The sequence below is a fragment of the Streptomyces sp. NRRL F-5123 genome, assembly GCF_000721495.1.
GTDB lineage: Bacteria > Actinomycetota > Actinomycetes > Streptomycetales > Streptomycetaceae > Actinacidiphila.
In genome coordinates, this window is sequence record NZ_JOHY01000043.1 from 1 (window position 1) to 57,671 (window position 57,671).

Consider the following 57,671-nt stretch of genomic DNA (forward strand, 5'->3'; position numbering starts at 1 on the left):
CGACTGGGTTGATAGGCCGGATGTGGAAGCCCTGTAAGGGGTGGAGCTGACCGGTACTAATAGGCCGAGGGCTTGTCCTCAGTTGCTCGCGTCCACTGTTTGGTTCCCGGGTTGCGAACAGTCGCACCGGTGAACATGCAAGAACACCTAACTGAAGAGTGTGCTTGTTCGCTTGGACTCTGTCGCAGTCCTGCCGTCATGGTGGGGCTGACCCGATAGCGTTTCGGTGGTCATAGCGTTAGGGAAACGCCCGGTCACATTCCGAACCCGGAAGCTAAGCCTTTCAGCGCCGATGGTACTGCAGGGGGGACCCTGTGGGAGAGTAGGACACCGCCGAACAATCTTTCCAGACCCCTGGTCCTGGCCTACGTGCTAGGACCAGGGGTCTTTTGCATGCACTCACGCAGCGCGGTGCCCCCGTGAATACGGGAGACTTGTACTACAGCAGCACGATTCGAGGAGTCACGTCGATGTCCAACTCGCCTGAAGACCGGCCCGAGCGTCCCGAGCGCCGGGACTCGCGCCCGAACGGCGGTGGCGACCGTGGGGGTTACCGCAGCGGCGGCCCGCGGCGGGACGGCGACCGCCCGAGCGGTGGCGGCTACCGCCGCGATGACCGGCGTGACGACCGCCCGCGCTCCGACGACCGGCGTGACGACCGCAGGGACGACCGTCCCCGTGGCCCGCGTCGTGACGGTGACCGTCCCGGTGGCGGCGGCGGTGGCTTCCGCCGTGATGACCGGCCGCGTTCGGACCGTCCGTACGGCGGCGGCGGTGGTGGTGGTGGCGGCGGTTTCCGTCGTGACGACCGTCCCCGTGACGACCGTCCGCGTGATGACCGCCCGCGCTACGACCGTCCGCGTGATGACCGCCCGCGGTTCGACGACCGGCGTGACGACCGTCCTCGTGGCCCGCGTCGTGACGGTGACCGTCCCGGTGGCGGCGGCGGTGGCTTCCGCCGTGATGACCGTCCGCGTTCGGACCGTCCGTACGGCGGCGGCGGTGGTGGTGGCGGCTTCCGTCGTGACGACCGCCCGCGTGATGACCGTCCCCGTGATGACCGCCCGCGCTACGACCGCCCCAGGGACGACCGTCCCCGTGACGACCGGCCCCGCTACGACCGTCCGCGTGACGACCGCCCGCGGTTCGACGACCGGCGTGATGACCGTCCTCGTGGCCCGCGTCGTGACGGTGACCGTCCCGGTGGCAGTGGCGGCGGCTTCCGCAGGGACGACCGTCCCCGTGACGACCGGCCCCGCTACGACCGTCCGCGTGACGACCGCCAGGGCTACGACCGCCCGCGGCACGAGGGCTCGCGGGACGACCGTCCCCGTTACGACGGCCCGCGCGAGGACCGGCCCCGCTACGACCGTCCCCGTGACGACCGTCCCCGTGGCCCGCGGCGGGACGACGACCGCGGCGGCTTCCGTCGTGACGACCGTCCCCGTGACGACCGTCCGCGCTACGACCGTGACCGTGGCCGGGACGACCGACCCCGCGACCGTGACGACCGTCCGCGCGGCCCGCGCCGGGAAGGTGGCGGCGGTGACCGCGACCGCGGGTACAGCGGCCGGCGTCCGTTCGTGGAGGGGCGCGGCCGGTTCGAGAACCGCGGCGGTGGCCGGGACGACCGGCGGGAGGAGCGCGAGCCGGTGCGCCGGCTGCCGATCCCGGACGAGGTCACCGGCAACGAGATCGACCCGAGCGTGCGCCAGGAGCTGATGAGCCTGCCCAAGACGCTCGCCGACGACGTCGCCCGCAACCTGGTCATGGTGGCCCGGCTGCTGGACGAGGACGCCGAGCAGGCCTACGCGTACTCGCGGGTCGCGCTGCGCCTGGCGTCGCGCGTCGCGGCCGTACGGGAGGCGGCGGGCTTCGCGTCGTACGCCAGCGAGCGGTACGCCGAGGCGCTGGCCGAATTCCGCGCGACGCGGCGGATGACGGGCACGGTCGACCTGTGGCCGGTCATGGCGGACTGCGAGCGCGGACTCGGGCGCCCCGAGCGGGCGCTGGAGATGGCGGGTGCGCCCGAGGTGCACAAGCTCGACAAGGCCGGCCAGGTCGAGATGCGGCTCGTCGCCGCCGGCGCCCGGCAGGACATGGGGCAGGCCGAGGCGGCGGTCGTCACGCTGCAGAGCTCTGAGCTGGCGTCGCACGCGGTGCACCCGTGGACGGCGCGGCTGCGTTACGCCTACGCCGACGCGCTGCTGGCCGTCGGCCGGGAGCAGGAGGCGCGCGACTGGTTCGCGAAGGCGGCGGAGGCCGACCACAACGGCACCACGGACGCGTCCGACCGGCTCGCGCAGCTCGACGGCGTCGAGTTCGTCGACGCCTTCGACGGCTCGGACGCGGAGGACGAGTCGGAGGCGAAGGCCGCCGGGTCCGGGGACCGCTTCGCCGACGCCGACGAGGCGGACGACACCGGTACGGCCGATGACGCGGTCACCGACGAGGACGACGAAGAGGACGAGGACGACCGCGCCCCCGAAGCCGAAGCCGAAGCCGTGACCGGCGACGACGGCCACGACAGCGACGACGGCCACGACGACGGCGACAAGGGCGACGACGCCGACGACGAGGCGCCCGCAGCGCCGGCCGCCGAGCCCGCCGACCCCACGGGGGACGACGACCTCACCGACGAGGCCGAGCCCTCCTCCTTCCTGGACTCGCCCTTCCGCGCGCCCGCGCACGGCAGCGACCGGGACTGAGCGGCAGCACCTCCGGAGGGAGGGGCGGCGGGCTTCGGCCCGCGGCCCCTCCCTCCCGTCATTCCGGGCCCTGCCTCATTCCAGGTCCAGGCTGCGCATGACGAGCCCGCTCGCGGGTTTCGGGCCGAAGGACGTGGACTTGCGCGGCATCATCACGCCCTGCCGGGCGAGGTCCAGGACGACGCTCTCCCGTACCGGGTGCATGAGCACGGCGGTGCCCGCGTGGCGGCCGGCCTGCTGCACGGCGGCCTCCGCGGTGTGCAGGTAGCCGATGCGGTCGGGGGAGTCGGGGATCTGCCAGACGTGGTCGAGCAGCGCGGAGTGCAGCACGGTGGCGTCCAGCCGGCGCCACGCCTCGGGCCGGTCGGCGGGCACCCAGCGGTCCAGCCGGGGCAGGTCCGGCCGGTCGAGCAGATGGAAGCCCGCGTCCCCCGCCTCCCCGGCGAGCAGGAAGGCGGTGCCGTCCTTCGCTGCCCCGGCCAGGGCGTCGAGCGCGGCGCCCAGGCCGTGCCCCGGCAGCGGGCGGACGCGGAAGTACGGCCGGGCGGCGTCCAACGCCCGCGCCACCGGCAGGCGGTGCAGGACGCGGTGGATGGCGCGGACCCGCAGGGGGTGGCGGGCGGTGTCGACGAGCAGCACGAGGCCGCGGTCCCACGCGGTGCCCGGCGGATGGTCCGCCTGGAGCCTGCGGTAGGTGGCCCAGCGGTGGTGGCCGTCGGCGACGAGGGCCTGGCGGCGGGCGAGGTCGGCGTGGACCGCCGCGTGGTCGGCGGGGTCGGTGAGCGCCCACAGGCGGTGCCGGACACCGTCCTCGGTCGTCGTGGCGAGCAGCGGCTCGCGTGCGGCCGCGGTGGTGTCGACGAGCGAGGCGGTCGCGTCGCCGTCGCGGTAGGCGAGCAGCAGGGGTTCAAGATTGGCGCCGGTGGCGCGCATGAGGGCGGCGCGGTCGGCGACCGGTCCCGGCATGACGTCTTCGTGCGGCAGCACCACACCCGCCTCCGGCGGGGTCAGCCGCAGGGCGCCGATGACGCCGCGCTGCACGTGGCCGCCGTCGTCCTGCTCGTAGACGTACAGCGCGGGCCGCGGGTCCGCGGTGAGGACGCCCGCCGCACGCCAGGCGGCCAGTGTCCGGGCGGCCTGGGCGTGCTGCTCCGCGGGCGTCTCCGCCTCCGGCAGGATGAGGCGGACGACGTTGTACGGGTCGGCCGTCTCCAGGTGGCGCTGCCCGTCGGGGCGGACGACCACGTCGTAGGGCGGCGAGGTGACCGCGGCGAGGCTGCCGACACGAGCGGCGGCGTACCGCAGACCACGGAAGGGGGCCAGGTCGAGGCCCCGCGCAGGAGGGGGACCGGGGTGGGGTCCGTCGTCGGGTCCGGGGTGGGTCATCAGCGCATGCTACGTCCGCAACCGGCATGGGGGATGATCGTCGAGGACAACGACACGACTGCCGCGGCCCACCCGCACCGCCCGCTCCTCCCCGGACGCGCGCGGCCGGACGGCCGGACGACGAGGAGCGAGCCCAGCCATGACTGACCGGACCAGTCCGAGCGGCAGCGAACAGCCGCTCGACACCGCGTACGACACGGCGCTGCTCGACCTCGACGGGGTCGTCTACGCGGGCGGCGACGCCATCGCGCACGCCGTCGAGTCCCTCACGGCCGCCCGCAAGGACGGGATGCGGCTCGCGTACGTCACCAACAACGCCGCCCGCACGCCCGCGACCGTCGCCGAGCACCTCACCCACCTCGGCGTGCCCGCCGCCGCGGAGGACGTCATCACCTCCGCCCAAGCAGTCGCCCGGCTCATCGCCGACGAGGTGCCCGCCGGCTCCAAGGTCCTCGCGGTCGGCGGCGAAGGGCTCTTCGCCGCGCTCCGCGAACGCGGGCTGGAGCCCGTGGAGTCCGCGGCGGACTCGCCGGTCGCGGCCGTACAGGGCTACGGGCCCGAGCTGCGGTGGTCGCAGCTCGCGGAGATGGCGTACGCGGTGAACGCCGGGGTGCCGTGGTTCGCCTCCAACACCGACCTCACCATCCCCAGCGCGCGGGGGATCGCGCCCGGGAACGGCGCGGCCGTCGAGGTCGTACGGATCGCCACCGGCGGCACCCCGCGGGTCGCCGGCAAGCCGCTGCCGCCGATGCACCGGGAGACGGTGATCAGGACCGGGGCGCGGCGGCCTCTCGTGGTCGGGGACCGGCTCGACACGGACATCGAGGGGGCGCATGCGGGGGGCGTCGACTCCCTCCTCGTCCTGACCGGGGTCACCACGGCGGCGGCTCTCCTCGCCGCGGAGCCGCGGCACCGCCCCACGTACGTCGCCCGTGACCTGCGGGGGTTGCTCGCCCCGCACCCCGAGGTCACGTGGTCCTCCGACCAGGCCCGCTGCGGCGCCTGGACCGCGGCTCCCTCCCACTCCTCCCTCTCCCTCATGGGCGAGGGCGACCCCCTCGACGGCCTCCGCGCCCTCTGCGCCGCCGCCTGGACCCGCCCGGACCTGGACGCCACCCCGGGCCTGGAGACCCTGGCCCTCTAGCCCGTGCGGCGGGCTTTCGGGCTTCCCGCCGCTGGGGGCGCCCGCGCCTGCCGGCGCGGGGTGTCTCCCACCCCCACCACCCGTGCAGGTTAAGACGTCGGCTGACGGCCCCCTGTGGGGGTGACCCGCCATCGGGGGCAAACCGCAGCCCCTCGCACACTCACCCCCACCGGCGGGCAGCCGCCAACGTACCGCAGGGGGGGGGACGATCTACCCCGCCCACCCGTACCCCCACCGGCAGGCAGCGGCTGACGCAACGTTGGGAGGGGCACGATCTACCCCGCCCACCCCCACCGGCAGGCAGCCGCCGGCGAAACCTGGGAGGGGGACGATCCGGGGGTGCCCCCGCAGGAATGCGCTTCCCAGCGCGGCACCAACTCGGGAGGAGGGTGAGCGCGCATTCCGAGGAGGTACCCCCGGAGTGGCACCTGACCCCACCACCTCGGGCGGCAAGGTGCCCCGCCGGGTACGCCGGGGGCGCGTGGGAGTACCTCCCAGGCGAAGCTCTGGGGGAGAAATGCGCGGCAAGCCCCCACCGGCGGCAAGGTCGCGCAGCGAACCGCACCGCGCAGAACGGAGCGCAACCCCCAAGCCCCGCAGGGCTACGCCGACTCCGACAGGAGCGCGTCCTCCGTCGTGCCCGCGCGCCAGTAGCCGGTGAAGGTCACGGCGGGGCGGGGGAAGGCGCGGGGGCCCACGAGGTGCCGGCGGACCTCGCGGACGAGCGAGGCCTCGCCCGCGAGCCACGCGTACGCCCGACCGGCGGGAAGCGCGCAGGCCGCGACGGCCTCGGCAAGCGACGAGGGCCGGGTCAGCCAGCTGACCTCGGCCTCGCACTTCGTCGGGAACTCCACACGATCGGCCGCGTCGGCCACCGAGATCCACGCCCTCACCGGCGTACCCGCCGGCAGCCACTCCAGAATGCCGGCGACCGCCGGCACCGCGGTCTCGTCCGCACACAGCAGCACCCAGTCCGTCCCCTCCGGCGGCCGGAAGTCGACCCCGCCGTTGTCGGTGACGACGGGCGCGAGAAGCGCGACCCGGTCGCCGGGGGCTGCCGCGCAGGCCCACCGGGACGCGGGCCCGAGGTCGCCGTGGAGGGCGAAGTCGATGTCCAGTTCGTCGGGGTCGCGCCGCACGTCGCGGACGGTGTACGTGCGCATGATGCCGCGCACAGCGGGGTCGAGGGCGCGCCAGCGCGCGTACCAGCCGGCGTCGAGGACGTCGGGCAGGACGGGCGCGTCCTGCCCCGCCTGCGGCAGGAAGAGCTTGAGCCGCTGGTCGCGCCCGCCGCTGACGACGGCCCCGAGGCCGGGGCCGCCGAACACGACCCGCAGCAGCGAGCGGGAGAGCCGCTCGGTGCGCAGCACCTGGACGTCCAAGAACCGATACGTGGGCTGCGGCTGCGGCAGGGGCCGGGACACGGCGTCAGCTCACCTTCTTCGCACCGTTGACAGCATTCGTCAGGGCCTCCAGCTGGTCTGCGCACTTCGCGTAGGAGAAGATCGGCTCGCTGGGCCAGGGGAAGATCTGCCCGGCCTTGACGGCGGGCAGCTGCTGCCAGGTGGGGCGCCCGGTGAGGTCCTTGGGCTGGAGGGTCGCGGAGCGGCTGTCGAGCATGAGGACGTCGGCCTTGTACTTGCCGGCGTTCTCCCAGCTGAGCGTCTCGAAGAAGCCGCCTTCGACCTTGTCCGGCACGACGAAGCCGACGCCGAGGCTCTTGTAGTACGTCAGGTCGGCCGCCGAGGACGGGGTCGAGACGTAGAAGGAGTCGGCGCTCGCCGAGCAGGCCATGACGGTGATGCCGCCGGCGGCCTTGGCGGCGGTCCGCAGAGCGGCCGAGGCGCTCTCGAAGCGGGCCTTGGCGGCGGCGTTGGCGGCGGAGCCGAGGTCCGCGCCGAGGGCGGCGGCGAGTTCGGCGTAGCGCTGGAGCGGGGTGGTGAGGGGGACGCCGGCGACGTTGACGGCGACGCTGGGCGCGAGGGCGAGGATCTTGGCGCTGCTCTGCTCGGGCACGTACCAGAGGGCCTTGGCGTCGTAGGTGTGGCTGATGAGCAGGCCGGGACCGAGGGCGGCGTACTTCTCGATGTTGAACTCGCCCCAGACGTTGCCGATGACGGTGACCTTCGTGACGTCGAGGTCGCCGGCCTGCGGATCCGGGGAGCCGTCCTTGAGGGTGGTGGGGCCGAAGACACCGGTGCACTCGACGCCGTAGTCGTGCAGGGCCGCGGCGGAACCGACGTACGCCACCAGGTTCTTCGGCGCCTTGCCGAGGGAGACGGCCTTCCTGCGGTCGTCGGTGAAGCTGAAGGGCCCGGACGCCCCGGCGCCCGCCGACGACGTGCCGGAGCCGGAACCCGAACCGGGACCCGCGCCGGAGCCGGAACCTGAACCGGAGCCGCCGCAAGCGGCCAGCAGCGCGCCGGCGCCCAGCGCGCCACCGGCGGCGAGCACACCACGGCGGGGGATTCCGGACATACGGGAAGGGGTGCGGGACGAGGTCATGGGAGGCTGCCGCTCTGCTCGGAAGGACGTAGCGAGGTTAGGCTAACCTAAGTTCCGTGTTGGTTGACCAGGACTCCCCACCCCGCGCCCCCGCCGCCCCCGGCGCGGGCCCCATCGCCCGAACGCAGGTCACCCGAGGTGCCGGGCTGCTCGCGGCCGCCGCGGTGCTGCTCGCCGTCATGGCGGCGAGCATCGCGGTCGGCGCCAAGGACATTCCGCTCGACCAGGTCTGGCACGGGCTCTTCCACTACTCCGGCACCGACGACGACGTGGTCGTGCGCGAACTCCGGCTGCCGCGTACGGTGCTGGGCCTCGTGGTCGGCGCGGCCCTCGGTCTCGCCGGCGCCGCGATGCAGGCCCTCACCCGCAACCCGCTCGCCGACCCCGGCCTGCTCGGCGTCAACGCGGGAGCGGCCGCGGCGGTCGTCACCGGCATCAGCTTCTTCGGCGTCACCTCGCCCGGCGCGTACGTGTGGTTCGCGCTCGCCGGCGCCGCCGCCGTGTCGGTGCTGGTCTACGCGATCGGCGGCAGCCGCTCCGCGACCCCGGTACGGCTCGCGCTGGCCGGAACGGCGGTGACCGCGCTGCTGCAGGGCTGGAGCAGCGCGGTCCAGCTCACCGACAGCGTCGCCCTGGACCGCATGCGGTTCTGGCAGGTCGGCTCGCTGGCCTCCGCCGACATGGCGACCGTGCGGCGTGTCGTGCCCTTCCTCGCCGTCGGCGCGGTGCTGGCCTTCGCGGCTGCCCGCCCGCTCAACGCGATCGCGCTCGGCGACGACACCGCGCGCGCCCTCGGTACCCGCCTCACCGGCACCCGGGTCGCCGTGACGGCGGCGATCACCCTGCTGTGCGGGGCGGCCACAGCGGCCTGCGGGCCCATCGTCTTCATCGGCCTGATGGTCCCGCACATGGTGCGCGGCATCACCGGGCCCGACATGCGCTGGACGCTGCCCTACGCGGCCGTCCTCTCACCCGTGCTGCTGCTGGGCTCCGACGTGCTGGGCCGGCTGCTGACGCGCCCGGCCGAACTCCAGGTCGGCATCGTCACCGCGATCGTCGGCGGGCCGGTCTTCATCGCGCTGGCCCGGCGCAGCAGGACGGCGGAGCTGTGAGCCCCGAGCACACCGGGGCCCGCGACCCCGGAGAACCCGGCACACACCCCGCACCGCGCACCGGCCGCACCGCCCGTACCGCCGTGCTGCGCACCCCGGGCGGCGGGCTGTCGCTGCGCCTCGACCGGCGCGCCGCCCTCACCGGTACGTGTCTGCTGGCCGTCGTGCTCGCCGCCGCCGTCCTGCTGGTCGGAACCGGCGACTACGCCGTCGCGCCCGCTGACGTCCTGCGCACGCTGCTCGGACACGGCACCGCGGGCCAGGACTTCATCGTGCGTCAGCTGCGGCTGCCGCGGGTGCTGGTGGCGCTGCTGGTGGGCGCCGCGCTCGGTATGGCGGGCGCCGCCTTCCAGAGCGTGTCGCGCAACCCGCTGGGCAGCCCCGACGTCATCGGCTTCGGCCAGGGCTCGGCGGCCGGCGCGCTGCTGGTGATCGTGGTTCTGCACGGCTCGTCCCTCGAGGTCTCCGCGGGCGCGATCGCCGGCGGGCTGCTCACCGGCCTCGCCGTCTACGCGCTCGCCTGGCAGCGCGGGGTGCACGGCTACCGGCTGGTACTCGTCGGCATCGGCGGCTCCGCGATCCTCGCCGCCGTCAACAGCTACCTGCTGGTGAAGGCGAACTTCGTGGACGTCGCCCGGGCCGTCATCTGGATCAGCGGCTCCCTCGACGGACGCGGCTGGGAGCAGGTGCGGCCGCTGCTGGGCTGCTGCGCCGTCCTGATGCCGGTGCTGCTCGCGCAGGGCCCGGCGCTGCGGATCACCGAGATGGGCGACGACGCGGCCCGCGCGCTCGGCGTCCGGGTCGAGCGGGTGCGGCTGACCGCCGTGCTCTGCGCGGTGCTGCTCACCGCCGCCGCGACCGCCGCCGCCGGGCCCATCGCCTTCGTCGCGCTCACCGCGCCCCAGCTCGCCCGCCGGATCACCCGCACGCCGGGCGTCAGCCTGCTGCCGTCGGCGCTCATGGGCGCCGCGCTGCTGGTGCTCGCCGACCTCGCGGCGCAGCGCGCCTTCGGCTCCGGGCAGGTGCCGGTCGGCGTCGCCACCGGCGTGCTCGGCGGCGGGTACCTGCTGTGGCTGCTCGTCGGGGAGCGCCGGGCGGGCCGGATATGACCCGCGCCGCCCACCGGCCGCGGCCGCGGACCGGACCGCTTGCGTACCCACCGCGGCGGCCCGCGCGGCGTACGGCGCCGGGCGGGCCGGACATGACCCGCGCCGCCCACCGGCCGCGGCCGCGGACCAGACCGCTTCCGTACCCACCGCGGCGGCCCGCGCGGCGTACGGCGCCGGGCGGGCCGGACATGACCGCTCCACCCACCGGCCGCGGACCGGACCGCATACGTACCCACCGCCGTGCGCCGCGCAGCGCACGCACCGACCACCGGCGAACGACCGCCCAGGGAGCAGCAGTATGACCAGTCGCCTTGCCGACACATCGACGGACAGCACCGGGAGGCCGCGGCTGCGGGCCGACGCGGTGACGCTCCGGTACGACCGGCGGGTCGTCACCGAAGGGCTCAGTGTCGACATACCCGACCACTCCTTCACCGTCGTGGTCGGCCCCAACGCGTGCGGCAAGTCGACATTGCTGCGCGCGCTCGCCCGGCTGCTCAGGCCCGCCGAGGGCAGGGTGCTGCTGGACGGGCGGGCGATCGGCGGCCTGCCCGCCAAGTCCGTGGCCCGCACCCTCGGGCTGCTGCCGCAGACCTCGGTGGCGCCCGACGGCATCACCGTCGCCTCGCTCGTGGCCCGCGGCCGCTACCCGCACCAGGGGCTGCTGCGGCAGTGGTCGGCCGAGGACGAGCGGATCGTCGCGGAGTCCATGGCCGCCACCGGCGTCGGCGCGCTCGCCGCGCGCCGGGTCGACGAGCTGTCCGGCGGGCAGCGGCAGCGGGTGTGGATCGCGATGGCCCTGGCCCAGGAGACGCCGCTGCTGCTGCTCGACGAGCCCACCACGTATCTCGACATCCAGCACCAGATCGACGTCCTCGACCTGTGCGCGCGGCTGCACGAGGAGGGCGGGCGCACCCTCGTCGCCGTGCTGCACGACCTCAACCAGGCCGCCCGCTACGCCACCCACCTGATCGCGATGCGCGACGGGCGGATCGAGGCCCAGGGGCCGCCCGCTGAGGTCATCACCGCCGAACTGGTCGAGCGCGTCTTCGGGGTGACCTGCCGGATCATCGAGGACCCGGAGAGCGGCACCCCGCTGGTGATCCCCGCGGCCCGCCGCCGTACGGGCACCGCCGTCACAGCAGCGAACGCAGCCGCAGCACGTCCCGCAGCGAGGCCTGCACCCTGACCCGGCCGCTGCCCCACGCCTTGGCGAAGCTCAGCTCGCCGCCGACCATCGCGACCAGGTCGTCCCCGGTCATCGTGAGCCGGATCTGCGCCTTGTCCGCCGGCACTCCCGGCACGGCGGTCACGCCGGTGATCGTGCCGCCCGCCAGCCGCCCGGTGAAGGTCGTGTCCAGGTCGGTGATCCGGCAGCTCAGCGAGCGGTCCAGAGCGGCGGCCGAGCGGACGTCGCCCTCGGCCTCCGCCATGTTCCGCGCCAACTGGTCGAGTGCGGTCCTGCACTCATCGAGGGTGGCCATCGGCGCGGTGTCTCCCGGTCGCTGTTACGTCGCCACGACCGTACCGCAGGGCACCGTCGGCGGGCCGACGGGACCGGAGGCGGTAGCGTCTTGACCACGGGGGTCCGCGCGCGGGCCGCCGGCCGGACGATGTGTCAACGGGCGAGGCGAGGAGTGAGAGCGATGCGGGACGCGCTGCGTACCTGTCTGCAGATCGCGGGCGGCCTGACCGAGGCCACCCGCCGCCGCGCGGTCGACGCGGCCAGGGACATGCTGGACCAGACCGGCATCGACGTGGACGCCGTGCAGCGGCGGATCAACTCGGCCATCCCGGCGGAGGTGCAGACGCTCGCCGACGAGCTGATGGCCGCCGGGCGCGCCAACCGCGACCTGCTGCTCGGGATCGTCCGCGAGGAAGTCGACAAGACGATGAGCCGGGTCGGCCGGCTCGCCGACGAGGTCACGAAGGTCGGCGTCGTGCTGGAGACGCTCGAACGCCGGATCCGCAACCTGGAGTCGGACGCGACGGAGGAGGAGACGGGCGGCACGTACGCCGTACGGCCCGAGCCCGCGTCCACGCCCCCGGTGGAGCACGTGCCCGTCGCGACCGAGCCGCCCGCGCCGGGCAAGAAGACGGAGCCGGCGGCGAAGAAGGCCGCCGCCCCCGCGAAGAAGGCCGCGCCCGCGGCCCGCAGGACCGCTGCCGCCAAGCGGGCGACCACGGCCAAGTCGGCCGCCGCTCACCAGACGACGGCCGCCACGAAGACCGCGGCGAAGAAGTCCGCGGCCCGGGCCTCCGCCGCCGCGGGCAGGAAGGTCGCCGCCACCCCGAAGACGACGGCGAACCCGCTGCGCACGACCGCGGCCACCGCGCAGGAGACCGAGGGGGAGACCCCGGCGCCCGTGGCGAAGAAGGCGGCCGCGAAGAAGGCCCCGGCGAAGGCCCCGGCGAAGAAGTCGGCCACCTCGGCCTCGGGTGCCGCGGCGCCCGTGGCGAAGAAGGCGGCCGCGAAGAAGGCCCCGGCGAAGGCCCCGGCGAAGAAGTCGGCTGCCCCGGCCTCCGGTGCCGCGGCGCCCGCGAAGAAGACGGCCGCGAAGGAGTCGGCTGCCCCCGCCGCCGGTGCCGCGGCGCCCGCGGTGAAGAAGGCGGCTGCGAAGGCCCCGGCGAAGAAGTCGGCCACCTCGGCCTCCGGCGCCGCCGCGCCCGCGAAGAAGGCCCCGGCGAAGAAGACCGCTGCCGGGGAGGCGCCCGCGGCGAAGAAGGCGGCGCCCGGCAAGCCCGCCGCTGCCGCGAAGAAGGCCGCCCCCGCCAAGAAGTCCGCGCCCCCCGCCGGAGCCGGCGATGAGTGAGCCCGCCGCCGAGCCCGTCCCGTACCCGGGGCGCGCCGCCCACGCCGAGCGGCCGGCCGGCCTGCCGGAGCAGGGCGTCACCCACAGCGCCCCGCCGGAGCAGGGTGCCGAGCCCGGGTCGTACGCGGGGCGTGCCACCAACGCCGGGCCCCCGGCCGGCCGGCCCGGGGCCGTACCCGAGCAGGCCGCCGAGCCCGGGTCGTACGCCGGGCGCGCCACCTACGGCGAGCCGCCCGCCGACCTGCCCGTGGCCGTACCCGAGCAGCGGGGCGACGACGACGGGACGGGCGCCTACGGCGAGGACGCCCCCGCGCGGCCGGAGCCGCTGGGGGTGGCCGTCCCGGCGACCGGGAACGCCGACGTGGACGCGGCGCTCGCCCGGCTCGTGGACGCCGACGAACTCCCCACGCAGTCCCACATCGAGGTGTACGAGGATGTGCACCACGGGCTGCGCGACGCGCTCGCAGCGCTGGACGAGAACAGGAGCTGAACCGTACGTGGCAGTGGCACGACGCCGCCTCGACGCCGAGCTGGTGCGGCGCAAACTCGCGCGCTCGCGCGAGCACGCGAGCCAGCTGATCGCCGCGGGCCGGGTGACGGTGGGCGGCGCCACCGCGACCAAGCCCGCCACGCAGGTGGAGACCTCGGCCGCCCTGGTGGTCGCCGAGAGCGGGGACGACCCGGAGTACGTCTCGCGCGGCGGCCACAAGCTGGCCGGCGCGCTCGCCGCCTTCCAGCCCCGCGGCCTGGCCGTCGCCGGCCGCCGGGCGCTGGACGCGGGCGCGTCCACCGGCGGCTTCACCGACGTCCTGCTGCGGGCCGGCGCCGCACAGGTCGTCGCCGTCGACGTCGGCTACGGGCAGCTCGCGTGGTCGCTGCAGAGCGACCCGCGGGTCGTGGTGAAGGACCGCACCAACGTCCGGGAGTTGACGCTCGACCACATCGACGGCGAGCCCGTCGACCTGGTCGTCGGCGACCTGTCCTTCATCCCGCTCGGCCTGGTGCTGCCCGCCCTCGTGCGCTGCGCCGCACCCGGCGCCGACCTGGTGCTGATGGTCAAGCCGCAGTTCGAGGTGGGCCGCGAGCGGCTGGGCAGCGGGGGAGTGGTGCGCAGCCCGCAGTTGCGCGCCGAGACCGTGCGCACGGTGGCCGGGCAGGCGGCCGGACTCGGGCTCGGCGTGCTCGGCGTCACAGCAAGTCCTTTGCCGGGGCCGTCCGGCAACGTGGAATATTTCTTGTGGCTGCGCGCCGGTGCGCCCGCGCTGGACCCGGCCGATGTCGACCGTGCCGTGGCGGAGGGGCCGAACCGGTGACCATCGTGAGCGAGACGCAGAACCGTACCGTTTTCCTGCTGACCCACACCGGCAGGGCGGCCGCGATCCGCAGTGCCGAGCGGGTCGTGCAGGCCCTGCTGCGCTGCGGGATCGGCGTGCGGCTGCTCGTCGAGGAGGCCGTGGACCTGCCGCTGCCGGAAGCGGTGGAGCTGGTCGCGGAGGCCGGGCCGGAGGCCGTCGAGGGCTGCGAGCTGATCGTCGTGCTGGGCGGGGACGGGACGCTGCTGCGCGGCGCCGAGTTCTCCCGCGCCTCGGGGGTGCCGCTGCTCGGCGTCAACCTCGGGCGGGTCGGCTTCCTCGCCGAGGCCGAGCGGGACGACCTGGACAAGGTCGTGGACCGCGTCGTCACCCGCGAGTACGAGGTCGAGGAGCGCATGACCCTCGACGTGCTGGTGCGCAACGACGGGGCGGTCGTCCACCGGGACTGGGCGCTCAACGAGGCGTCGGTGGAGAAGGCGTCCCGCGAGCGGCTGCTGGAGGTCGTCACCGAGGTCGACGGCCGGCCCGTCTCCCGCTTCGGCGGTGACGGCGTGGTCTGCGCGACCCCGACCGGCTCCACCGCCTACGCCTTCTCTGCCGGCGGGCCCGTGGTGTGGCCCGAGGTCGAGGCGCTGCTCATGGTGCCGATCAGCGCGCACGCGCTCTTCGCCAAGCCGCTCGTCACCTCCCCGCGGTCGGTGCTGGCCGTCGAGGTGCAGCCCGAGACACCCAACGGCGTGCTGTGGTGCGACGGGCGACGCACCGTCGAACTGCCCGCCGGCGCCCGCGTGGAGGTCCGGCGAGGCGCCGTGCCGGTGCGGCTGGCGCGGCTGCACCACGCGTCCTTCACCGACCGGCTGGTGGCCAAGTTCGCGCTGCCCGTCGCGGGCTGGCGCGGCGCGCCGTCGTAGCCGGCGGGGAGCCGACTGCCCGGCGGGCGTCGCGCCGGGCACGGAAAACCTCGTATGGTCGTATCCGTGTTGGAGGAAATGCGGATCCGGTCGCTGGGTGTCATCGAGGACGCCGTGGTGGAACTCTCACCCGGCTTCACCGCGGTGACCGGCGAGACCGGTGCGGGCAAGACCATGGTCGTCACGAGCCTCGGCCTGCTCCTCGGCGGCCGGGCCGACCCCGCCCTGGTGCGGATCGGCGCGGGCTCCGCGGTCGTCGAGGGCCGCGTGACGATGGCGCCGGGCGACCGGGCGGCCGTACGCGCCGCCGAAGCCGGGGCGGAACTCGACGACGGTGCGCTGCTCATCAGCCGTACGGTGTCCGCGGAAGGGCGCTCGCGCGCGCACCTCGGCGGGCGCAGCGTCCCCGTGGGGGTGCTCGGCGACCTCGCCGACGACCTCGTGGCCGTCCACGGCCAGACCGACCAGCAGGGCCTGCTGCGGCCCGCGCGGCAGCGCGAGGCGCTCGACCGCTACGCCGGTGCCGCGCTCGGCACGGCGCTGGAGAAGTACGGGGCCGCCTACCGGCGGCTGCGGGAGGTCGCCGCGGAACTGTCCGAACTCACCACCCGGGCCAGGGAACGCGCCCAGGAGGCGGATCTGCTGCGCTTCGGCGTCGAGGAGATCTCCGCCGCCGAGCCGCAGCCCGGCGAGGACGCCGAACTCGCCGCCGAGGCCGAGCGGCTCGGGCACGCCGAGGCGCTCGCTTCCGCCGCGACGCTCGCGCACGCCGCGCTCGCCGGCAACCCCGAGGACCCCGAGAGCGTCGAGGCCGGCAGCCTCGTCGCCGGCGCCCAGCGCGCGCTCGACGCCGTCGCCGCGCACGACCCCGCCCTCGCCGGGCTCGCCGGGCGGCTCGGTGAGCTGGGCATCCTGCTCGCCGACGTGGCCGGCGAACTCGCCGGCTACGCCGACAACCTGGACGCCGACCCGCTGCGGCTCGCCGCCGTCGAGGAGCGCCGGGCCGTCCTCGCACACCTCGTCCGCAAGTACGGCACCGACATCGACGAGGTCCTCGCGTGGGCCGGGCAGAGCGCCGCCCGGCTCGCCGAACTCGACGGCGACGACGACCGCATCGCCGAGCTCACCGCCGAGCGCGACGCGCTGCGGGCCGAACTCGGCGGCCTCGGCCAGCACCTCACCGACCTGCGCACCGAGGCCGCGGAGCGGTTCGCCACCGACGTCACCGCCGAACTGGCCTCGCTGGCCATGCCGCACGCGCGCGTCAGCTTCGCGATCCGGCAGAACGAGGTGCCCGCCGGGGAGGCGGAGTCCGGCATCGAGATCGGCGGCCGGGCCGTTGCCTACGGGCCCACCGGGGCGGACGAGGTCGAGCTGCTGCTCGCCCCGCACCCCGGCAGCCCCGCGCGGCCCATCGCCAAGGGCGCGTCCGGCGGCGAGCTCTCCCGCGTCATGCTCGCCGTCGAGGTCGTCTTCGCCGGGTCCGACCCCGTCCCGACGTACCTCTTCGACGAGGTCGACGCGGGGGTCGGCGGGGCCGCGGCGGTCGAGGTGGGGCGCCGCCTCGCACGCCTCGCACGGACGGCCCAGGTCGTGGTCGTCACCCACCTTCCGCAGGTGGCCGCGTTCGCCGACCGCCAGCTCCTGGTCGAGAAGACGAACGACGGTTCCGTCACCCGCTCCGGTGTCACCGCCCTCGACGGCGAGGCCCGCGTCCGCGAACTCTCCCGCATGCTCGCGGGCCAATCCGACTCCGAACTGGCCCGCGCCCACGCGGAGGAACTCCTGGCTGCCGCCCGCGCCTCCCTCTGACCTCCCCCGGTCGGGGGGCGCCCTTTGCGGAGGGCGGCACGCGTTTCGGCTGCGATGCCCTGCCGGGCGAGCGCTTTCCGCTGTCGCGGAGGGTGAGCGTTTTTCAGGGGCGCGTGGGGGCATCTCCCAGGCGAAGCTCTGGGGGAGAACAGCGAGCCCCCACCGGGGCGCGGGGCGTCACCGGCCCGAAGGGGCGGTTCGGTCCTCCACCAGAGCTCCGCCTGGGAGGTGCCCCCAGGACCACCGGCCGGTGGGGGCTGGTCGCGCAGTTCTCCCCCAGAGCTCCGCCTGGGAGGTACCCCCACGCGCCCCTGAAAGCGGTCGCCCGGCAGGGCAACCGCAGCCCGAAAACGCGTGCCCGGCAGGGAAGGCGCAGCCTGGCAAACGCTCGCCCCGCGCGGTAGCGCAGGACGCTCGCCCGGCGCGGCAGCGCGAGACGCTCGCCCGGCGGGGCGGGGAAAGGGCGCGGGGCCGACGGGCGTCACCCGTAAGGGTGGTTCGGGGGGCGGGGTCCCGCGGGGAAAGGGTCCCGCGCAAGGGCCTGCTCTTGCGCGGGCTGGCATGCTGGACCGCGTCACACATCGCGCTCAACTCAAGGAGCGAAAGGCCGCGTGAGTCGCACCTCGGAGCCCTTCGGCGGGCAGCTGCACGCCGTGCACGTGCTGGGCACGGCGGCGGGGGCAGGTGCCGGCGCGCACGTCAGCTCGCTCGTGGGCGGGCTGGTCGCGCGCGGGGTGGAGGTCACGGTGTGCGGGCCGGCGGCCGCGGAGGCGGACTACGGGTTCGGCGGGACGGGCGCGCGGTTCGTGCCCGTCGACCTGGGCGCGCGCCGGGCGCGCGCGGACGCGCCGGTGGTCGGGGCGCTGCGCGCCGCCTTCCACGGCGCGGGCGTGGTGCACGCGCACGGCCTGTGGGCGGGATTCCTCGCCGCGGTCGCGCTCGGCGGGCGGCGCGTCCCGCTGGTGGTGACGTGGCACGGCGGTGCCCCTGCGGAGGGCGGCCGCGGGGTGGTGCTGCGCTGGCTGGAGCGCCGGGCACTGCGTACGGCCACCGTGGTCCTCGGGGTGTCCTCGGAGCTGGTGGACCGCGCCCGCGCGCTCGGCGCGAAGGACGCGCGCTTCGCACCCGCCGCGGTGCCGCGCCCGGCGGGCAGGCCGCCGCGCCCGCCGGAGGAGGGGGAGCGGTTGCGGCAGAAGACCCGCGCCGACCACGGCGCCGTGGACCGTCCGCTGCTGCTCGCTGTCGGCATGCTGGAGCCGCAGCAGGGCTACGACCTGCTGCTGGACGCGGCCGGGCTGTGGGCGGGGGAGGACCCGGCGCCGCTCGTGGCGATCGCCGGCGAGGGCGCCCGGCGCGCGGAGCTGGAGCGGCGGATCGGGGCGGAGCGGCTGCCGGTCGTGTTGCTCGGCCGGCGCGACGACGTACCGGACCTGCTGGCCGCCGCCGACCTCGTGGTGCTGCCCAGCCGCTGGGAGGCCCGCCCGCTGATGGCGCAGGAGGCCCTGCACGCCGGTGTGCCGCTGGTGGCCACCGACGTGGGCGGGACGCGCGAGCTGGTCGGTGACGCGGCCGTCCTCGTGCCGTACGGCGACCCGCTCGGCCTGGCCCGCGCGGTCGCCGACCTGATGGCCGACCCGGCCCGCCGTACCGCCCTGTCCGTGGCGGGCCGCGCTCAGGCGGCGACCTGGCCCTCCGAGGACGACACGGTGGCCCAGGTGCTCAGCGTCTACGACGAGCTGACCCAGCGGGCATGAGCCCGCGGGCCCGCCGTAAGCGGTTCCGCACCGCGCGTAGAGACGGCGCGGATCCGCTCAGGCGCGGAAGGCGCCGACCGCCGTGAGCCGCAGCGCGGTGTCGATGAGCGGCACATGGCTGAAGGCCTGCGGGAAGTTGCCGACCTGGCGCTGGCGGCGCGGGTCCCACTCCTCGGCGAGCAGCCCCAGGTCGTTGCGCAGCGACAGCAGCTTCTCGAACAGCCGCCGCGCCTCCTCGACCCGGCCGATCATCGCGAGGTCGTCGGCGAGCCAGAAGGAGCAGGCGAGGAAGGCGCCCTCGTCGCCGGGCAGGCCGTCGAGGTTGTCGTCGCCGCTGGTGTCGGTGCTGGAGGTGGGGTAGCGCAGCACGAAGCCGTCCGAGGTGGACAGCTCGCGCTGGATCGCCTCGATCGTGCCGATGACCCGCTTGTCGTCCGGCGGCAGGAAGCCCATCTGCGGGATGAGCAGCAGCGAGGCGTCCAGCTCCTTGGAGCCGTAGGACTGCGTGAAGGTGTTGCGCTCCTTGTCGTACCCCTTCTCGCACACGTCGTAGTGGATCTCGTCGCGCAGGTCCTTGAGCCGCTCCAGCGGTCCGTCGACCTCGCCGGACTCGATGAGCTTGACCGTGCGGTCGACCGCGACCCAGGCCATGACCTTGGAGTGCACGAAGTGCCGGCGCGGGCCGCGCACCTCCCAGATGCCCTCGTCGGGCTCGTTCCAGTGCTTCTCCAGGTAGCGGATGAGCTTGAGCTGGAGCACGCTCGCGTAGTCGTTGCGGGCCAGGCCGGTCATGTGGCCCAGGTGCAGCGCCTCGGTGACCTCGCCGTAGACGTCCAGCTGGAGCTGGTGCGCGGCGCCGTTGCCGATCCGGACGGGGGTGGAGCCCTCGTAGCCCGGCAGCCAGTGCAGCTCGTTCTCGCCCAGCTCGCGCTCGCCCGCGATGCCGTACATGATCTGCAGGTTCTCCGGGTCACCGGCGACCGCCCGCAGCAGCCACTCGCGCCAGGCCTGCGCCTCCTCGCGGTAGCCGGTGCGCAGCAGCGAGGACAGGGTGATCGCGGCGTCCCGCAGCCAGGTGAAGCGGTAGTCCCAGTTGCGGACCCCGCCGATGTCCTCCGGCAGCGACGTCGTCGGGGCGGCCACGATCCCGCCGGTGGGGCCGTACGTGAGTGCCTTGAGCGTGATGAGCGACCGGACCACCGCCTCGCGGTAGGGCCCGGTGTACGTACACTGCGCGACCCACTCGCGCCAGAAGTCCTCGGTCGCGGCGAGCGAGCCCTCCGGGTCCGGCAGCGCCGGCTGCGGCTTGTGGGAGGGCTCCCAGCTGACGGCGAAGGCGATGCGGTCGCCGGGGCCGACGGAGAACTCCGAGTACGTCGTCAGGTCCTTGCCGTACGTGTCGACCTCGGCGTCGTACCAGACCGAGTCGGGCCCGGCCACCGCCACCGTGCGGTCGCCGACCTTGTGCACCCACGGCACCACCTGGCCGTACGCGAAGCGCATGCGCAGCGCCGAGGACATCGGGACGCGGCCGCTGACACCCTCCACGATCCGGATCACCTGGGGCGCGCCGTCGCGCGGCGGCATGAAGTCGATCACCCGGACCGTGCCGCGCGGGGTGTCCCACTCGGACTCCAGTACGAGTGAGTCGCCGCGGTAGCGGCGGCGTGTCGCCGGCGGCGGCGGGGTGCCGTGATGGGCGGGGCCCAACCGCCAGAAGCCGTGTTCGTCGGTGCCCAGCAGCCCGGCGAAGACGGCCGGAGAGTCGAAGCGCGGCAGGCACAGCCAGTCGACCGTGCCGTCGCGGCAGACCAGTGCGGCGGTCTGCATGTCTCCGATGAGTGCGTAATCCTCGATACGCCCGGCCACGTGCTTCTCCAGTCGAAACGACACCGCCGCCCCACGGACGGGGGCGGTCTTGCGGTCTGGGGATATTCGACGAGCTCTTGATCCGGGAGCGGGCGGGATGATGCCGTGTGCCGGCCGGCTCGCACAGGTGCGTCCGTGCAGAATACGTCGTCGCGGGGTGCCGGTGTGCGTCTCCGTCGATCTTCTGTGGGCCGCACGGGTGCAGTAGGGGGCGCACTCCGGCATATGCGCAGGCGAACGGCCACATGGCCGGGGTGTGGCGGTTGTGTGGCCGAGGTGTGCCGGTGGTCCGGCCAGACCCCGGCGGTGGTCTGGCCGGGGGGCAACGGTGGTCCGGTGCGGTCGTATACGGTTCCGGCGCCGGCCGGGCGCCGCTCCGGTGGGGCAACGGTGACCCGCGCGGCGGCCGCTCCGGCGCCACGTCCGAGGGGCAACGGTGACCCGTCGGGGTGCCGTGCACCGTCGCTGCCCTGCACCGCTGATACCCTGGTAGCCCGTGGGCCGGTGGGCTGAACCACTGAACCGCCCGACGGCGCTCCGCGAGCGAGCACCGTCCCGACCTCACCTCGCGACCACGGGAGCCCCCTTTGGCTATTGCGCCGAAATCCACGATGACCAAGCACATCTTCGTCACCGGCGGTGTGGCCTCCTCACTCGGCAAGGGGCTCACGGCGTCGAGTCTCGGCGCACTGCTGAAGGCGCGGGGCCTGCGGGTCACGATGCAGAAGCTCGACCCGTACCTGAACGTCGACCCCGGCACCATGAACCCGTTCCAGCACGGTGAGGTCTTCGTCACCGACGACGGGGCCGAGACCGACCTCGACATCGGCCACTACGAGCGCTTCCTCGACGTCAACCTCGCCGGCTCGGCCAACGTCACGACCGGCCAGGTCTACTCCACCGTGATCGCCAAGGAGCGGCGCGGCGAGTACCTGGGTGACACCGTCCAGGTCATCCCGCACATCACCAACGAGATCAAGTCCCGCATCCGGCGTATGGCCACCGACGACGTCGACGTGGTGATCACCGAGGTCGGCGGCACCGTCGGCGACATCGAGTCGCTGCCCTTCCTGGAGTCCGTGCGCCAGGTCCGGCACGAGGTCGGCCGCGACAACGTCTTCGTCGTGCACATCTCGCTGCTGCCCTACATCGGCCCGTCCGGCGAGCTGAAGACCAAGCCCACCCAGCACTCGGTGGCCGCGCTGCGCAACATCGGCATCCAGCCCGACGCGATCGTGCTGCGCGCCGACCGCGAGGTGCCGACCGCGATCAAGCGCAAGGTCTCGCTCATGTGCGACGTCGACGAGGACGCGGTGGTGGCCGCGATCGACGCGCCCTCCATCTACGACATCCCCAAGGTGCTGCACACCGAGGGCCTGGACGCGTACGTCGTGCGCCGCCTCGACCTGCCCTTCCGCGACGTCGACTGGACGCAGTGGGACGACCTGCTGCGCCGCGTCCACGAGCCCGCGCACGAGGTCACGGTCGCGCTCGTCGGCAAGTACATCGACCTGCCCGACGCCTACCTGTCGGTGACCGAGGCGCTACGGGCCGGCGGCTTCGCCAACAACGCCAAGGTCAACATCAAGTGGGTGCTGTCCGACACCTGCAAGAGCCCGGCCGGCGCCGCCGAGCAGCTGCGCGACGCCGACGCGATCTGCGTGCCCGGCGGCTTCGGCGAGCGCGGCATCGAGGGCAAGGTCGCCGCGATCACCTACGCGCGGGAGAACCGCGTCCCGCTGCTCGGCCTGTGCCTGGGCCTGCAGTGCGTCGTCATCGAGGCGGCCCGCAACCTGATCGGCATCGCCGAGGCCAACTCCACCGAGTTCGACCCGGCCACCGCCCACCCGGTGATCTCCACCATGGCCGAGCAGCTCGACATCGTCGGCGGCAAGGGCGACCTGGGCGGCACCATGCGCCTGGGCACCTACCCCGCCAAGCTCGCCGAGGGCTCCATCGTCCGCGAGGTCTACGGCGACCAGCCGTACGTCGAGGAGCGCCACCGGCACCGCTACGAGGTCAACAACGCCTACCGCGCCGACCTGGAGAAGACCGCCGGCATCCTCTTCTCCGGCACCTCCCCGGACAACAAGCTCGTCGAGTACGTCGAATACCCGCGCGACGTCCACCCCTACCTGGTGGCGACCCAGGCGCACCCCGAGCTGAAGTCCCGCCCGACCCGGCCGCACCCGCTCTTCGCGGGCCTGGTCAAGGCGGCTGTCGCCCGCAAGGCCGGCTGACGCCGGTCCCCCCGCGTCACATCCCCCTTCCCGGAAGGCGCAGCATGCTCAAGGACACCCCGGAGGAATGGCAGGTCACGGCCACCGCCACGCCCTTCACCGGTAAGAAGACCAGCGTCCGCAGCGACCAGGTCGTCATGCCGGACGGCAGCACGGCGACCCGCGACTACCAGGTCCACCCCGGTTCGGTGGCCGTCCTCGCCCTCGACGACGACAACCGGGTGCTGGTGCTGCGCCAGTACCGGCACCCGGTACGCCACCGCCTCTGGGAGATCCCGGCAGGCCTGCTCGACGTCCCCGGCGAGAACCCCCTCCACGCGGCGCAGCGCGAGCTGTACGAGGAGGCGCACGTCAAGGCGGAGGAGTGGCACGTGCTTGCCGACGTCTACACGACGCCGGGCGGCTGCGACGAGGCCGTGCGCATCTTCCTCGCCCGGGGCGTCTCCGAGGCGGAGGGTGACCGCTTCGCGGTCTCCGAGGAGGAGGCGGACATGGAGCTCGCCCGCGTCCCGCTGGAGGAGCTTCTCGCCGGCGTCCTCGCGGGGGACCTCCACAACAACTGCCTCGTGGTCGGCGTCCTCGCGGCGCAGGCCGCGCTGTCCGCTCCCGCGGGCCTGGCGGGACTGCGCCCCGCCGACGCCCCGTGGCCGGCCCGCCCCTTCGAGGCCTGACCCTTCCGCGGGGCGCTGTTCCGCGGCCGCGGCCGCGCTGCGTTTTGCGCTGCCGCGCGGGCTGAGCGTTTTGCGCCGCCCGCGCCGGGCGAACGCTTCGGGCTGCGACCGCGCCGCGGGGCACCCCAGGGGGCGCGTGGGGGTACCTCCCAGGCGAAGCTCTGGGGGAGAACTGCGCGAGCAACCCGCCACCGGCCGGTGGTCCGGTACGAAACCGAACTGCCCCTTCGGGCCGGTGACGACCCGCGCCCCGGCGGGGGCTGGCCGCGCAGTTCTCCCCCAGAGCTCCGCCTGGGGGTACCCCCACGCGCCCCTGAAAACGCTCACCCCCCAGCGCCGGGCGCAGCCCGAGTGGCTTGCCCGGCGCGGGGGGCAAGACGTGTGCCCCGCGGTGCCGGGCGCAGCCCGTAGCGTTCGCCCGGCGCGGCGGCGCAAGACGTGTGCCCTCAGCGCCGGGCGCAGCCCGAGTGGCTTGCCCGGCGCGTTGGCGCAGGTCGCTCACCCCGCGGCGCGGTCGCAGCCCGAGTGGCTTGCCCGGCGCGGCAGCGCAAATCGCTCAACCCACGCGGCGGGGGCGGGCTCTGCCGGGCAGAGGGAAGACCCTGACACGACGCCCCCGGCGTCAACTACGCTCACGCCAAAGCTCACCCGCAGGGTAAGGAGTGGCCAGCGTGGACGACGGCACCCTCCCGCGGGGGCGCGGGGACGCCCAGGTCAGCCTCCTCCCACCGCCCCCGGCCGAGTTCGTCGGGCGCAAGCGCGAACTCGCGGAGCTCGTGGGGGAGATCGACCGCCCGGGACTGGGCGGCGAGCGCCCGGACGCGCCCCGCGTCCTGCTCGTCGCGGGCCGCCCCGGCACCGGCCGCACCGCACTCGCGCAGCGCCTCGCCGAGCAGGTCGCCGACCGCTACCCCGACGGGCAGTGGTTCGTACGGCTGACGGGCCCGGCGGGCGTGCCCGTGCCCGCGGAGCAGGCGGCCCGCGGGCTGCTGCGGGCGCTGGGCGCGGCCGAGGGCGCGGACCTGAGGGAGGCGACCGCGGGGCGGCGGCTGCTGCTCGTGCTGGACGACGTCGCCTCCGCGGACCAGCTCACCGCGCTGCTGCCGGCGAGCGTGGGGAGCCTGGTGGTGGCCACGTCGGGCGGGCCGCTGCCGGGGGTGCCCGACGTGCGCCCGTGCACGCTGGGCGGGCTGGACACGCCCGCCGCGGTCGAGCTGCTGGCGCGGGCGATCGGTGAGACCCGGGTGACGTGCGACCCGCGCGGCGCGGAGTCGCTCGTCCACGTACTGGCCGGCCACCCCACGGCCCTGCGGCTGACGGCGGCCTGGCTGGCCGCCCGCCCCGGCGTGTCGGTCGCCGACGCGGCCCTGCGGCTGCGGGACATCCCGCCGACCCCGCCCGGCGCGGTGTCCACGGCAGCCGGTGCGGCCGAGCGGAGGGCAACTGTCGTGCCCGGGGCACAGGGCGCGGCTTCCGCGGCCGCGAGGGGCGCTGCAGGCAACCCCCGCGGTGCGGGCTCGTCACCCGCGCAGACCACACCCGGCCTTCCGCGCGGCGCGGCCGAGCCGGGGGCACCCGCCGTGCCAGGCGCGCGCGAGGCGGGCGCCTCACCAGCGCGGGGCGTGCTCGGCACCCCGCCCGGGGCGGAGGGGCGGGCAGCTCTCCCCGCCGGCAGCGGCGCCGCCACCGCGGTGGCGCCCGGGGAGCTCGTGCGGGCGTTCCGGATGGTGTACGAGGGGCTGCCGGGGGTCGCGGCGCGGATGCTGCGGCTGCTGGTGCTGGCACCGGCGGGGGTGGTGGACGCGCAGGGGGCGTCCGCGCTCGCCGGGTGTCCGGTGGAGGTCGCGCAGGGGACGCTGGAGGACTTCGTACGCGGCGGGCTGCTCGCCGGCGGGGCGCAGCGGTACGCGGTGCCGGGGTGCCTGGAGGGGCTGCTCGGCGCGCTGCTGGCGGCGCGCGAGACGCCCGCGGACGTACGGCTGGCGCGGGCGCGGATGCTGGAGCGGACCGTACGGCTGCTGCTGTCGTGCCGGGCGGCGCTCGCGGGGGAGCCGCTGGACGAGGCGGTGCCCCGCGCGCAGCGCTTCGACTCGGCACCGGCGGCCGCCGGGTGGCTGGAGTCGCGGCTGCCGGCGCTGCTCGCGGCGGCGCGCTCGGCCGTGGCGGACGGCGAGCTGGACACGCTGGCGCGCCGTCTGGTCGCCGCGCTGGTACGGGCCCTCGCCGCCTTCCCGGGCGGCGACGCGATGGCCGCCGAGCGCTACGAGCTGCACACCCTCGTGCTGGGCGTCGCCGAGCGGCGCGGGCTGCGCCGGGAGCAGGCCGCCGCGCTCATCAACCTCGGGGACCTGGAGGCCCGCGCGGGCCGTACCGACCGCGCGCTGGACCGCTACCGGATCGCCCTGGACGCCGCCCGTGCCGCCGACGACCGGCAGGCCGAGGGCCGGGTCCTGGAAGCGCTCGGCGGCACGTACCTGGAGCGGCGCGACCCGGGCCGCGCGCTGGACTGGTACGGCCGCGCCCTCTCGCTGCGCCAGGGCACCGGCGAGCAGGCCGACCAGGCGCGGCTGCGCGGCCGCATCGCCACCCTGCTGGCGCACGGCGGCCGCTTCGGGCCCGCGCTGCGCGAGTGGCGCAAGGCGGCGGGGCTGCACAAGCGGCTCGGCGACCTGACCGGCCAGGTTCGCGCGCTCGCGGAGGCGGCGCGGGTGCAGGAGGCCGCCGGGCGCCCGGAGGACGCGATGCGCAGCTGCCGGGACGCCCTCTACTGGGCCCGGCAGGCGGGCGACCGGCGCCTGGAGGCGGCGCTGCTGCTGCGGCTGGCGGACCTGCTGGACAGGCTGGGCGACCCGGAGGGAGCCCGGCTCCAGCGGGAGAGCGTGCAGCGGATGTCCGAGCGGGCCGCGGGGGCGGAGGCCGGACCGCCCGCCGCGCCGGGGCCCTCCGCCGCGCCCGGTCCGGAAGCCGCACCGGCCCCGGTCACCGCGCCCGGTCCGGGAGCCGCGCCGGGGCCCTCCGCCGCGCCCGGTCCGCGAGCCGCACCGGCCCCGGTCACCGCGCCCGGTCCGGGAGCCGCACCGGCACCGGTCACCGCGTCCGGCACCGGCACCGCGTCCGGCACGGGCCTCGGCACCGCGCCCTCGCCCGGCGCCTCCGACGTCCCCGGCGGCCGGGACGTCGCGCGGCCGTGATCCCGCCGCAACGCCGGGGTGACGGGCTCATGATGCGATGTGCCCGTCTCCGATCAGGTGCGGCCGGTCGCCAGCCTACGAAAATGCCAATACTGCTCAGAAAATGAACCACTTTGTAAGGCTGGACAGCAGCTACTCCTTCACTAGACTGGGCCATGCCGCGCACAACGCGGTCAGGTCCGACGTGTCGTGCCAACCCGCACCATGTCAGGACAATCGCACCCAACCACCCCTGGGCAACCCTGAGCGCAAGGACCGTGATCGACGTGAAGGTGGGCATCCCCCGCGAGGTCAAGAACAACGAGTTCCGCGTGGCCATCACCCCGGCCGGCGTGCACGAGCTGGTGCGAGGCGGGCACCGGGTCGTCGTCGAGGAGGGTGCGGGCGCGGGCTCGTCCATCCCCGACGAGGAATTCGCGGCGGCCGGCGCGGCCGTCCTCGGCACCGCCGACGAGGTGTGGGCCGAAGCCGATCTGCTGCTCAAGGTGAAGGAGCCGGTCGCCGAGGAGTACCACCGGCTGCGCAAGGACCAGACGCTCTTCACCTACCTGCACCTCGCGGCCTCCCGGGCGTGCACGGACGCGCTGCTGGAGTCCGGCACCACCGCGATCGCGTACGAGACGGTCGAGACGCCGGACCGGCGGCTGCCGCTGCTCGCCCCGATGTCCGAGGTGGCGGGCCGGCTCGCCCCGCAGGTCGGCGCCTACCACCTGATGCGCTCGGCGGGCGGCCGCGGCGTGCTGCCCGGCGGAGTGCCCGGCGTGCAGTCCGGCCGCGCGGTCGTCATCGGCGCGGGCGTGTCCGGCTGGCACGCCACCACGATCGCGCTGGGCCTCGGCTTCCACGTCACGCTGCTCGACAAGGACGTGAACAAGCTGCGCGAGGCCGACAAGGTGTTCGGCAACCGCGTGCAGACCGTCGCGTCCAACGCGCTCGCGCTGGAACAGGCCGTGCTGGAGGCCGACCTGGTGGTCGGCGCCGTCCTCGTCCCGGGCGCCAAGGCGCCCAAGCTCGTCACCAACGAGCTGGTCTCGCGCATGAAGCAGGGCTCGGTCCTTGTCGACATCGCGATCGACCAGGGCGGCTGCTTCGAGGACTCGCGCCCCACCACGCACGCCGAGCCGACCTTCACCGTCCACGACTCGGTCTTCTACTGCGTCGCCAACATGCCCGGCGCGGTGCCCAACACCTCGACGTACGCGCTGACCAACGCCACGCTGCCGTACATCCTGGAGATCGCCGGCCGCGGCTGGCAGGAGGCGCTGCGCCGCGACCCGGCGCTCGCGCTGGGCCTCAACACCCATGAGGGGCAGGTCGTTTACGGTCCGGTGGCCGACGCGCACGGACTCGATCCGGTCGAACTGCGCACGCTGCTGGGCTGACGGGGCATCCGCCGGCACCGCGGACGTCCCGGAGCGCCAACTGTGCACCTACGGCCGGGTCTTGCACGCGCGAGACCCGGCCGTTCGTGTCGTCACGCCCTTGACAGAGGGGTGTTCGGTTGCCGACACATCGTGCCGTGTCCGGCGGATTGTGTTGCTGTGAACCACCGACACGCCATAGAGTCGCGAAACGTCGGCTGTAGTCACGCTGACCTGTTGAGAAGTTTCCTGGTCCCCAAGGAGGTAAGACGACTTGTGAATGAGTCGACATTTGCTCCCGGGAGTGGCCAACCAGCAATGACCGTCGGCTCCGTCGCCGTGCACACCTTCGAGTCACGCCGAGCCGAACCCACCGACCCACAAAGCGCGTACGCCATGGGCCCTTACGACGACAACGACGACCTGCAAGACGGTCAGTTCTACGACCCCGACGCCGAATACGAGCCCGACCCCGAGTACGCCGCGACGCTCGCGCCCGACGCCGCCCGCCAGCGCCGCGAGCGCGTCGGGCCGACCGGCCGGCCGCTGCCGTACTTCCCGATCCCCAACCCGCTCACCGACCACGGCCCGGCGAAGATCGTCGCGATGTGCAACCAGAAGGGCGGGGTCGGCAAGACCACCTCGACCATCAACCTGGGTGCCGCGCTCGCCGAGTACGGCCGCCGGGTGCTGCTCGTCGACTTCGACCCGCAGGGCGCGTTGTCCGTCGGCCTCGGGGTCAATCCGATGGAACTCGACATCACGGTCTACAACCTGCTGATGGAGCGCGGACTCGCGGCCGACGAGGTGCTGCTGAAGACCGCCGTGCCCGGCATGGACCTGCTGCCGAGCAACATCGACCTGTCGGCCGCCGAGGTGCAGCTGGTCAGCGAGGTCGCCCGCGAGTCGGCACTGGCGCGCGCCCTCAAGCCGCTGCTGCCCGACTACGACTACATCGTGATCGACTGCCAGCCCTCGCTGGGCCTGCTCACGGTCAACGCGCTCACCGCGGCGCACTCCGTGATCGTGCCGCTGGAATGCGAGTTCTTCGCGCTGCGCGGTGTCGCGCTGCTCACCGAGACGATCGAGAAGGTCCGCGAGCGGCTCAACCCCGAGCTGGAGCTGGACGGCATCCTCGCCACCATGTACGACTCGCGGACCGTGCACAGCCGCGAGGTGCTCGCGCGCGTCGTCGAGGCTTTCGACGACCACGTCTTCCACACCGTCATCGGCCGCACCGTGCGTTTCCCCGAGACCACCGTCGCGGGCGAGCCCATCACCACCTACGCCTCCAACTCCGTCGGCGCCGCCGCCTATCGCCAACTCGCCAGGGAGGTGCTCGCCCGGTGCCACGCCGAGTGACCCTGCCGGGCGCCGACGAGCTGTTCCGGACCACCGGGGGTGCGGCGCTCCAGGCCCCGCAGTCCCGGCAGCAGCCGCAGCAGCAGCACTCCGGGGGCGAAGCGCAGGGCGACACCCGGCAGCGTCCGGCCCAGGAGCAGACGGGCGGGGCGGCCGGCGGCGAACAGGACACGGCCGGCGAGGAGCGGGGCGGCAAGGACGCCCGCGACCCCGGCCACGGGCAGGGCCGCGACCGCGGTGACAGGGACCGGCAGGACCGGAACGGCCCCGGCGCCGTCGCCGAGCACGCCGGCCGGGACATTCCGGCCGGCCGCCGCCCGCTGGGCGCCACGAGCGGGCCGGGCACCGTCAACGGCACGGCCCCAGGGACCTCGCCCCAGGTGCCCGCCCAGCCCGGCGGCCCCGCCGGGGCCCAGCACCCGGCGCCGCCTCCCGTGCAGCAGGCGCCCGGCGCCCGCCGCAAGGCTCCGCGGCAGAACCGCCGCCCCAGCGGGCGCGAGCGGCACGACGAGAAGATCACCGTCTACGTGTCCGCCGAGGAACTGATGGACCTGGAGCACGCCCGGCTGGTGCTGCGCGGCGAGCACGGCCTGGCCATCGACCGCGGTCGGATCGTCCGCGAGGCCGTCGCCGTCGTGCTCGCGGACCTGGAGTCGCGCGGCGACGCCAGCATTCTCGTACGGCGGCTGCGCGGGCGCTGAGCCGCGCCGCGGCCGCTCCGGGGGGAGGTAACCTGCCGATTCCCGCCCCCGCACACTGGACCTCGATGCCGACCACCACGACCGACCCCGCCGACCGACCCCGCCGCCGCCTCGGCCGGGGCGTTCCGACGCACGCGGAGGCGCCGCCCCCGGCGGAGCCGGCGGCCGAGGACGCGGTCCCGGAGGCGGCGGAGGACGTACGCGCGGACGTAACGCCGCACGTACCGGCGGACGTACCGGCCGCGGATGTACCGGCGGTCGCGGACGTAACGCCGCACGTACCGGCGGCCGTGGACGTACCGGAGCCCGGGGACGTACCGCCCGACGCGGCGGCCGGGGAAGGGCCGGGCAATGCGGCGGAGGACAGCGGGGCCGGGGAAGGCGAGGAGGCCGACGACGGGCGCTTCACCGTACGGCTGCACAATTTCGAGGGACCCTTCGATCTGCTGCTCCAGCTGATCGCCAAGCACAAGCTGGACGTCACCGAGGTCGCGCTCTCGAAGGTCACCAACGAGTTCATGGCGCACCTGCACGCCATGGGCCCGGACTGGGACCTCGACCAGACCACCGAATTCCTGGTCGTCGCCGCCACGCTGCTGGACCTCAAGGCGGCCCGGCTGCTGCCCGCCGCCGAGGTCGAGGACGAGGCCGACCTCGCGCTGCTGGAGGCCCGCGACCTGCTCTTCGCGCGGCTGCTGCAATACCGCGCCTACAAGCAGATCGCCGCGATCTTCGCCGAGCGCCTGGAGCACGAGGCGCTGCGCCGCCCGCGCACGGTCGGCCTGGAGCCGCAGCACGCCGAGCTGCTGCCCGAGGTCGTGCTCAGCATCGGCCCCGAGCGCTTCGCGCAGCTCGCCGTCAAGGCGATGCAGCCCAAACCGCGGCCGCAGGTCTACGTCGACCACATCCACGCCCCGCTGGTCAGCGTGCGCGAGCAGGCCGAGCACGTCATCGCGCTGCTGCGCGAGCGCGGCAGCGCCAGCTTCGGCGAGCTGACCGCGGACGCGCCGGACACGCTCACCGTCGTGGCCCGCTTCCTGGCGCTGCTGGAGCTCTACCGGGAGAAGGCCGTCGGGCTCGACCAGGAGGAGGCGCTGGGCGCCCTCCAGGTCCACTGGACGGGCGGCGAGCAGGCGCCGGACGCCCCGCTGGTGACGGACGAGTTCGACCGGGAGGCGGCGCCGCCGGACAAGCCGGGGAAGCCCGGGAAGCAGAGCAGGCAGGGCGAGGGGGCCGCCGCGGAACCGGCGGCGGCCGGGAACGGAGCACAGGGATGACCGAGGTGACGGATCTCACCGCGGGGCTGGAGGTGCCCGAGCAGCAGTCCGCACCCGCCGGGCTGCTCTCGGCGGACACCGCCGAGCTGGAGCTGAAGCCCGCGCTCGAAGCCGTCCTCATGGTGGTCGACGAGCCCGCGACCGAGGAGCAGCTCGCGAAGGTCCTGGACCGGCCGCGGCGGGCGGTCGGCAAGGCGCTGCGCGAGCTGTCCGACGACTACACGCGCGAGGGCAGGGGCTTCGACCTGCGGCTGATCGCCGGGGGCTGGCGTTTCTACACCCGCCCGGACTTCGCGCCCGCGGTGGAGAAGTTCGTCCTGGACGGCCAGCACGCCCGGCTCACGCAGGCCGCGCTGGAGACGCTCGCGGTCGTCGCCTACCGGCAGCCGGTCAGCCGCTCGCGGGTCTCGGCGGTGCGCGGCGTCAACTGCGACGGGGTCATGCGCACCCTGCTGCAGCGCGGGCTGGTCGTCGAAGGTGGGACGGAACCCGAGACAGGTGCGATCCTGTACAGGACGACGAACTACTTCCTGGAACGCATGGGCCTGCGCAGCCTCGACGAGCTGCCCGAGCTCGCCCCGTTCCTGCCGGAGGCGGACGCGGTCGAGGCGGAGTCCCAGGAGGGGCTGCCGTCGTTCGATCCGGATGCGCCGGACGAACCCTCGACACTTGCGAAGACGGACGACTGATGCGAAGCAGCGACAGGAACAGCGGCGCCGACCGGACCCCCAGGAGCGGCGGGGGCGCCCCCCGGCGGGGCACCGGCACGGGCGGCCGGGGCGCCAGCGGCAGTTCCGACCGCCGCGGTGACGCGCCGCGCCGCGGTGACGCCCCCCGCCGTGGCGACGGGCCCCGCCGTGGCGACGCCCCGCGCCGCGGTGAGGGCGGCGGCCGGGACGAGGCCCCGCGCCGCGGTGACGGCGGCCCGCAGCGGCCGCGCAAGCCGCGTCCCGAGGAGCGCCGCTACGACGTCGGTGACACCGGCCAGTCCGGCGCGAACAAGCCCGGCGGCATGCCCCGCACCAAGCCCGGCGGCCCCGGCCCGGCCGGCAACCGCGGACGCGGACGCGGCAGCGCCCCGGCCCGCCCCCGCGAGCTGGACGCGCAGATCGAGGAGCGCAACCGGGAGCGGCACAGCAAGCCCAAGCTCAACCTGCCCAAGACCTTCCCCGGTGCCGAGCAGGAGGGCGAGCGGCTGCAGAAGGTGCTGGCCAGGGCGGGCATGGGCTCGCGGCGGGCGTGCGAGGAGCTCATCGAGCAGCACCGGGTCGAGGTCAACGGCCGGATCGTCACCGAGCAGGGCCTGCGCGTCGACCCCGAGCACGACGAGGTCAAGGTCGACGGCCTGACCGTCGCGACGCAGTCGTACCTGTTCTTCGCGCTCAACAAGCCCGCGGGCGTCGTCTCCACCATGGAGGACCCGGACGGGCGGCAGTGCCTCGGCGACTACGTCACCAACCGGGAGACCCGGCTCTTCCACGTCGGCCGGCTCGACACCGAGACCGAGGGCCTGATCCTGCTCACCAACCACGGCGAGCTGGCCCACCGGCTGACCCACCCGCGCTACGGCGTGCAGAAGACCTACCTGGCCGCGATCCAGGGCCCGCTGCCGCGCGACCTGGGCAAGCAGCTCAAGAGCGGCATCGAGCTGGAGGACGGCTGGGCGCGCGCCGACCACTTCCGCATCGTGCAGAACACCGGCAAGAACTACCTGGTCGAGGTCACCCTGCACGAGGGCCGCAAGCACATCGTGCGGCGCATGCTCGCCGAGGCGGGCTTCCCCGTCGACAAGCTCGTGCGCACCAGCTTCGGCCCGATCCCGCTCGGCGACCAGAAGTCCGGCTGGCTGCGCCGGCTGACCAACACCGAGGTCGGCATGCTCATGCGCGAGGTCGACCTCTAGAGCGCCGGTGCCGGGTCCGGCGCGTCCTCCGCGGAGGCGCGCCGGACGCGTACCAGGAAGTCCTCCACCCGCGCCCGGTCCGGCTCGGCGGGCAGCGGGGTGCGGGCCGCGGCGGCGTCCACCTCGTCGTGGAGTGTCCGCATCCGGCCGCGCACCTCCTCCCAGCCGACCTCGCCGCGGCGCACTGCGAGCAGCTCCTCGCGCTGCTCGCCGACATCGACGGTGAGCGTGCCCGTACGCAGCAGGTCGCGGCAGCTGGTCAGCAGCCGCAGCAGATGCATCGCGTGCTTCCAGCGCGGTGCGCCGTCCCGCCGGATGTCCGCCTCCAGCCTGCCGAGCTGCTGCTCGGCGTAGCCGCGGAAGGATGCCTCGACCCGGCGGGAGAGGAAGGCGTCGCGCAGCTCCAGCAGCTCCCGGCCGGTCGCGTCGGCGTGCTCCACGAGCGGCGAGTGCAGGCACTCCAGCAGGTTGGGGTTGGCGCGCAGCGCGAGCGAGCAGAAGCGCTCGATCTCCCAGGAGAACTCCTCCTCGCGCGGCCCGGTGACATGCGTGGGCGGCTTGTCCAGCCGCCAGAAGAGCGGAGTCGGCGCCACGAAGACCCCGCGCCGGTCGGTGTCGCTGCCGTCGGTCGCCAGCCCGAACGCGCGCGAGCCCATGACACACGCGTAGACCGTGTGCTCCCGGACCAGATCGTGCCCCAGCGATTCGCGCATGGGGGCGATTATCGCCACCGCGCCGGCGTTCCGCCGGGGAATTCCTGCTTCGGACGGTGAGCGGGTGGTCGACGGGGAGTACGGGACCGCTGGGGCCGCCACCGGCGGGCGGCGCGTCTCGCAGTACGGTCCCCGGTCTCGCGGCGGGCCCGCGCTGGCTACGCTGGACGCCCAGGTTCCCCCGCCCCCGTACCCCCAGGACACCCCCACGTGAGAACCGCACTGGTCATCGGCGCAGGGCTCATCGGCACGTCCGCCGCGCTGGCCCTCAGCGCCCGCGGCGTCGACGTCCGGCTCAGCGACCACGACGAATCCACCGCCCGCACCGCGGCGGCGCTCGGCGCGGGGAGCCTGTACGAGGCCGCGGCGGACGCGCCCGCGCCGTTCGACCTGGTGATCGTCGCGGTGCCGCCCGCGCACGTCCCGGCCGCCCTCTCCGACGCGATGGCCCGCGGGCTGGGCCGCGGCTACCTCGACGTCGCCAGCGTCAAGGGCGGTCCGCGCCGGGACCTGGAATCCCTCGGCGGTGACCTCGCCCGCTACATCGGCACCCACCCCATGGCGGGCCGGGAGCGCTCGGGACCGCTCGCCGCCAGCGCGGACCTCTTCGACGGCCGCCCCTGGATCCTCACCCCGACGCCCGGTACCGACACCGAGGTGCTCAACCTCGCGCTGGAACTGGTCGCGCTGTGCGGGGCCGTCCCCGTCGTCATGGACGCGGACGCGCACGACCGCGCCGTCGCGCTCGTCTCGCACACCCCGCAGCTCGTCTCCAGCATGGTCGCCGCCCGGCTCCAGCACGCCGAGGACAGCACGGTACGGCTGTGCGGGCAGGGCATCCTCGACGTCACCCGCATCGCCGGCTCCGAACCCGCGATGTGGATGGACATCCTCGCCGCCAACCCCGGCCCCGTCGCCGACGTCCTCGCCGACATCGCGGCGGACCTCGGCGCGACCGTCGAATCCCTGCGGGCGCTGCAGAGTGCCGACGAGGAGAAGCGGCGCGGCGGCGCGGAGGGCGTCGCGGACATACTGCGGCGCGGCAACGCGGGCCGCGCGAGGGTGCCCGGCAAACACGGGACCGCGCCGAAGGCGTACGAGGTCGTGGCCGTCCTCATCGGGGACCAGCCCGGCGAGCTGGCCCGCCTCTTCGCCGACGCCGGCGCGGCGGGCGTCAACATCGAGGACGTGCGGATCGAGCACAGCGCCGGCCAGCAGGCGGGCCTGGCCCAACTCTTCGTCGAGCCCCGCTCGGCCCCCGTCCTCTCCGCGGCCCTCCGCGACCGCGCCTGGTCCTTGCGGCCCTGAGGCCTGGGCACCCCGGGGTGCCCCTCGCGGCGGGCCGCGCGACCTCCCGCCGGTGGTGGGCCGGTGGTGTAGCTCTGGCCCAGAGCTTCGCCTGGGCGGTACCCCCACGCGCCCCTGGTTTCTTGCCCGGCGCGGCAGAAGCGAGCCCTTACCGTGCTGGGTGAGCGTTTTCAGGGGCGCGGGGAACTGCGCGACCGGCCACCCACCCACCGCAAGGTCGCGGTGCCCGCCGCAAGGGGCACCCCGGGGCGTCACCGGCGGTCCGGCACGGAGCGGGAGGCCGGTAGCCTTGGGGGAATGGCCCGGCGGCGAGCCGGTTGGCACGACAAAGGAAAGGCTCACCGTGGAGAACCCGGTGATCGTCGCGATCGACGGCCCCTCCGGCACAGGCAAGTCCAGCACGTCCAAGGCGGTCGCCGTCAGGCTGGGGCTGAGCTACCTCGACACCGGCGCGCAGTACCGGGCCATCACCTGGTGGATGCTGTCGAACGGGGTGGACGTCGCCGACCCCGCCGCGATCGCCGACGCGAGCGGCAAGCCCGTCATCGTGTCCGGCACGGACCCGCGCGACCCGCGGATCAGCGTCGACGGCGTGGACGCCTCCGGCCCGATCCGCTCGCAGGAGGTCACCGCCGCGGTCAGCGCGGTCAGCGCGGTGCCCGAGGTGCGCGCCCGCATGGTCGAGTACCAGCGGGCCGCCGCCGCGGCGGCCGCGACCGGCATCGTGGTCGAGGGCCGCGACATCGGCACCACCGTGCTGCCCGACGCCACGGCGAAAATCTTCCTGACCGCCTCCGCGGAGGTCCGCGCCGCCCGCCGCAGCGGCGAGCTGCTGGGCGCGGTGAGCGTCGCCGCGACGCAGGAGGCCCTGGTCAAGCGGGACGCCGCCGACTCCGGCCGGAAGACCTCGCCGCTGGCGAAGGCCGCGGACGCGATAGAGGTCGACACCTCGGACCTGACCCTGGACGAGGTCGTCGACCGGGTCGTCGCCCTGGTGGGGGAGAAGAAGGCGACCGCGAGGTGACCACCGCCCCGCCCAGCCCGCGCGGCGCCGCCGTCGCCCGCGGCATCGGCATCGGCCTGATGAACGGCCTGTGGCGCCCCCGGGTGCTCGGCACCTGGCGCGTCCCCGCGCAGGGGCCGCTCATCCTTGCCGGCAACCACGCGCACAACGTCGACGGCCCGATGCTGATCGGCACCAGCCCGCGCCCCCTGCACTTCCTGGTGAAGAAAGAGGCCTTCGTCGGGCCGCTGGACCCGTTCCTGCGGGCCATCGGCCAGATCGAGGTCGACCGTACGGGTGCCGACCGCGCCGCGATCACCAGCGCCCTGAAAGTGCTGGAGAACGGCGGTGTACTGGGCATCTTCCCCGAGGGCACCCGCGGCACGGGCGGCGACTTCGCCCAGCTGCGCGCCGGGCTCGCGTATTTCGCCGTACGCTCGGGTGCGCCGGTCGTTCCGGTCGCGGTGCTCGGCAGCGCCCGCAAGGGCCGGCTGGTACCGCAGCTCCCGCCGCTGCGCAGCCGTATCGACGTCGTGTACGGGGAGCCGTTCACCGCCGTCACGGAGGGCGGGCGGCGCACGCGGGCCGCGATGGACGCCGCGACCTCCTACATCCAGGAGCGGCTGACCGCGCACATGGCCGAGGCCCGGCGGGCCACCGGCCGCTGAACCACCGCCGCCGCACCGCGGCCGGCCCCCCGGGGCCGGCCGGTGCCGCGCGCACCACTGTTGACCGACGGAGAGACCGATGGACCAGCACGACCAGCACGGCGACACCGGCGCGCTCGGCGACGCCGAGTACGCCGAGTTCATGGAACTCGCCGCCGAGGAGGGCTTCGACCTGGAGGACGTCGCCGACGACGTCGCGGCGGCGGGCCACGGCCCGCTGCCGGTGCTCGCCGTCGTCGGCCGGCCGAACGTCGGCAAGTCGACCCTGGTCAACCGGATCATCGGCCGCCGCGAAGCGGTCGTCGAGGACCGCCCGGGCGTCACCCGCGACCGAGTGACCTACGAGGCGAACTGGAACGGCCGCCGCTTCAAGATCGTCGACACCGGCGGCTGGGAGCAGGACGTGCTCGGCATCGACGCCTCGGTGGCCGCGCAGGCCGAGTTCGCGATCGAGGCGGCCGACGCGGTCGTCTTCGTCGTGGACGCCACGGTCGGCGCGACCGACACCGACGAGGCCGTCGTCAAGCTGCTGCGCCGCGCGGGCAAGCCCGTCGTGCTCGCCGCCAACAAGGTCGACGGCCCCTCCGGCGAGGCCGACGCGGCAGCGCTGTGGAACCTGGGCCTCGGCGAGCCCTTCCCGGTCTCCTCGCTGCACGGCCGCGGCACCGGCGACCTGCTCGACGCCATCCTGGAGGCGCTCCCCGAGGCGCCCGAGATGACGTTCGGCGACAGGGTCGGCGGCCCGCGGCGCATCGCGCTCATCGGCCGCCCCAACGTCGGCAAGTCGTCGATGCTCAACAAGATCGCCGGCGAGGAGCGGGTCGTCGTCAACGAGATGGCCGGCACCACCCGCGACCCGGTCGACGAGCTGATCGAGCTCGGCGGCAAGACATGGAAATTCATCGACACGGCGGGCATCCGGCGACGCGTCCACCTCACCGAGGGCGCCGACTACTACGCGAGCCTGCGCACCGCCGCCGCCCTGGAGAAGGCCGAGGTCGCGGTCATCCTCGTCGACGTCGCCGAGACGCTCGCCGAGCAGGACATGCGCATCATCTCGATGGCCGTCGAGGCGGGCCGCGCGGTCGTCATCGCCTACAACAAGTGGGACCTGCTGGACGAGGAGCGCCGGTTCTACCTGGAGCGGGAGATCGAGCGCGACCTCGTGCAGGTGCAGTGGGCGCCGCGCGTCAACGTCTCCGCCCGCACCGGGCGGCACGTCGAGAAGCTCGTCCCGGCGATCGAGACCGCGCTCGCCGGCTGGGAGACCCGGGTGCCCACCGGCAGGCTCAACGCCTTCCTCGGCGAACTCGTCGCCGCCCACCCGCACCCGATCCGCGGTGGAAAGCAGCCCCGCATCCTCTTCGGCACCCAGGCCGGCACCAGGCCGCCGCGCTTCGTGCTCTTCGCCTCCGGCTTCCTGGAGGCGGGCTACCGGCGCTTCATCGAGCGCCGGCTGCGCGAGGAGTTCGGCTTCGAGGGCACGCCCATCCAGGTCTCGGTGCGCGTCCGCGAGAAGCGCGGCCGCAAGAAGTGACCCGACCGCCCGGGGGCCCGGCCCCCGGGCGGTCCCGTCTCACAGGTCGTGCAGCCGGTTGTCGCCCTGCCCCGGCGGCAGCGCGGCCGGCCCGTTCCCCCGGTGCCGTCCCGGCGCGGCGGGCGGCACCTCCGGTTGCCACAGCCCGAAGTCGTTGAACTGCAGCGACTCCTCGCCCGTACGGTCCCCGGGCAGCGTACGGAAGAGCCGCCGGTACTCGCGGTAGAGCGCGTCGTAGATGGGCGTGGCAGAGCCACCGCTTCCGTCGGCGTCCTGCGCTCTGCGCATGGGCGGGATGTAGCGCTGGAACGGGGACCGGGAGGAACCGTCGAAGATCTGCACGTACCGCCCAACGACCCGCCTTCCCCGTGGGATGCGGGCCGCCCGGCTGAACTTTCCCCTGACGCGGGGGCTCAGGTCCCGGACAGGGGCATCGCGGCGGAGACGAGCTGGCCCCTGGCGCAGGCGCGGTCCAGCGCCTCGCGCAGCAGGTCCTCGCGGGGCTGCCGCCCGATCGCCCCGGCGGGCCCGGCGTAGACGAACACCGCGTTCGTGCGGTTCACGGCAGCGCGCCAGCCGTCGCTCACCTGGAGCGGCTGGTGCGCCTGCCACCACGCGGCGGCGGGGGCGCCGCCCATCGGGGGCTGGAGCACGGCGTGCAGCTTGCCCATCGCCAGCAGCACCGACCAGCCCGTGAGCGGCGACGGCGGCGCCGCGAGGTCGAGCTGCGGCATGAAGCCCTGCTCGATGAGCAGCGGCAGGAAGTCGTCGCCGCCCCCGATCGCGCCGGCCCGGGCGACGGGCCCGGTCGGCTCGATCACCAGCGCGGGGTGCAGCGCCTCCTCGACGATGATCAGCCCGCAGGTGATGCCGAGCACGGCCTGCCGCGGCGCGGCCTCCGGCGCGGGCATCTGGGCGGGGACGGGCGCGGGCCGTACCGGCGAGTGAAACGGTACGGCAGGTGCGGGCGGCGCGGTCCCCTCACCGGCGATGCTGCGCACCGCACCCTGCAGCTGCTCCTCCGCGACCGGCACGACCTGCGACGGGATGCAGGCGGCGTGGGCGAAGGCGAGCACCGCGGTCTCGTCGCCGACGAAGAGCACCGTGCTGGTCCGCTCCTGCGTGCTGTCCCCCGGGGTGCGGCAGGACGTGCAGTCGTACGTGCCCGGGGCGTTCTCGCCGGCGAGGAGACGCCTGGTCTCCTCCTCGCCGATCTCGGCTCGTACCTCGTCGCTCACGTCGAGCAGGGGCGCCACGGGAGTCTCCTTGGTCCGTTCGGCCGGGCCTGCCCCGGCGCACTGTGACAACGGACGGTCTGTGCGCGGAGTCACGGTTTGCGCTCCCGTCGCTTGCGACCCGCACGCCGGACTGGGCCGAACGGGTGCGCCGGGGCGCGGCACGGGGCGCGGCTCCGGCGGGGGCGGGGGAACGCGTGCTTAGCGTGGGCCGATGAGCGAGAAATCGTCTTATCGTCATGTGTCGAGGTGTCAACGCGCCGCAGCCGTCGCCGGTTTCGGCGCCGTGGCCGTCCTGCCGCTGGCCGTCCAGCCCGCGGCGGCCGCGCAGGCGCCCGTCCCCGCGCGCCCGCCGGCCGTGCTCGGCGGCGCCCCCGCGACCGGGCTCCCCGCGATCGGCTTCCCGGCGGCCTCCCCGCGGAACGGCGCGGCGACCGGTGTCCCGGCAACCGCGGGCGTGCCCGGCCCCCCGTCCGGCGTCCCGGCGGCGCCGCCGCGCACCCGCTCCGTCTGGGACGACCTCGCCCTGTGCGAGAGCAGCGGCGACTGGCACATCAACACCGGCAACGGCTTCTACGGCGGCCTCCAGTTCTGGCAGCCCACCTGGGAGGCGTTCGGCGGCCTGAAGTACGCCGGGCGGGCCGACCTCGCCACCCCCGGGCAGCAGATCGCGGTCGCCGAAGCCGTGCTGCGGGAGCAGGGCTGGGGAGCCTGGCCGGTGTGCTCCAAGCGGCTCGGACTCAGCGGCGGGGCGACCTCGGTGCACACCGTCAAGGCCGGCGAGACGCTGACCGGTATCGCGTGTGCCGAGGATCTTCCGGGCGGCTGGCAGAAGCTCTACGCCCTGAACAAGAACGCCGTCGGAGCCGACCCCGACAAGCTGATCCCCGGCACTCTCCTCAGCCTGAAGTGAATTCCGCGGTGCGTCCCGGAGGCTGCGCGGAATGCCGGGCAGGCCACCCGTTCTCCGCACGCCTCCGGCCCGTTACCTGAATCCCGGTTGAACCCCTGCTGAACGCCCGGTGCCGCCGGGGCCCGGCGGCACCGGGCCCCGGGCCCGGGGCGCCCGCCGGCACCGCGGAATTCCCCCGCCCGATACCCCGCATCCGCCTCGTCGGGCCCGGGTGAACGGCCGGCGGGCAACCGGCCGCCGGGGAGTCTGCGGGGTGTCCGAATGGCAATCCGTCCCCTATAGCGGTCGGCCGCGGACGGTGGGCATTGCAGGGAGTTGTGTGTAAATCGTGTGCACAGGAATTTCCGGCCCGAGTTATTCACCTCGGCGCAATGTCCGCGATGCACGATCCGTGACGCGAACACGGCAGCTCCCCGCGGGGCAGGGCGGCGCGCGGCGCGACGGCGGCCTACGGTGGCAGGCATGGCCCCCGCATCGCACTCCGAAGACGCCCACGGCCCCCGCCCCGAAGGCCCCGGCCCCGAGGACTCCCGCCCCGGCGAGCCGTCCCGGGACGGCCCTCCCGCGCAGCCCTTCCCCGGCGGCATCCCCGACGACGACCTGGACGCCTACGTCGGCCTGCCGCAGCGGGAGGCCGAGCGGCGGGCGTACGAGCGCGGCTGGCGGCCGGTCCGCAGTTTGCCGCGGGACGCGGTCGTGACCATGGAGTACGTCGTCGGGCGGCTCAACTTCACGGTCGACGGCGGCCGCGTCGTCCGCTGCTGGACCGGCTGAGCCGGCTCCGTCCCGGAGGAACCCCGCGCGCCCCGTACACAGGCGCGGGCCGGGTGCCGTACCGCGCGAGGGCGGGGCACCCGGCCCGGAGCCGGTCGAAAGGGGTGAAAAGCGGGGAAGGGGGAGGGAAAAGCGCGAAAAGCGCCGAGGTCAGCCGGCGACGCCGCGGCCGCGGGCCTGCTGGTGGACCAGCGGGCCCGCCGAGCGCGGGTGCTCGCTCTGCGGGCGGCGGCTGCCGGCCGGGGTCGTGGTGGTGCGCTCGTGCCGTCCGGGGGCCTGCCGGGCCGCGGTCGGACGGGCCGCGGCGTGCGGGCCCTTCGCTGTGACCGGCAGGCGGGCTGCGGACGTGTCGTCCGGGCCGTCGTCGTCGCCGTCCGCGCGGGCGAGCGCGCCGAGCGGGACCGCGGTCAGCGACCGGGCATTACGGCGGCTCCCGCGGTGGAACAGCCGCGCCCACCCGGCGGTCAGACGGGCCTCGGCCGAGGCCATCGCCGGTTCGAACCAGGGCAGCGCCAGCAGGATGAGGAGGCCGGCCGCCCAGCCGAGGAGCACGTCGCTCACCCAGTGCGTGCCGAGGTAGACCGTCGTCGCGCCCACGCCGAGCGCGAGCAGCGCGCTCGCGATCGAGCCCCAGCGCCGCGCGCGCGGCGTGGTGCCCAGATACGCCAGAACGCCCCAGGTCACCACCGCGTTGGCGGTGTGACCCGAGGGAAATATGTCGCCGCCGGCGAACATCTCGGCCGATCCCACGGTCGTCGCGTAATGGGGGCCGAGCCGTCCGAGGCCGTACTTCACGGCCCCCACGGTGATGTTCAGCAGCAGCAGGGAGGTGCCCAGCACCAGCAGCGGGTACAGCGTCCGGCGGCGCCACGCCCGCCAGCTCAGCCACGCGAGCACCATCACGGCCGTGGGGCCGCGCTGGCCGAGGACCACGAAGTAGTCCAGGAAGGCGTGGATCTGCGGCCACTGCTTGTAGGGGCGCCAGAGCATGACCTGCCAGTCGAGCGTCACCAGCTTGGACGTGGTGAGGACGCCCACGACGATGGCCACGTACACGGCCAGCGTCGCACCGAACAGCCATACGCGTGTTCGACTCATCCGGCCCAGGGCGCGGCGGGTCGGGTGCTCCGCAGCGCGGTGGAGCCTGTCATCGGTACGCACCCAATTGACGTTACAGCGTGTGACGGCACAGGTCGGCCGATAGGCCTGCTTTGTAATGACGATGTGATGTGGACTGCGTCTCACCACCCCTTTGGCGCACGGGGTTTCGCGGGAATGCGGTCGGGGACCGGCGGTTAACCCAGAGGTGGTGATACTCACATGAGCGTCTTCTTATTTATCGCTTATTTCCCTCATCTTTCTCACCGGTTTCCCGTCCGCTGAGCGGACGCCGGTGACCGGGAGTGGCCGCCGCCGCAGCGGCCGGCTGCGGCCGGACCGCGGCCGGGTGAGTGCGGCCGCGCCGCCGTCCCCGGGCCCTGGACGCGGGCAAGACTGGTCCGTAACGTCGGCCTGGCCGTCGTTACCACTGCTAGTTTTCCGGCCGGAGGTCCCCTGCCATGCCGCCCGCTTCCGCCCTGCCGCCCTTCGACCCGTACGACCCGCTGGGCCTGGACGACCTGCTGAGCGACGAGGACCGCGCGGTCCGCGACACCGTACGGGCCTGGGCCGCCGACCGCGTGCTGCCGCACATCGCCGGCTGGTACGAACGCGGCGAGCTGCCGGGCATCCGCGACCTCGCGCGCGAGCTGGGCGCGATCGGGGCGCTCGGCATGCAGCTGACCGGCTACGGCTGCGCGGGGGCCAGTGCGGTCCAGTACGGGCTGGCGTGCCTCGAACTGGAGGCGGCCGACTCCGGCATCCGCTCGCTGGTGTCGGTGCAGGGCTCGCTCGCCATGTACGCGATCCACCGCTTTGGTTCCGAGGAGCACAAGCGGGAGTGGCTGCCGAGGATGGCCGCGGGCGAGGTCATCGGCTGCTTCGGCCTCACCGAGCCCGACCACGGCTCGGACCCGGCCGGAATGCGCACCCGGGCCCGCCGGGACGGCGCCGACTGGGTGCTCGACGGCCGCAAGATGTGGATCACCAACGGGTCGGTCGCCGGGGTCGCCGTGGTGTGGGCGCAGACCGACGACGGCGTCCGCGGCTTCGTGGTGCCGGCCGGCACCCCCGGCTTCAGCGCCCCGGAGATCCACCACAAGTGGAGCCTGCGCGCGTCCGTCACCAGCGAGCTCGTCCTGGACGGCGTCCGGCTGCCCGGCTCCGCGGTGCTCCCGGAGGTCACCGGGCTGCGCGGCCCGCTCAGCTGCCTCAGCCACGCCCGCTACGGCATCGTGTGGGGGGCGATGGGCGCCGCCCGCGCCAGCTTCGAGGCGGCGCTGAGCTACGCCCGCGAGCGCGAGCAGTTCGGGCGCCCGATCGGCGGCTTCCAGCTCACCCAGGCCAAGCTCGCCGACATGGCCGTCGAGCTCCACAAGGGCATCCTGCTGGCCCACCACCTGGGCCGCCGGATGGACGCCGGGCGGCTGCGCCCCGAGCAGATCAGCTTCGGCAAGCTCACCAACGTCCGCGAGGCGATCGAGATCTGCCGCACGGCCCGGACCGTCCTCGGCGCCAACGGGATCTCGCTGGAATACCCCGTCATGCGGCACGCCACCAACCTGGAGTCGGTGCTCACCTACGAGGGCACGGTCGAGATGCACCAGCTGGTGCTGGGCAAGGCCCTCACCGGGATCGACGCCTTCCGCGGCTGACGCCCGCCCGGCCGCGTACTGCCGCGTGTCTACATGTGGACACGCGGCAGTACGCGGTCCAGCCGCCGCGGGAACCACCAGTTGGCCCGGCCCATGAGGAACATCGTGGACGGCACCAGCAGCAGCCGGACGACCGTGGCGTCCAGCACCACGCTCACCGCGAGGCCCAGCGCGAGCATCTTGACCACGACAGTGGGCGAGACGGTGAAGGACAGGAAGACCGCGGTCATGATGAAGGCCGCGCTGGAGATGACCCGGCCGGTCGCGGACAGCCCCGCGCCGACCGACCGGGTGTTGTCGGCGGTGCGGTGCCAGGCGTCGGAGATCCGCGACAGCAGGAAGATCTCGTAGTCCATGGACAGCCCGAAGACGATCGCGAACATCATCATCGGCACGTACGACTCGATCGGCACCGCCTCCGGCAGCCCCAGCGCGCCCGTCGCCCAGCCCCACTGGAAGGCCGCGGTCAGCACGCCGTACGAGGCGCCGGTCGTCAGCAGGTTCAGCACCACCGCCTTGAGCGGGACGACCAGGCTGCGGAAGACCGTCATCAGCAGCACGAAGGCGGCGAGCAGCACGATGCCGATGATGACCGGCAGCCGGTCCTTCACCGTGTCGCGGAAGTCGAACTGGCTCGGCGCGATGCCGGTCAGATAACCGCGGGCGCCCGTGCCGTGCAGCGCGCCGGGCAGCACGTGCCGGGTCAGCGCGTTGAACAGTCCGCCGGTCGCGGCCGATTGCGGGTCGCCGGTCGGGGTGAGCGTGCCGACCAGCAGCTTGCCGTCCGAGGTCTGCTGGAGCGGCGTCGCGGCAGCCACGTCCGGGGTGCCGGAGAGCGCCGTGTCCACGTCGTCGGCGACCTGGCTCGCCGGCACGGTGGCGCGGCCGACGTCCACCACGACGGTGAAGGGCGCGTTGGCGCCGGGGCCGAAGCCGGGCCCCCGCGCGTCGGAGATTCGGTCGAAGGCCGTCCTGCTGGTCGTCCCGGACTCGGCGGCGCCGTCGTCGACATGGCCCAGCCGCATCGAGAACAGCGGCACGGCGAGCACCGCCAGCAGCGCCACCCCGCAGCACAGGATGACCGCGCCGTGCCGGGAGACCAGCGCCGCGTAGCGGTGCCAGGCGTCGCTGTCGCCCGCCGTCTCGGCCACCGGGCGGCGGCGCAGCGTCCAGCGGTCGATGTGCCGGCCGGCGAGCGCGAGCGCCGCGGGCACCAGCGTCAGCGACGCGCAGGCCGTCACCACCACGGCGATCGTCGCCGCCAGCCCCAGCTTGCCGATGAAGGTCAGCCCGCACGCGTACAGGCTCAGCAGCGCCACCGCCACCGTCGTCGCGGCCACCAGGACGGCGTGGCCGCTGGTCGCGCAGGTGCGCGCGACCCCGTCGGCGGGGGAGCGGCCGTCGATGAGGTCCTGCCGGAAACGGGTCGTCAGGAAGAGCGCGTAGTCGATGCCGACGCCGAGGCCGATCATGGTGGCAAGCGTCGGCGCGGCAGTGGCGAAGGTGACCGCGCCCGCCACGATGCCCACCACGCCGATGCCCGCGAGCACGCTCACCAGCGCGCACGCCAGCGGCAGGACGGCGGCGAGCAGGCTGCCGAAGACCAGCAGCAGGATGACCAGGGCCACGGCGATGCCGACGACCTCGCTCTTCAGATCGTTCGCCGGCGCGGTGGTCACCTGGTCCAGACCGCCGCCGTACGCCACCTGCACGCCGTCGGAGCGCGCGGGCGCGGTCGCCGTGTCGAGCCGGTCGACGTAGCCGTGGCCCAGCTCCTTGAGCGGCTCGTCGAAGGAGACCGTGGTGTACGCGGTCGCGCCGTCGGAGCTGGTGACCAGGGCCGAGGCGGCGGTGGCGTGCGGCATCGCCTTCAGATTGCCGACGGCCTGCTGCACGGACTGCTGGTGGTCGGCGACGGTGCCGCTCGTGGTGTGGAAGACGACCAGGCCGTTCGGGGCCGCGGCCGCCGGGTCGGAGGCCGCGAGCAGGTCGGCGCCGGTGTCGGACTGCGTGCCCGGCAGGGTGATCTGGTCGCTGAACGTCGGGGCCACCACGTGCCGTCCGGCGAGCGCCGCCGCCATGACCACGAGCCACACCAGGACGACCCGGCCGGCGTGCCGGGCGCAGAAGGCGCCCAGCCGGGCAAGCCGCCCGGCTGGCTGCCGCGGACCGGGGACCGGGGCGGGAGAGGAACCGGCCGGGGCCGGTGGGGGAGCGGTCGGCACGGCGCCTCCGTCACGAGGGCGGGAATTGTGCCGATTATCGCTGATATGTCGGGAGTTGCCCGCGTAACAGGCCGCGGGCGGGGGGCGGGTCGGCCGCACCGGTGCGGCCGCTGGTGCGCGGGCACGGCAGGACTCCCACCGGACGCGCGCCGCGCGGTCCGGTGAGAGCCCTGCTCAGCTCTGGTTGAAGAAGCGGTCGCCGCCGCGACGGTCGTCGGCGTTGAGCACCGAGTAGTCGGCGGGGGTCAGCAGGAAGACCCGGTTGGCGACGCGCTCGATGGAGCCGCGCAGGCCGAAGGTCAGGCCCGCGGCGAAGTCGACGACGCGCTTGGCGTCGGCGGACTCCATGGCCGTGAGGTTGACGATCACCGGGACGCCCTCCCGGAAGAGTTCGCCGATGCCGCGCGCGTCCCGGAAGCCGTCAGGGGTGACGGTGGCGATCCGCCGGCCCTGTTCCTGCGCGGCCTCGCTGGCGATCCGCACCCGCGGATCGGTCACCCAGGTGTCGACACGCTGGGACTGGGAGCCCTCGCCGTAGTCGGCGTACTCCTCGTCGTAGTAACCCTCGCCGCCGTTGTCGTCGACGAGGCCCAGCCAGGCACTCGCCCGTCGAACCGATCCCATGGACGCCTCCTCTCTCGCACGCGGTCAGTACCGTCCGTCCGCAGGTCCTATCGTCGTTCATGAAGTGGATAGTCCGCCAAGCGGATAGCCGCCACTCGGGCGAGTTGTGACGGTACTGGCACACACGATAGTGGCGTACCGTCAGGCTGCCGGAGGTGTAGGGAAGGTGACGATCCGATGGGAACGCATTTCACGTCCGGGTGACGCGTGCGGCCGAACGGCCCCGCACGGGGCTGACCGGCCAGGACGCCGGCGTCGTCGCCGACGGGGTGCCGGCGGTGGTGCGGCGCGGATGCGGGCGGACCACCATGATGCATTCTCTGCGGATGATCCGACAGGCGTTAACATGACCAGCGCTCACTTCATGCGAGCTTGAGCGAGTGTGAACCGAGTTCGGTTGTGACCCGCGGGAATTGCGGGGCACGCGGGGTCAGCGGGGGGAATGCATGTTCGGCATCATCAGGCCGTGCCGTCACCGAATGTCCGAGGGAATGGCCGCCTCGTGGGTCGCCCACCTGTGCGGGCTGTGCCTGGCGCTGCGGGACGGCCACGGCCAGGTGGCGCGAATAGCCACCAACTACGACGGTCTGATCATCTCCGTCCTCGTCGAGGCGCAGACGGCCGCGGACGCCGGGCAGCAGCGCCGCACCGCGGGACCGTGCCCGCTGCGCGGCATGCGCACCGCGCCGGTCGCCACCGGGGAGGGCGCCCGGCTCGCGGCCGCGGTGTCGCTGGTGCTGGCGTCGGCGAAGATGCGCGACCACGTCGAGGACCGGGACGGCGCCTACGCGCGGCGCCCGGTCGCCGCCGCGGCCCGCGGGGTCGCCCGCCGCTGGGACCGGGCCGGCGCCCGTACCGGCGAGGACCTGGGCTTCGACACGGCGGTGCTGGTCGACGCGATCGGCCGGCAGGGCGCGATCGAGGCCGCGGTCGGCCCCGGCACCCCGCTGCTCGCTGTCACCGAGCCCACCGAGACGGCGACCGCCGCGGCCTTCGGGCACACCGCCTTCCTGGCCGGACGCCCCGGCAACAAGGCGCCGCTGGAGGAGGCCGGACGGCTCTTCGGACGGCTCGCCCACCTGCTGGACGCCGTCGAGGACCTCGCCGAGGACACCCGCACCGGCGCCTGGAACCCGCTCACCGCGACCGGTACCGACCTGGCCGAGGCCCGCCGGCTGTGCGACGACGCGCTGCACGGCATCCGGCTCGCGCTGCGCGACACCGACTTCGCGGGCTCCGCCTCCGGGCGGCTCACGCATGTGCTGCTCGTCCACGAACTGGGACGGTCCGTGGACCGGGTGTTCGGCGGCGGCAGCTGCGCCCACCCCTCGCACCGCGAGGCGCAGGCGGCGGACGGCGCCGCGACCGGGATCGCCGTGCACGACAGCGGCATCCGGACGGGCGGCGTCCAGGCCAGTGGCAACCCCTTCGGACCGAACCCGTACGCGCCGAACCCGCCCGGCAGTCCGGCCTATCCGGGCCAGAGCCCGTACGCCCCGGGCGGTCCCGGGATTCCCGGCGGCTTCCCGCCGCCGCCCGGACCGCCGCGGCGTCGCGGGCTGCTGGCCGGGTGCCTGGTCTTCACCGGGCTCTTCTGCACCTGCCAGATGTGCTGCGCGACGCACGAGAACCCGTGGAGTCACGAGCGCAAGGAGCCGTGGTGCAACAACTGTGACTGCGGCGACTGCAGCGGGTGCGGCGATTGCTGCAATTGTTGTGACTGCTGCGATGGTTGTGACGGTTGCGATTGCGGTTGCGACTGCTGACACCGGTGCCGCCCGCGGGGTCACGGACGGGGCGGGCGGCGCCTGCGGTGGTGTCGCGTCCCGCGGGATCGCCCGAGGGAGGGGCGGGAGTGGAGCGAGACCGGCTGTGTGAAGGCGGGTGATCCGTCGAGGCGGGTCAGTGGCCGCAACACGAGGCCGACCACACTCGACACAGGTCGATGTGGCCGCGGGTGACGAGCCGGCAGCTGCGCATGGCCACAGTGCAGCAGCCGCCACCACGATCCGTCAACGTGCCGAGATGCCATGTCCACAAGCTGGACATGCTTGACAGCGGGTCACTTCGGCGGCTTAGCCTCTTGTGAAGCCCTGGTGGCCCAGTCGCGTTGAGGGACGCGACGGCTCTGTGTGAAGGCACCCGCCCGTGCCTCTTCCGCGTGTCGACGGAGCCTTCGCATGCCTGCCCACACCTCGCTTCCCTCCTTCCGCTCCTTTCCTTCCGGTCCCTCCGGGCCTTCGGCCTCCGCCTCCGCGGTGCCCCCGGCGCCGCGTCCGGGGCTCGCCGCGCCGCCGCCCGCCGCCCCTTTCACCCGCGGCCGCACCCTGCACCTGGCCGCCGCGATAGGCGGCGGCAGCCCGCCGCAGGAGGCCGCGTACCACCGGGAGCTGGCCCGGCTCGCCGAGGCCGGCGGCCTGGACTTCGTGACCCTCGGCCCCGGGGCGGCCGGCGGCGGGCTGCTGGACGCCGTCGCGCTGCTCGCCGGGGTCGCGCCCGCGACCGACCGGATCGGCGTGGTGCCCGCGGTCCTCGCGTCCGGCACCGAAGCCGCCGACCCGTCGGCCATCGCCTCCGCGCTGGCCGCCCTGGACTGGGTCAGCCGCGGCCGGGCGGGCTGGACGGTCGAGGTCCCGGCCGCGCCCGCCCCGCGGGCCAGGGGGCGCGCGCGGCCGCTGCGACCCGAGGCGTTCTGGCGGGCGGCCGGCGACACCGCCGAGGCCGTCCGGCGGATGTACGGCGCCCCCGGCGGGCCGCTGCCGCCGCGGGCCGCGCCCGTCACCGTGCTGGACGCCACCGAGCCCGCCGCCCGCCGGATCGCCGCGCGGCACGCCGACCTGGCCTTCGTCCGCGCCGCGGGCCCCGAGGACGCAGGGCTGGCCAGGGCCGAGGTGCAGGCGCTCGCCGCCGAGGCCGGGCGCGGCCCGGAACCGCTGCCGGTGCTCGCCGACCTCGCGGTGGACCTCTGCGGCGGCGAGCGCGGCCCGGAGCCGGGCGCCGAGATCGCGCTCGCGGCGGACGCGTCGGGCGGCGTGCTCTTCCGCGGCGGCCCGGTCGACCTCGCCGACCTGATCGCCGACTGGCAGCGGCAGGGCGCGGTCGACGGCTTCCACGTCCGCCCGGTGGAACCCCGCCGCGACCTGGAGCGCTTCGTCAACGGCACCGCCGCGCTGCTCCAGCACCGCGGGCTCTTCCGCTCCTTCCACCCCGGTTCGACGCTGCGCGAGCACCTGGGCCTGCACCGGGCGGGGACCGGGCCGGTCGCCGCGCCCCTGCCGCCCCTCGGGGGCCGCGCGGGCGCCCGTACCGGGGCGGGGTCGTGACCGGGCGTCAGCCCGGCGCGCGGGGCGGCGGGGTACGGCCGCTGCACCTGGCCGTGCTGCTGCCCGCGGGGGGCGGCAGCGGGGCCGGTGCGCCGCCGGACTTCGCCGTGTGCGCCGCGCTCGCCGGGGCCGCCGAGCGCGCGCTGTTCGACTTCGTGCTGCTCGACGGCGGCGGCGGGCCCGAGCCGGTCACGGTGCTGCACGCGCTGGCCGCGCTGACCGGGCGGATCGGGCTGGCCGTGGCCTTCCCGGCGGGGGCCGCGGATCGGGCGCCGTACGACCTGGCGCGCCGGCTCGCCGTGCTGGACCGGCTCAGCGGCGGGCGTGCGGGCGGCCCGCCCGGCCGGTCCGGCGAGCCCGCCGGACCCCAGGGGCGGCCGGTGGCAGTCGACTTCGGCGGTACGCCCGAGGTGCTGCTCACCGGCCGGGCGCCCGGCGTGCGGCGCCGCGGGCGGCGGGTACGGGTCCTCTCCCGGCTCGACCTCTGCCCGCTCGCCGCGGCCGGGCCCGGCGGGGACGAGTCCGGTGCGCGGGGCCTCGCGGAGCGGCTGCACGCGCAGGTGCAGAGCGCCGCGACGGACGGCTTCGTGCTGGCCCCCGACCCGGCGGCGGGCGGCGCGGGCCTGGACGCCTTCGTGGCGCAGGTGGTGCCGCTGCTGCGCGAGCGCGGGTCGCTGCGCACCGCGTACACGGGGACGACGCTGCGCGAACACCTGGGGCTGCCGCGGCCGGTGGGCTGAGCGGCGCGCGGCGTCGGCGGGTGCGGGAGGCCGGGGAGTGCGCCGGGCGTGCGGGAGGGGTGCGGAGGCGCGTGCCTGGGGGGCGTGTCAACTCTTGGTGCGCCGGGCGCGTTTGGGACCGCCGGTGTGCATGCGTTACGGGGAGGTTTCCGAGGTCGAGGCCCTCTTGTGTGTTCCCTGTGGGCCCTGAATACTCCCATCAGTGCCCGTCAGATTGGGAGCGCGCCCGCTCATCTGTGCGTTCTTGACAGTACATCGTCAAAAAATGACGGGTACCGACCAGCACCGACAAGAGCCACCTCCATCCCCACAGGAGGATCGAGTGAAGTCCACCCGACGCATACAACTCCTTGCCGTCACGAGCGGCATGCTCGCCGCGACCGCCTTCGCAGTCCCGTCCGCCGGCGCTCTCACCCCTGCCGCCGGCGCTGCCGAGGCCTCCCCCGGGGCAGCCGCTTCGCTGGCCGCCACCCTCGGTGCCGACCGCACCGCCGGGTCGTACTACGACAGCGCGACCGGCACCTCGGTCGTCAACGTCACCAGCACCTCCGCGGCCGACGCCGTACGCTCCGCCGGCGCGACCCCGCGGCTGGTCGCCCACAGTTCGGCCCAGCTGGCGAAGGCCGCCGACGCCGCCCAGTCCGCCGACGTCGCGGGCACCTCCTGGGCGGTCGATCCGCGCAGCGACACCCTCCAGGTCAACGCCGACAGCCGGGTGACCGACGCCCAGCTGTCCGCGCTCGTCAAGGCCACCGCGGGCTACGGCGACGCCGTCCGTGTCAACCGCGTGGCGGGCAACTTCAGCAAGCTGCTCTCCGGCGGCGACCCGATCCTGACCACGCAGTGGCGCTGCTCGGTCGGCTTCAACGTCCGCAGCGGCAGCACCTACTACTTCCTGACCGCGGGCCACTGCACCGAGGGCTACCCCGACTACTACACCAGCGCGGGCTCGTACATCGGCCCGACGCTCGGCACGAGTTTCCCCGGCAACGACTACGGCATCGTCCGCTACGACACCTCCGTCGCGCACGACGGCACCGTCGGCAGCCAGGACATCACCAGCGCCGCGAACGCCTACGTCGGCGAGCACGTCACGCGCCGCGGCTCCACCACCGGCGTCCACAGCGGCACGGTCCAGGCGCTGAACGCCACCGTCAACTACGGCAACGGCGAGATCGTCTCGGGCCTGATCCAGACCAACGTCTGCGCCGAACCGGGCGACAGCGGCGGCTCCCTCTACGACGGCACCAAGGCCATCGGCCTGACGTCGGGCGGCAGCGGCAACTGCTCCTCGGGCGGCACGACCTTCTTCCAGCCGGTCACCGAGGCGCTCAGCGCGTACGGCGTCAGCGTCTACTGACGGTCCGCCGGTAGCGCCCCCGCGCGCCACCAGTCGCGCCCCCGCTGTTTCCCTGGGCAGCGGGGGCGTACCGCTGCCCAGGGCCGTACGCGTACAGGTCCGGGTGGCCCGGGGGCTGTCGGTGGGCGCTGGCAGACTGGCGGCATGCTGGAAACCTCCGCGCGGCTGCTGCGCCTGCTGTCGCTGCTCCAGTCCCGCCGCGAGTGGAGCGGGCCCGAGCTGGCGCAGCGGCTGGACGTGACCGCGCGGACCGTCCGGCGGGACGTCGAGCGGCTGCGGGCGCTCGGCTACCCCGTGCACGCCGCCCCCGGCACGGCCGGCGGCTACCGGCTGGGCGCCGGGGCCGCGCTGCCGCCGCTGCTGCTGGACGACGAGGAGGCGGTCGCCGTCGCGCTGAGCCTGCGCACCGCCGCGCGCGCGAGCGTCGAGGGCATCGAGGAGACCTCGCAGCGCGCGCTGGCCAAGCTCGAACAGGTCCTGCCGTCCCGGCTGCGGCACCGCGTCCAGGCGATGCAGGCCGTCACCGTGCAGCCGCCGGGCCCCGGCCCGAACGTCGGCCAGGACGTGCTGACCGCGCTCGGCGCCGCCTGTCGCGACCACGAGCAGCTGCGCTTCGACTACCGCGACCACGGCGGCAGCACCACCCGCCGCAGCGTCGAGCCCTACCGCCTGGTGCACCACTGGCGGCGCTGGTATCTGCTCGCCTACGACATCGAGCGCGGCGACTGGCGCACCTTCCGGGCCGACCGCATCGAGCCCAGGACGCCCACCGGCCCGCGCTTCACCCCGCGCGAGCTGCCCGGGGACGCCGCGTCGTACGTCGCCAGGGGCGTCACCCAGAGCGTCTACCGCTACCAGGCGCGCATCGTGCTGCACGCGGCCCCGGACTTCCTCCAGTCCAACGGCTGGACGGGCTTCGGCACGGTCACCGTGCTGGACGACGGGACGTGTGAGCTGCGCACCGGCTCCGAGACGCTGGAGGCGCTCGCGATGTACGTCGGCATGCTGGGGGTCGACTTCGAGGTGATCGAGCCACCGGAACTGACCGTGCGGCTGCGGGAGGTGGCGGACCGGCTGGTCCGGGCCGCCGGGGCGTCGCAGGAGCGGGCGGCGGCGCCTCCTCCGGAGGAGGCGCCGGGACCGCAGGGCGCGCCGGGACCGCAGGGCGCGGCGGGCTAGCCGGCTAGGACGCTGACGTGGACGCGGGGCCGGGCCCCGGCCCGTGCTCCCGCCCCTGCTCCGACCCCCGCCCGTGCTCCGACCCCTGCCCCTGCTCCCGCCCCTGCTCCGGTTCCGGTTCCGCCAGCGGGAGGACCATCGCCGTCACGCCGATCCCGACCGTGCCCGGCGCGTGCGGGGCCTGCGCGGCGTCGTGCAGCTCCTCGAACAGCGCGGCGAGCCGGTGCCGGAAGCCCGTCCAGACCGCGGGCGCGACCCACAGCTCCGCGTCCGTGGTCACGCCCTCGGCGCCCGGCGCGCGCCGGCCCGCGCGTTCGCGCAGGTTGTGCGCCATGGCCTCGGCGATCAGCCGGGCGCCCTCGTGGCGCTGGTCGGACAGCGGGGAGCCGTGCACCGCCCGGTAGCGGCGCTCCCGCCCGCCCCGCTTCTCCCGCACCTCGGCCAGCTCGACCAGCCCGACCGCGTCCAGCCGCCGCAGGTGCTGGCTGGCGAGCGCGTGCGAGATGCCCAGCTCGCGGGACAGCTCGGCCGCGGACAGCGGGACGTTCCAGACCAGCGAGACGATGCGCAGCCGTACGGGGTGGGCGAGGGCCCGGAGCAAGGGGTCTGTGGTGCTCATACGCCCATTACACCGCTTCCGCTTCCGGGGGTGGGGTGTTCCCTTCGACTCCCAAGCAATAGATTGGCGGTCATGTCCGTACGGGAGGTACTGCGCGACCGCGGCGCGGCGACGTATCTGGGCGGGGTCCTGGTCTCCGGGTTCGGCGACTCGGCGATGATGCTGGTCGCCGGCGTGTGGGTGAAGACGCTCACCGGCTCCAGCAGCCTGGCCGCCGCGGTCAACGCGTGCGTGTGGGCGCCGACCCTCGTCGGGCCGCTGCTCGGCACCGCCGCCGACCGCTTCCGCAGGCGCCCGCTGCTGGTCGCGGTGAACGCGGCGCTGGCCGTGCTGCTGCCCGCGCTGCTCGCCGTCCGCGCCGGCGGGGACGTGTGGCTGCTGCTCGTGGTGCTCACCGCGGTCGGCGTCGGGTCGGTGCTGTGCGACGCCGCCCAGGCGGGCCTGGTGGTCAGTGCCGTCCCGGCCGAGCTGCGCGGCGACTTCAACGGCTTGCGGATGACCGTCAACGAGGGCATGAAGCTGCTCGCCCCGCTGGCCGGCGCGGGCCTGTTCGTGCGCTGGGGCGGCGGCGCGGTCGCAGTGCTGGACGCCGTCACCTTCGCGCTGTCCGCACTCGCCTTCGCGGCCCTGCGGGTGCGAGAGCAGCCGCCCGCGCCGACCGCCGGGTCCTGGCGCGAGCAGACCTCGGCGGGCGTACGGGCGCTGCGCGGCAACCCGCTGCTGGTGCGGCTGGTGGGCGCGGGCGGGGTGGCCCTGCTGCTGTCCGGGATCAGCAGCGCCGCGACCTACGCGCTGGTCGACGCGGGGCTGCACCGCCCGCCGGCCTTCGTCGGCGTGATCTACGCGGTGCAGGGCACGGGCTCGGTGGTGGCCGGGATCGCCGCGGGCGCCGTCATGCGCCGGATGCCGGAGCGGGTCTTCGCCGCCGCCGGGCTGCTGCTGTTCAGTGCGGGCGCCGGGATGCGGGTGGTGCCGTCGCTGCCGACCGTGCTCGGCGGGGCGGTCGCGATCGGGATCGGGCTGCCGTGGGTGATCGTCGCGGCCTTCACCGCCGTCCAGCAGCACACCGAGCCCGCGCTCGTCGGCCGGGTGGCCGCCGCCGCGGGCACGGTGGTCTTCGGGCCCACCGCGCTCGCCACCGGGCTGGGCGCGGGGCTCGTGGCGCTCGCCGACTACCGGATCCAGCTCGCCGGGGCCGCGGTGGCCGGCGCACTGACGGCGTGGCTCCTGCTGCTGCGCCGCCCGCGCACCGGCCGCCGTGACGGAAATCTCCCGGCGCCCCGCGGCGAGGAGACCGGCGCCAAGTCGCCCACCCCGCCCGGGAGATGACGTACAAGGTCCGGATCCGGCCGTCCCTTCCGGCGGCCGGATCCGCTGCTGTGCCCTGCTCCGGCTCGCTGACCTGGGGCAACCGCGATACGCTAATCGAACGAACGTACGAGAGACGTTCGGACGACTGGCCGAAAAGGGGTGGGGCAGTGGAGGTGCGACATGGCGGGCTTCGCGCATCTGCATGTCGCATCCGGTTACTCCGAGCGGTACGGCGCCGCGCACCCCGAGCAACTCGCCGCACGGGCGGCCGAGCGCGGCATGCGCACCCTCGCGCTGACCGACCGGGACACCGTGACCGGCGCGGTGCGCTTCGCGCGGGCGTGCGCCGAGCAGGGCGTCCGGCCGGTCTTCGGCATCGACCTCGCCGTCGCGGCCCTCGCCCCACCGCCGCCCGCCGACCGGCCCCGGCGCACCCCGGTGCGCGGCGGGGCGCACGTCGTCGAACCGCCGCTGCGCTTCACGCTGCTCGCCCGCGACCGCGAGGGCTGGGCGCGGCTGTGCCGGATCACCTCGGCGGCTCACGCGGGCACGGCGTCCGGCGCGGCGCCCGTGGAGGTCCCGTGGGAGGCGCTGCGCGAGCACGGCGGCGCCGGCCTGACCGCGCTGCTCGGGCCGGTGTCGGAGCCGGTGCGCGCGCTGGCCGCGGGCCGGGAGGACGTCGCGGTGGCGCTGCTGCGGCCCTGGTGGGAGATCTTCGGCGAGGGCCTGCGTCTTGAGGCGGTCGTCCACGGCCGGCCCGGTACCGGCCCCGGCTCGCTGCGGCTGGCCGCCCGTACCCTCGCGCTCGCCGACCGCACCCGTACGCCCGCGGTGCTCACCAACGCCGTCCGCTACGCCGACCCCGACCAGCACCGGCTCGCCGACGTCCTGGACGCCGCCCGGCTGCTGCGGCCCGTCGACCGGCGGCGCCTCGACGGCGGGGAGCGCTGGCTCAAGGACGAGCCGGAGATGGCCCGGATCGCGCAGCGGGTCGCCGAATGCGCCGGCGCGGGCCCGCGCCGGGCCGGGCGGCTGCTCGCCGACACCGCCGCGGCCGCGGCCGCCTGCCGCCTCGACCCGGAGGCGGACCTGGGGCTCGGGGCCCGGCACTTCCCCGAGGCCGAGGTCGTCGGCGCCGCCCCGGGCGGGGCGCGCGACGAGCTGCGGCGGCGCTGCGCCGCGGGCCTGGAGCGGCGCGGCCTGGACCGGGAACCGGCGGCGCGGGAGCGGCTGGAGAGCGAGCTGGGCATCATCGGCGCGCTGGGCTACGACGCGTACTTCCTGGCCGTCGGGCAGGTGGTCGCCGACATCCGCGAGCTGGGCATCCGGGTCGCCGCCCGCGGCTCGGGCGCCGGGTCGATGGTCTGCCACACCCTCGGCATCGCCACCGCCAACCCGCTCGACCACCACCTGCTGTTCGAGCGCTTCCTCAGCGAGCGCCGCCGGAATCTGCCCGACATCGACATCGACGTGGAGTCGGCGCGGCGGCTGGAGGCGTACGACGCGGTCTTCCGCCGCTTCGGCCACGAGCGGGTCGCGGTCACCGCGATGCCCGAGACCTACCGGGCCCGCAGGGCGCTGCGCGACACCGGGCTCGCGCTCGGCATCCCGCCGCACGACGTGGACCGCATCGCCAAGAGCTTCCCGCACCTGCGGGCGGCCGACATCACCAGCGCCCTCGCCGAACTCCCCGAACTGCGCGCCCTCGCCGCCGAGGCCGGGCGGTACGGGCCGCTGTGGGAGCTGGCCGAAGGACTCGACTCCCTCGTCCACGGCATGGCCATGCACCCGTGCGGGGTGATCATCAGCGACGCGACGCTGCTGGACCGGCTGCCGGTGCAGCCCACCCCGCAGGGCGACTACCCGATGGCGATGGCGGCGAAGGAGGAGGTCGAGGCGCTGGGCAACATCAAGCTCGACGTGCTGGCGGTGCGGATGCAGTCCGCGATGGCGCACGCCGTCGCCGAGATCGAGCGCGCCACCGGCGACCGTGTCGACCTGGACGACCCGCGGCAGGTCCCGCTGGACGACGTCTTCGCCTTCAAGCTCATCCAGGCCAGCAACACCATCGGGATGTTCCAGCTGGAGTCGCCCGGCCAGCAGGACCTGCTCTCGCGGCTCCAGCCCCGGGACGTCCAGGACGTCATCGCCGACATCAGCCTCTTCCGCCCCGGCCCCGTCCAGGGCGGCATGCCCGAGCGCTACATCGCCGCCCGGCACGGCGGCGACCCGCACTACGCCCAC

Annotated in this window: 46 protein-coding genes, 2 rRNA genes and 1 pseudogene (1 of these 49 running past the window's edge); 36 read left to right on the forward strand and 13 right to left on the reverse strand. The window is 74.8% G+C overall.

The window, feature by feature from the left end:
* Together IH54_RS0127475 and rrf are read left to right on the forward strand one after the other, a co-directional pair.
* Window positions 1–80: ribosomal RNA gene (locus tag IH54_RS0127475) — 23S ribosomal RNA — on the forward strand; the annotation flags it as partial.
* 142 nt (window positions 81–222) lie between these two features.
* A 5S ribosomal RNA gene (gene rrf, locus IH54_RS0127480) occupies window positions 223–339 on the forward strand.
* A 26-nt stretch (window positions 340–365) separates the two neighbouring features.
* On the opposite strand, the gene IH54_RS45710 is transcribed toward rrf, so the two are convergent.
* On the reverse strand, window positions 366–1,307 hold the full coding sequence (locus IH54_RS45710) for a hypothetical protein (protein ID WP_159012086.1): 942 nt from the start codon (window positions 1,305–1,307) through the stop codon (window positions 366–368).
* 399 nt (window positions 1,308–1,706) lie between these two features.
* On the opposite strand from IH54_RS45710, the gene IH54_RS40280 reads away from it, so the two are divergent.
* Complete coding sequence (locus IH54_RS40280; protein WP_234343926.1) at window positions 1,707–2,708, forward strand: hypothetical protein; 1,002 nt, start codon at window positions 1,707–1,709, stop codon at window positions 2,706–2,708.
* 75 nt (window positions 2,709–2,783) lie between these two features.
* On the opposite strand, the gene IH54_RS0127490 is transcribed toward IH54_RS40280, so the two are convergent.
* Window positions 2,784–4,094 carry a DUF1015 domain-containing protein gene (locus IH54_RS0127490; protein WP_031521797.1) on the reverse strand — a complete coding sequence of 437 codons (1,311 nt, stop codon included), beginning with the start codon at window positions 4,092–4,094 and terminating at the stop codon, window positions 2,784–2,786.
* Window positions 4,095–4,233: 139 nt separating this feature from the next.
* On the opposite strand from IH54_RS0127490, the gene IH54_RS0127495 reads away from it, so the two are divergent.
* The gene (locus tag IH54_RS0127495; RefSeq protein WP_031521800.1) at window positions 4,234–5,238 is read left to right on the forward strand and encodes an HAD-IIA family hydrolase; all 1,005 of its coding nucleotides are present in this window, start codon (window positions 4,234–4,236) and stop codon (window positions 5,236–5,238) included.
* 602 nt (window positions 5,239–5,840) lie between these two features.
* On the opposite strand, the gene IH54_RS0127500 is transcribed toward IH54_RS0127495, so the two are convergent.
* The gene (locus IH54_RS0127500) at window positions 5,841–6,662 is read right to left on the reverse strand and encodes a siderophore-interacting protein (RefSeq protein ID WP_031521802.1); all 822 of its coding nucleotides are present in this window, start codon (window positions 6,660–6,662) and stop codon (window positions 5,841–5,843) included.
* 4 nt (window positions 6,663–6,666) lie between these two features.
* Window positions 6,667–7,716, reverse strand: a complete 1,050-nt coding sequence (locus tag IH54_RS0127505) for an ABC transporter substrate-binding protein (protein ID WP_234343923.1) — start codon at window positions 7,714–7,716, stop codon at window positions 6,667–6,669.
* Window positions 7,717–7,856: 140 nt separating this feature from the next.
* Between IH54_RS0127505 and IH54_RS0127510 the strand changes: the two genes are divergently transcribed.
* The 3 genes from IH54_RS0127510 to IH54_RS0127520 all read left to right on the forward strand — a co-directional run bounded on the left by IH54_RS0127510 (window position 7,857) and on the right by IH54_RS0127520 (window position 11,153).
* A complete protein-coding gene (locus IH54_RS0127510) occupies window positions 7,857–8,855 on the forward strand; it encodes a FecCD family ABC transporter permease (protein ID WP_043182464.1) in 999 nt (332 codons plus the stop codon).
* 83 nt (window positions 8,856–8,938) lie between these two features.
* Entirely contained in the window at window positions 8,939–9,964 is a 1,026-nt protein-coding gene (locus tag IH54_RS0127515; RefSeq protein ID WP_031521809.1) for a FecCD family ABC transporter permease, read from the forward strand.
* A gap of 298 nt (window positions 9,965–10,262) precedes the next feature.
* On the forward strand, window positions 10,263–11,153 hold the full coding sequence (locus IH54_RS0127520; protein WP_052397933.1) for an ABC transporter ATP-binding protein: 891 nt from the start codon (window positions 10,263–10,265) through the stop codon (window positions 11,151–11,153).
* On the opposite strand, the gene IH54_RS0127525 is transcribed toward IH54_RS0127520, so the two are convergent.
* The gene (locus tag IH54_RS0127525; protein ID WP_031521815.1) at window positions 11,101–11,448 is read right to left on the reverse strand and encodes a sterol-binding protein; all 348 of its coding nucleotides are present in this window, start codon (window positions 11,446–11,448) and stop codon (window positions 11,101–11,103) included. The genes IH54_RS0127520 and IH54_RS0127525 overlap by 53 nt on opposite strands.
* 162 nt (window positions 11,449–11,610) lie before the next feature.
* On the opposite strand from IH54_RS0127525, the gene IH54_RS42540 reads away from it, so the two are divergent.
* The 6 genes from IH54_RS42540 to IH54_RS0127555 all read left to right on the forward strand — a co-directional run bounded on the left by IH54_RS42540 (window position 11,611) and on the right by IH54_RS0127555 (window position 18,567).
* Entirely contained in the window at window positions 11,611–12,777 is a 1,167-nt protein-coding gene (locus tag IH54_RS42540; RefSeq protein ID WP_063762387.1) for a hypothetical protein, read from the forward strand.
* Entirely contained in the window at window positions 12,770–13,267 is a 498-nt protein-coding gene (locus tag IH54_RS47965; protein ID WP_324607823.1) for a hypothetical protein, read from the forward strand. The genes IH54_RS42540 and IH54_RS47965 overlap by 8 nt, the downstream gene beginning before the upstream one ends.
* 13 nt (window positions 13,268–13,280) lie before the next feature.
* Window positions 13,281–14,090, forward strand: a complete 810-nt coding sequence (locus tag IH54_RS0127540; protein ID WP_031521824.1) for a TlyA family RNA methyltransferase — start codon at window positions 13,281–13,283, stop codon at window positions 14,088–14,090.
* On the forward strand, window positions 14,087–15,001 hold the full coding sequence (locus tag IH54_RS0127545; RefSeq protein ID WP_031521826.1) for an NAD kinase: 915 nt from the start codon (window positions 14,087–14,089) through the stop codon (window positions 14,999–15,001). The genes IH54_RS0127540 and IH54_RS0127545 overlap by 4 nt, the downstream gene beginning before the upstream one ends.
* A 54-nt stretch (window positions 15,002–15,055) precedes the next feature.
* Window positions 15,056–16,813: a DNA repair protein RecN gene (gene recN, locus IH54_RS0127550; RefSeq protein ID WP_031521829.1), complete on the forward strand. Its 1,758-nt coding sequence runs from the start codon at window positions 15,056–15,058 to the stop codon at window positions 16,811–16,813.
* A gap of 611 nt (window positions 16,814–17,424) precedes the next feature.
* Window positions 17,425–18,567: a glycosyltransferase family 4 protein gene (locus tag IH54_RS0127555; RefSeq protein WP_031521831.1), complete on the forward strand. Its 1,143-nt coding sequence runs from the start codon at window positions 17,425–17,427 to the stop codon at window positions 18,565–18,567.
* Window positions 18,568–18,624: 57 nt separating this feature from the next.
* Here IH54_RS0127555 and IH54_RS0127560 read toward each other — a convergent pair whose 3' ends face one another.
* Window positions 18,625–20,460, reverse strand: coding sequence for a glycoside hydrolase family 15 protein (locus IH54_RS0127560; protein ID WP_199923473.1), 1,836 nt, complete (start codon window positions 20,458–20,460; stop codon window positions 18,625–18,627).
* Window positions 20,461–21,047: 587 nt separating this feature from the next.
* Here IH54_RS0127560 and IH54_RS0127565 point away from each other — a divergent pair.
* From IH54_RS0127565 to IH54_RS0127605, 9 genes and pseudogenes are all read left to right on the forward strand, one after another.
* A complete protein-coding gene (locus IH54_RS0127565) occupies window positions 21,048–22,676 on the forward strand; it encodes a CTP synthase (RefSeq protein ID WP_043182442.1) in 1,629 nt (542 codons plus the stop codon).
* A gap of 44 nt (window positions 22,677–22,720) precedes the next feature.
* The gene (locus tag IH54_RS0127570; protein ID WP_031521839.1) at window positions 22,721–23,347 is read left to right on the forward strand and encodes an NUDIX domain-containing protein; all 627 of its coding nucleotides are present in this window, start codon (window positions 22,721–22,723) and stop codon (window positions 23,345–23,347) included.
* A gap of 671 nt (window positions 23,348–24,018) precedes the next feature.
* Window positions 24,019–26,538 (forward strand): tetratricopeptide repeat protein, encoded by a 2,520-nt coding sequence (locus IH54_RS0127575; RefSeq protein WP_052397934.1) that lies wholly within the window; start codon window positions 24,019–24,021, stop codon window positions 26,536–26,538.
* Between the two features lie 266 nt (window positions 26,539–26,804).
* Window positions 26,805–27,920 (forward strand): alanine dehydrogenase, encoded by a 1,116-nt coding sequence (gene ald, locus IH54_RS0127580; protein WP_078862577.1) that lies wholly within the window; start codon window positions 26,805–26,807, stop codon window positions 27,918–27,920.
* 411 nt (window positions 27,921–28,331) lie between these two features.
* Window positions 28,332–29,261: pseudogene (locus IH54_RS0127585) on the forward strand (ParA family protein); the annotation flags it as partial.
* A complete protein-coding gene (locus IH54_RS0127590; protein WP_078862565.1) occupies window positions 29,246–29,962 on the forward strand; it encodes a hypothetical protein in 717 nt (238 codons plus the stop codon). The pseudogene IH54_RS0127585 and the gene IH54_RS0127590, both read left to right, overlap by 16 nt.
* Before the next feature lie 65 nt (window positions 29,963–30,027).
* Window positions 30,028–31,239: a segregation and condensation protein A gene (locus IH54_RS0127595; protein ID WP_078862566.1), complete on the forward strand. Its 1,212-nt coding sequence runs from the start codon at window positions 30,028–30,030 to the stop codon at window positions 31,237–31,239.
* Window positions 31,236–31,928 (forward strand): SMC-Scp complex subunit ScpB, encoded by a 693-nt coding sequence (gene scpB, locus IH54_RS0127600; RefSeq protein ID WP_078862567.1) that lies wholly within the window; start codon window positions 31,236–31,238, stop codon window positions 31,926–31,928. The genes IH54_RS0127595 and scpB overlap by 4 nt, the downstream gene beginning before the upstream one ends.
* A complete protein-coding gene (locus IH54_RS0127605; protein ID WP_031521853.1) occupies window positions 31,928–33,142 on the forward strand; it encodes a pseudouridine synthase in 1,215 nt (404 codons plus the stop codon). The genes scpB and IH54_RS0127605 overlap by 1 nt, the downstream gene beginning before the upstream one ends.
* Here IH54_RS0127605 and IH54_RS0127610 read toward each other — a convergent pair.
* Window positions 33,139–33,855 (reverse strand): DNA polymerase beta superfamily protein, encoded by a 717-nt coding sequence (locus tag IH54_RS0127610; RefSeq protein WP_031521856.1) that lies wholly within the window; start codon window positions 33,853–33,855, stop codon window positions 33,139–33,141. The two genes, IH54_RS0127605 and IH54_RS0127610, sit on opposite strands and share 4 nt — an antisense overlap.
* 210 nt (window positions 33,856–34,065) lie before the next feature.
* On the opposite strand from IH54_RS0127610, the gene IH54_RS0127620 reads away from it, so the two are divergent.
* From IH54_RS0127620 to der, 4 genes are all read left to right on the forward strand, one after another.
* On the forward strand, window positions 34,066–35,163 hold the full coding sequence (locus IH54_RS0127620; protein WP_031521860.1) for a prephenate dehydrogenase: 1,098 nt from the start codon (window positions 34,066–34,068) through the stop codon (window positions 35,161–35,163).
* A gap of 343 nt (window positions 35,164–35,506) precedes the next feature.
* Window positions 35,507–36,187 carry a (d)CMP kinase gene (gene cmk, locus IH54_RS0127625; protein ID WP_043182445.1) on the forward strand — a complete coding sequence of 227 codons (681 nt, stop codon included), beginning with the start codon at window positions 35,507–35,509 and terminating at the stop codon, window positions 36,185–36,187.
* A 59-nt stretch (window positions 36,188–36,246) separates the two neighbouring features.
* Window positions 36,247–36,834, forward strand: a complete 588-nt coding sequence (locus tag IH54_RS0127630) for a lysophospholipid acyltransferase family protein (protein WP_078862578.1) — start codon at window positions 36,247–36,249, stop codon at window positions 36,832–36,834.
* Between the two features lie 79 nt (window positions 36,835–36,913).
* The gene (gene der / locus IH54_RS0127635) at window positions 36,914–38,371 is read left to right on the forward strand and encodes a ribosome biogenesis GTPase Der (RefSeq protein ID WP_031521867.1); all 1,458 of its coding nucleotides are present in this window, start codon (window positions 36,914–36,916) and stop codon (window positions 38,369–38,371) included.
* Between the two features lie 39 nt (window positions 38,372–38,410).
* Here der and IH54_RS40290 read toward each other — a convergent pair whose 3' ends face one another.
* Together IH54_RS40290 and IH54_RS0127645 are read right to left on the reverse strand one after the other, a co-directional pair.
* Complete coding sequence (locus IH54_RS40290; RefSeq protein ID WP_043182473.1) at window positions 38,411–38,659, reverse strand: hypothetical protein; 249 nt, start codon at window positions 38,657–38,659, stop codon at window positions 38,411–38,413.
* A gap of 125 nt (window positions 38,660–38,784) precedes the next feature.
* On the reverse strand, window positions 38,785–39,627 hold the full coding sequence (locus IH54_RS0127645; RefSeq protein ID WP_107060273.1) for a hypothetical protein: 843 nt from the start codon (window positions 39,625–39,627) through the stop codon (window positions 38,785–38,787).
* Window positions 39,628–39,820: 193 nt separating this feature from the next.
* On the opposite strand from IH54_RS0127645, the gene IH54_RS47970 reads away from it, so the two are divergent.
* Together IH54_RS47970 and IH54_RS0127655 are read left to right on the forward strand one after the other, a co-directional pair.
* Window positions 39,821–40,519 carry a transglycosylase family protein gene (locus IH54_RS47970; protein WP_078862568.1) on the forward strand — a complete coding sequence of 233 codons (699 nt, stop codon included), beginning with the start codon at window positions 39,821–39,823 and terminating at the stop codon, window positions 40,517–40,519.
* Window positions 40,520–41,104: 585 nt separating this feature from the next.
* Entirely contained in the window at window positions 41,105–41,293 is a 189-nt protein-coding gene (locus IH54_RS0127655) for a hypothetical protein (RefSeq protein WP_031521876.1), read from the forward strand.
* Between the two features lie 150 nt (window positions 41,294–41,443).
* Here IH54_RS0127655 and IH54_RS40300 read toward each other — a convergent pair whose 3' ends face one another.
* Complete coding sequence (locus IH54_RS40300) at window positions 41,444–42,391, reverse strand: phosphatase PAP2 family protein (RefSeq protein ID WP_078862569.1); 948 nt, start codon at window positions 42,389–42,391, stop codon at window positions 41,444–41,446.
* A 461-nt stretch (window positions 42,392–42,852) separates the two neighbouring features.
* On the opposite strand from IH54_RS40300, the gene IH54_RS0127665 reads away from it, so the two are divergent.
* Window positions 42,853–44,046: an acyl-CoA dehydrogenase family protein gene (locus tag IH54_RS0127665; RefSeq protein WP_031521881.1), complete on the forward strand. Its 1,194-nt coding sequence runs from the start codon at window positions 42,853–42,855 to the stop codon at window positions 44,044–44,046.
* Window positions 44,047–44,075: 29 nt separating this feature from the next.
* Here the strand turns inward: IH54_RS0127665 and IH54_RS0127670 are convergent, their stop codons facing one another.
* Both IH54_RS0127670 and IH54_RS0127675 read right to left on the reverse strand, forming a co-directional pair.
* On the reverse strand, window positions 44,076–46,271 hold the full coding sequence (locus tag IH54_RS0127670; RefSeq protein ID WP_031521883.1) for an MMPL family transporter: 2,196 nt from the start codon (window positions 46,269–46,271) through the stop codon (window positions 44,076–44,078).
* 174 nt (window positions 46,272–46,445) lie between these two features.
* Window positions 46,446–46,895, reverse strand: coding sequence for a cell division protein SepF (locus IH54_RS0127675; protein WP_031521885.1), 450 nt, complete (start codon window positions 46,893–46,895; stop codon window positions 46,446–46,448).
* A gap of 446 nt (window positions 46,896–47,341) precedes the next feature.
* Between IH54_RS0127675 and IH54_RS0127680 the strand changes: the two genes are divergently transcribed.
* The 5 genes from IH54_RS0127680 (at window position 47,342) to IH54_RS0127700 (ending at window position 53,497) form a co-directional block, all read left to right on the forward strand.
* Window positions 47,342–48,661, forward strand: coding sequence for a DUF5685 family protein (locus tag IH54_RS0127680; RefSeq protein WP_078862570.1), 1,320 nt, complete (start codon window positions 47,342–47,344; stop codon window positions 48,659–48,661).
* A gap of 414 nt (window positions 48,662–49,075) precedes the next feature.
* Window positions 49,076–50,218 (forward strand): LLM class flavin-dependent oxidoreductase, encoded by a 1,143-nt coding sequence (locus IH54_RS0127685; RefSeq protein WP_078862571.1) that lies wholly within the window; start codon window positions 49,076–49,078, stop codon window positions 50,216–50,218.
* Window positions 50,215–50,958, forward strand: coding sequence for an LLM class flavin-dependent oxidoreductase (locus tag IH54_RS41955; RefSeq protein ID WP_031521892.1), 744 nt, complete (start codon window positions 50,215–50,217; stop codon window positions 50,956–50,958). The genes IH54_RS0127685 and IH54_RS41955 overlap by 4 nt, the downstream gene beginning before the upstream one ends.
* 367 nt (window positions 50,959–51,325) lie before the next feature.
* The gene (locus IH54_RS0127695) at window positions 51,326–52,318 is read left to right on the forward strand and encodes a S1 family peptidase (RefSeq protein WP_078862572.1); all 993 of its coding nucleotides are present in this window, start codon (window positions 51,326–51,328) and stop codon (window positions 52,316–52,318) included.
* Between the two features lie 144 nt (window positions 52,319–52,462).
* Window positions 52,463–53,497, forward strand: coding sequence for a helix-turn-helix transcriptional regulator (locus tag IH54_RS0127700; RefSeq protein WP_043182451.1), 1,035 nt, complete (start codon window positions 52,463–52,465; stop codon window positions 53,495–53,497).
* A 4-nt stretch (window positions 53,498–53,501) separates the two neighbouring features.
* Here the strand turns inward: IH54_RS0127700 and IH54_RS0127705 are convergent, their stop codons facing one another.
* Window positions 53,502–54,116, reverse strand: a complete 615-nt coding sequence (locus tag IH54_RS0127705; protein WP_063762388.1) for an ArsR/SmtB family transcription factor — start codon at window positions 54,114–54,116, stop codon at window positions 53,502–53,504.
* Between the two features lie 72 nt (window positions 54,117–54,188).
* Here IH54_RS0127705 and IH54_RS0127710 point away from each other — a divergent pair, with 72 nt between their 5' ends.
* Together IH54_RS0127710 and IH54_RS0127715 are read left to right on the forward strand one after the other, a co-directional pair.
* Entirely contained in the window at window positions 54,189–55,445 is a 1,257-nt protein-coding gene (locus tag IH54_RS0127710) for an MFS transporter (RefSeq protein WP_043182453.1), read from the forward strand.
* 162 nt (window positions 55,446–55,607) lie between these two features.
* Window positions 55,608–57,671, forward strand: the 5' portion of a protein-coding gene (locus IH54_RS0127715; RefSeq protein WP_031521904.1) for a DNA polymerase III subunit alpha. The gene runs 1,392 nt beyond the window's last position; the window shows 2,064 of its 3,456 coding nt (coding positions 1–2,064); it begins with the start codon at window positions 55,608–55,610; its stop codon lies beyond the right edge, outside the window.

Bases quoted from the DNA above. Each gene is read 5' to 3' on its own strand.
- IH54_RS0127490 (WP_031521797.1), bottom strand. From the start codon at position 4,094: ATGACCCACCCCGGACCCGACGACGGACCCCACCCCGGTCCCCCTCCT.
- IH54_RS0127605 (WP_031521853.1), top strand. From the start codon at position 31,928: ATGCGAAGCAGCGACAGGAACAGCGGCGCCGACCGGACCCCCAGGAGC.
- IH54_RS0127610 (WP_031521856.1), bottom strand. From the start codon at position 33,855: ATGCGCGAATCGCTGGGGCACGATCTGGTCCGGGAGCACACGGTCTAC.
- IH54_RS40290 (WP_043182473.1), bottom strand. From the start codon at position 38,659: ATGCGCAGAGCGCAGGACGCCGACGGAAGCGGTGGCTCTGCCACGCCC.
- IH54_RS0127630 (WP_078862578.1), top strand. From the start codon at position 36,247: ATGAACGGCCTGTGGCGCCCCCGGGTGCTCGGCACCTGGCGCGTCCCC.
- der (WP_031521867.1), top strand. From the start codon at position 36,914: ATGGACCAGCACGACCAGCACGGCGACACCGGCGCGCTCGGCGACGCC.
- IH54_RS0127710 (WP_043182453.1), top strand. From the start codon at position 54,189: ATGTCCGTACGGGAGGTACTGCGCGACCGCGGCGCGGCGACGTATCTG.
- IH54_RS0127695 (WP_078862572.1), top strand. From the start codon at position 51,326: ATGCTCGCCGCGACCGCCTTCGCAGTCCCGTCCGCCGGCGCTCTCACC.
- IH54_RS0127570 (WP_031521839.1), top strand. From the start codon at position 22,721: ATGCTCAAGGACACCCCGGAGGAATGGCAGGTCACGGCCACCGCCACG.
- IH54_RS0127665 (WP_031521881.1), top strand. From the start codon at position 42,853: ATGCCGCCCGCTTCCGCCCTGCCGCCCTTCGACCCGTACGACCCGCTG.
- IH54_RS42540 (WP_063762387.1), top strand. From the start codon at position 11,611: ATGCGGGACGCGCTGCGTACCTGTCTGCAGATCGCGGGCGGCCTGACC.
- IH54_RS0127700 (WP_043182451.1), top strand. From the start codon at position 52,463: ATGCTGGAAACCTCCGCGCGGCTGCTGCGCCTGCTGTCGCTGCTCCAG.
- IH54_RS0127675 (WP_031521885.1), bottom strand. From the start codon at position 46,895: ATGGGATCGGTTCGACGGGCGAGTGCCTGGCTGGGCCTCGTCGACGAC.
- IH54_RS40300 (WP_078862569.1), bottom strand. From the start codon at position 42,391: ATGAGTCGAACACGCGTATGGCTGTTCGGTGCGACGCTGGCCGTGTAC.
- IH54_RS0127680 (WP_078862570.1), top strand. From the start codon at position 47,342: ATGTTCGGCATCATCAGGCCGTGCCGTCACCGAATGTCCGAGGGAATG.
- IH54_RS0127525 (WP_031521815.1), bottom strand. From the start codon at position 11,448: ATGGCCACCCTCGATGAGTGCAGGACCGCACTCGACCAGTTGGCGCGG.
- IH54_RS0127495 (WP_031521800.1), top strand. From the start codon at position 4,234: ATGACTGACCGGACCAGTCCGAGCGGCAGCGAACAGCCGCTCGACACC.
- IH54_RS0127505 (WP_234343923.1), bottom strand. From the start codon at position 7,716: ATGTCCGGAATCCCCCGCCGTGGTGTGCTCGCCGCCGGTGGCGCGCTG.
- IH54_RS0127595 (WP_078862566.1), top strand. From the start codon at position 30,028: ATGCCGACCACCACGACCGACCCCGCCGACCGACCCCGCCGCCGCCTC.
- scpB (WP_078862567.1), top strand. From the start codon at position 31,236: ATGACCGAGGTGACGGATCTCACCGCGGGGCTGGAGGTGCCCGAGCAG.
- IH54_RS0127520 (WP_052397933.1), top strand. From the start codon at position 10,263: ATGACCAGTCGCCTTGCCGACACATCGACGGACAGCACCGGGAGGCCG.
- recN (WP_031521829.1), top strand. From the start codon at position 15,056: ATGGTCGTATCCGTGTTGGAGGAAATGCGGATCCGGTCGCTGGGTGTC.
- IH54_RS0127705 (WP_063762388.1), bottom strand. From the start codon at position 54,116: ATGAGCACCACAGACCCCTTGCTCCGGGCCCTCGCCCACCCCGTACGG.
- IH54_RS47965 (WP_324607823.1), top strand. From the start codon at position 12,770: ATGAGTGAGCCCGCCGCCGAGCCCGTCCCGTACCCGGGGCGCGCCGCC.
- IH54_RS0127685 (WP_078862571.1), top strand. From the start codon at position 49,076: ATGCCTGCCCACACCTCGCTTCCCTCCTTCCGCTCCTTTCCTTCCGGT.
- IH54_RS0127565 (WP_043182442.1), top strand. From the start codon at position 21,048: ATGACCAAGCACATCTTCGTCACCGGCGGTGTGGCCTCCTCACTCGGC.
- IH54_RS47970 (WP_078862568.1), top strand. From the start codon at position 39,821: ATGAGCGAGAAATCGTCTTATCGTCATGTGTCGAGGTGTCAACGCGCC.